Annotated in this window: 57 protein-coding genes (2 of these 57 cut by a window edge); 42 read left to right on the top strand and 15 right to left on the bottom strand. The window is 44.6% G+C overall.

Annotated features, from left to right (window positions below; translation table 11 throughout):
- From serS to D2V05_RS03920, 18 genes are all read left to right on the top strand, one after another.
- Positions 1-112, top strand: partial view of a serine--tRNA ligase gene (serS, locus tag D2V05_RS04005; protein WP_119646250.1) — the 3' end only. 1,160 nt of this gene lie to the left of the window's left edge; 112 of the gene's 1,272 nt are visible here — the last part of the coding sequence; its start codon lies beyond the left edge, outside the window; the stop codon is at positions 110-112.
- 76 nt (positions 113-188) lie between these two features.
- On the top strand, positions 189-1,976 hold the full coding sequence (locus D2V05_RS04000) for a tetratricopeptide repeat protein (protein ID WP_119646249.1): 1,788 nt from the start codon (positions 189-191) through the stop codon (positions 1,974-1,976).
- A 176-nt stretch (positions 1,977-2,152) separates the two neighbouring features.
- On the top strand, positions 2,153-2,470 hold the full coding sequence (locus tag D2V05_RS03995; protein WP_119638845.1) for a DUF4286 family protein: 318 nt from the start codon (positions 2,153-2,155) through the stop codon (positions 2,468-2,470).
- Between the two features lie 3 nt (positions 2,471-2,473).
- Entirely contained in the window at positions 2,474-2,782 is a 309-nt protein-coding gene (locus tag D2V05_RS03990) for a gamma-glutamylcyclotransferase family protein (RefSeq protein WP_119646248.1), read from the top strand.
- A gap of 18 nt (positions 2,783-2,800) precedes the next feature.
- The gene (rsmA, locus tag D2V05_RS03985; protein ID WP_119646247.1) at positions 2,801-3,673 is read left to right on the top strand and encodes a 16S rRNA (adenine(1518)-N(6)/adenine(1519)-N(6))-dimethyltransferase RsmA; all 873 of its coding nucleotides are present in this window, start codon (positions 2,801-2,803) and stop codon (positions 3,671-3,673) included.
- Entirely contained in the window at positions 3,660-5,015 is a 1,356-nt protein-coding gene (mgtE, locus tag D2V05_RS03980) for a magnesium transporter (RefSeq protein ID WP_119646246.1), read from the top strand. Before rsmA ends, mgtE begins: the two co-directional genes overlap by 14 nt.
- A gap of 14 nt (positions 5,016-5,029) precedes the next feature.
- Positions 5,030-5,389 (top strand): nuclear transport factor 2 family protein, encoded by a 360-nt coding sequence (locus D2V05_RS03975; RefSeq protein ID WP_119646245.1) that lies wholly within the window; start codon positions 5,030-5,032, stop codon positions 5,387-5,389.
- Positions 5,390-5,398: 9 nt separating this feature from the next.
- Complete coding sequence (locus D2V05_RS03970; RefSeq protein ID WP_119646274.1) at positions 5,399-5,764, top strand: cupin domain-containing protein; 366 nt, start codon at positions 5,399-5,401, stop codon at positions 5,762-5,764.
- Between the two features lie 18 nt (positions 5,765-5,782).
- Positions 5,783-6,715: a 2-hydroxyacid dehydrogenase gene (locus tag D2V05_RS03965; protein ID WP_119646244.1), complete on the top strand. Its 933-nt coding sequence runs from the start codon at positions 5,783-5,785 to the stop codon at positions 6,713-6,715.
- Between the two features lie 9 nt (positions 6,716-6,724).
- Positions 6,725-7,141, top strand: coding sequence for a response regulator transcription factor (locus D2V05_RS19945; protein WP_119646243.1), 417 nt, complete (start codon positions 6,725-6,727; stop codon positions 7,139-7,141).
- A gap of 87 nt (positions 7,142-7,228) precedes the next feature.
- Positions 7,229-7,744, top strand: coding sequence for a DUF4199 domain-containing protein (locus D2V05_RS03955; RefSeq protein WP_119646242.1), 516 nt, complete (start codon positions 7,229-7,231; stop codon positions 7,742-7,744).
- Positions 7,741-8,199 carry a DUF1801 domain-containing protein gene (locus D2V05_RS03950; RefSeq protein WP_119646241.1) on the top strand — a complete coding sequence of 153 codons (459 nt, stop codon included), beginning with the start codon at positions 7,741-7,743 and terminating at the stop codon, positions 8,197-8,199. Before D2V05_RS03955 ends, D2V05_RS03950 begins: the two co-directional genes overlap by 4 nt.
- Complete coding sequence (locus D2V05_RS03945; RefSeq protein WP_119646240.1) at positions 8,196-8,582, top strand: VOC family protein; 387 nt, start codon at positions 8,196-8,198, stop codon at positions 8,580-8,582. The genes D2V05_RS03950 and D2V05_RS03945 overlap by 4 nt, the downstream gene beginning before the upstream one ends.
- A gap of 52 nt (positions 8,583-8,634) precedes the next feature.
- Positions 8,635-9,021 carry a YtxH domain-containing protein gene (locus D2V05_RS03940; protein ID WP_119646239.1) on the top strand — a complete coding sequence of 129 codons (387 nt, stop codon included), beginning with the start codon at positions 8,635-8,637 and terminating at the stop codon, positions 9,019-9,021.
- A gap of 84 nt (positions 9,022-9,105) precedes the next feature.
- A complete protein-coding gene (locus D2V05_RS03935) occupies positions 9,106-9,429 on the top strand; it encodes an ArsR/SmtB family transcription factor (protein ID WP_119638857.1) in 324 nt (107 codons plus the stop codon).
- 2 nt (positions 9,430-9,431) lie between these two features.
- Entirely contained in the window at positions 9,432-9,923 is a 492-nt protein-coding gene (locus D2V05_RS03930; protein WP_119646238.1) for a DUF6428 family protein, read from the top strand.
- 10 nt (positions 9,924-9,933) lie between these two features.
- On the top strand, positions 9,934-10,425 hold the full coding sequence (locus tag D2V05_RS03925; protein WP_119646237.1) for a GNAT family N-acetyltransferase: 492 nt from the start codon (positions 9,934-9,936) through the stop codon (positions 10,423-10,425).
- 18 nt (positions 10,426-10,443) lie between these two features.
- Positions 10,444-10,866 carry an arsenate reductase ArsC gene (locus D2V05_RS03920; RefSeq protein WP_119646236.1) on the top strand — a complete coding sequence of 141 codons (423 nt, stop codon included), beginning with the start codon at positions 10,444-10,446 and terminating at the stop codon, positions 10,864-10,866.
- Here D2V05_RS03920 and D2V05_RS03915 read toward each other — a convergent pair.
- The 3 genes from D2V05_RS03915 to D2V05_RS03905 all read right to left on the bottom strand — a co-directional run bounded on the left by D2V05_RS03915 (position 10,863) and on the right by D2V05_RS03905 (position 14,525).
- Positions 10,863-12,686: a GNAT family N-acyltransferase gene (locus D2V05_RS03915; protein WP_119646235.1), complete on the bottom strand. Its 1,824-nt coding sequence runs from the start codon at positions 12,684-12,686 to the stop codon at positions 10,863-10,865. The two genes, D2V05_RS03920 and D2V05_RS03915, sit on opposite strands and share 4 nt — an antisense overlap.
- A gap of 79 nt (positions 12,687-12,765) precedes the next feature.
- Positions 12,766-14,016, bottom strand: coding sequence for an aspartate kinase (locus D2V05_RS03910; protein ID WP_119646234.1), 1,251 nt, complete (start codon positions 14,014-14,016; stop codon positions 12,766-12,768).
- A gap of 26 nt (positions 14,017-14,042) precedes the next feature.
- Positions 14,043-14,525, bottom strand: coding sequence for a GNAT family N-acetyltransferase (locus tag D2V05_RS03905; RefSeq protein WP_119646233.1), 483 nt, complete (start codon positions 14,523-14,525; stop codon positions 14,043-14,045).
- A gap of 110 nt (positions 14,526-14,635) precedes the next feature.
- Between D2V05_RS03905 and fbp the strand changes: the two genes are divergently transcribed.
- Positions 14,636-15,649 carry a class 1 fructose-bisphosphatase gene (gene fbp / locus D2V05_RS03900; RefSeq protein WP_119646232.1) on the top strand — a complete coding sequence of 338 codons (1,014 nt, stop codon included), beginning with the start codon at positions 14,636-14,638 and terminating at the stop codon, positions 15,647-15,649.
- Here fbp and D2V05_RS03895 read toward each other — a convergent pair.
- Positions 15,646-16,074, bottom strand: coding sequence for a tellurite resistance TerB family protein (locus tag D2V05_RS03895; RefSeq protein WP_119638866.1), 429 nt, complete (start codon positions 16,072-16,074; stop codon positions 15,646-15,648). The two genes, fbp and D2V05_RS03895, sit on opposite strands and share 4 nt — an antisense overlap.
- Before the next feature lie 99 nt (positions 16,075-16,173).
- Between D2V05_RS03895 and D2V05_RS03890 the strand changes: the two genes are divergently transcribed.
- The 5 genes from D2V05_RS03890 to mfd all read left to right on the top strand — a co-directional run bounded on the left by D2V05_RS03890 (position 16,174) and on the right by mfd (position 28,177).
- On the top strand, positions 16,174-18,636 hold the full coding sequence (locus D2V05_RS03890; protein WP_119646273.1) for a ligase-associated DNA damage response DEXH box helicase: 2,463 nt from the start codon (positions 16,174-16,176) through the stop codon (positions 18,634-18,636).
- A 16-nt stretch (positions 18,637-18,652) separates the two neighbouring features.
- Positions 18,653-19,156 (top strand): T9SS type B sorting domain-containing protein, encoded by a 504-nt coding sequence (locus tag D2V05_RS03885; RefSeq protein WP_119646231.1) that lies wholly within the window; start codon positions 18,653-18,655, stop codon positions 19,154-19,156.
- A 167-nt stretch (positions 19,157-19,323) separates the two neighbouring features.
- Positions 19,324-23,673, top strand: coding sequence for a T9SS type A sorting domain-containing protein (locus D2V05_RS19790; protein WP_235855380.1), 4,350 nt, complete (start codon positions 19,324-19,326; stop codon positions 23,671-23,673).
- A 72-nt stretch (positions 23,674-23,745) separates the two neighbouring features.
- Positions 23,746-24,390 (top strand): ligase-associated DNA damage response endonuclease PdeM, encoded by a 645-nt coding sequence (gene pdeM, locus D2V05_RS03875; RefSeq protein WP_235855379.1) that lies wholly within the window; start codon positions 23,746-23,748, stop codon positions 24,388-24,390.
- A gap of 367 nt (positions 24,391-24,757) precedes the next feature.
- Positions 24,758-28,177, top strand: coding sequence for a transcription-repair coupling factor (gene mfd, locus D2V05_RS03870; protein WP_119646270.1), 3,420 nt, complete (start codon positions 24,758-24,760; stop codon positions 28,175-28,177).
- A 155-nt stretch (positions 28,178-28,332) separates the two neighbouring features.
- On the opposite strand, the gene D2V05_RS03865 is transcribed toward mfd, so the two are convergent.
- From D2V05_RS03865 to D2V05_RS03850, 4 genes are all read right to left on the bottom strand, one after another.
- Positions 28,333-29,487 carry a serine hydrolase domain-containing protein gene (locus D2V05_RS03865; RefSeq protein WP_119646230.1) on the bottom strand — a complete coding sequence of 385 codons (1,155 nt, stop codon included), beginning with the start codon at positions 29,485-29,487 and terminating at the stop codon, positions 28,333-28,335.
- Between the two features lie 231 nt (positions 29,488-29,718).
- The gene (locus D2V05_RS03860) at positions 29,719-31,701 is read right to left on the bottom strand and encodes a DUF3352 domain-containing protein (RefSeq protein WP_119646229.1); all 1,983 of its coding nucleotides are present in this window, start codon (positions 31,699-31,701) and stop codon (positions 29,719-29,721) included.
- A 73-nt stretch (positions 31,702-31,774) separates the two neighbouring features.
- The gene (locus D2V05_RS03855) at positions 31,775-32,434 is read right to left on the bottom strand and encodes an aspartate kinase (protein WP_119638869.1); all 660 of its coding nucleotides are present in this window, start codon (positions 32,432-32,434) and stop codon (positions 31,775-31,777) included.
- Positions 32,435-32,486: 52 nt separating this feature from the next.
- Complete coding sequence (locus D2V05_RS03850) at positions 32,487-32,846, bottom strand: YraN family protein (protein WP_119646228.1); 360 nt, start codon at positions 32,844-32,846, stop codon at positions 32,487-32,489.
- A gap of 171 nt (positions 32,847-33,017) precedes the next feature.
- Here D2V05_RS03850 and D2V05_RS03845 point away from each other — a divergent pair, with 171 nt between their 5' ends.
- The 8 genes from D2V05_RS03845 to D2V05_RS03815 all read left to right on the top strand — a co-directional run bounded on the left by D2V05_RS03845 (position 33,018) and on the right by D2V05_RS03815 (position 44,359).
- Complete coding sequence (locus tag D2V05_RS03845) at positions 33,018-34,532, top strand: DUF1800 domain-containing protein (RefSeq protein WP_119646227.1); 1,515 nt, start codon at positions 33,018-33,020, stop codon at positions 34,530-34,532.
- A 9-nt stretch (positions 34,533-34,541) separates the two neighbouring features.
- Positions 34,542-36,254, top strand: a complete 1,713-nt coding sequence (locus D2V05_RS03840; protein ID WP_119638872.1) for a DUF1501 domain-containing protein — start codon at positions 34,542-34,544, stop codon at positions 36,252-36,254.
- Between the two features lie 144 nt (positions 36,255-36,398).
- Positions 36,399-38,474 (top strand): methionine--tRNA ligase, encoded by a 2,076-nt coding sequence (gene metG / locus D2V05_RS03835; RefSeq protein WP_119646226.1) that lies wholly within the window; start codon positions 36,399-36,401, stop codon positions 38,472-38,474.
- 86 nt (positions 38,475-38,560) lie between these two features.
- Positions 38,561-40,684, top strand: a complete 2,124-nt coding sequence (locus D2V05_RS03830) for a Tex family protein (protein ID WP_119646225.1) — start codon at positions 38,561-38,563, stop codon at positions 40,682-40,684.
- Positions 40,685-40,692: 8 nt separating this feature from the next.
- The gene (locus D2V05_RS03825; protein ID WP_119646224.1) at positions 40,693-41,595 is read left to right on the top strand and encodes a histone deacetylase family protein; all 903 of its coding nucleotides are present in this window, start codon (positions 40,693-40,695) and stop codon (positions 41,593-41,595) included.
- A 30-nt stretch (positions 41,596-41,625) separates the two neighbouring features.
- Positions 41,626-42,453 (top strand): phosphatase PAP2 family protein, encoded by an 828-nt coding sequence (locus tag D2V05_RS03820; RefSeq protein ID WP_119646223.1) that lies wholly within the window; start codon positions 41,626-41,628, stop codon positions 42,451-42,453.
- A gap of 79 nt (positions 42,454-42,532) precedes the next feature.
- Entirely contained in the window at positions 42,533-42,697 is a 165-nt protein-coding gene (locus D2V05_RS19765) for a hypothetical protein (protein ID WP_220473534.1), read from the top strand.
- A 102-nt stretch (positions 42,698-42,799) separates the two neighbouring features.
- The gene (locus D2V05_RS03815) at positions 42,800-44,359 is read left to right on the top strand and encodes a M20/M25/M40 family metallo-hydrolase (protein ID WP_119646222.1); all 1,560 of its coding nucleotides are present in this window, start codon (positions 42,800-42,802) and stop codon (positions 44,357-44,359) included.
- 60 nt (positions 44,360-44,419) lie between these two features.
- Here the strand turns inward: D2V05_RS03815 and D2V05_RS03810 are convergent, their stop codons facing one another.
- Together D2V05_RS03810 and D2V05_RS03805 are read right to left on the bottom strand one after the other, a co-directional pair.
- Positions 44,420-44,854 (bottom strand): hypothetical protein, encoded by a 435-nt coding sequence (locus D2V05_RS03810; protein ID WP_119646269.1) that lies wholly within the window; start codon positions 44,852-44,854, stop codon positions 44,420-44,422.
- 134 nt (positions 44,855-44,988) lie between these two features.
- Positions 44,989-45,321, bottom strand: coding sequence for a single-stranded DNA-binding protein (locus D2V05_RS03805; RefSeq protein ID WP_119646221.1), 333 nt, complete (start codon positions 45,319-45,321; stop codon positions 44,989-44,991).
- A gap of 585 nt (positions 45,322-45,906) precedes the next feature.
- On the opposite strand from D2V05_RS03805, the gene D2V05_RS19560 reads away from it, so the two are divergent.
- The 4 genes from D2V05_RS19560 (at position 45,907) to D2V05_RS03780 (ending at position 48,105) form a co-directional block, all read left to right on the top strand.
- Positions 45,907-46,131: a hypothetical protein gene (locus D2V05_RS19560; RefSeq protein ID WP_147378222.1), complete on the top strand. Its 225-nt coding sequence runs from the start codon at positions 45,907-45,909 to the stop codon at positions 46,129-46,131.
- A gap of 269 nt (positions 46,132-46,400) precedes the next feature.
- The gene (locus tag D2V05_RS03790; protein ID WP_119646218.1) at positions 46,401-46,895 is read left to right on the top strand and encodes a Dps family protein; all 495 of its coding nucleotides are present in this window, start codon (positions 46,401-46,403) and stop codon (positions 46,893-46,895) included.
- 50 nt (positions 46,896-46,945) lie between these two features.
- Positions 46,946-47,395: a hypothetical protein gene (locus D2V05_RS03785; RefSeq protein ID WP_147378221.1), complete on the top strand. Its 450-nt coding sequence runs from the start codon at positions 46,946-46,948 to the stop codon at positions 47,393-47,395.
- Between the two features lie 107 nt (positions 47,396-47,502).
- Entirely contained in the window at positions 47,503-48,105 is a 603-nt protein-coding gene (locus D2V05_RS03780; RefSeq protein WP_119646216.1) for a GNAT family N-acetyltransferase, read from the top strand.
- Between the two features lie 10 nt (positions 48,106-48,115).
- On the opposite strand, the gene D2V05_RS03775 is transcribed toward D2V05_RS03780, so the two are convergent.
- The 4 genes from D2V05_RS03775 to D2V05_RS03760 all read right to left on the bottom strand — a co-directional run bounded on the left by D2V05_RS03775 (position 48,116) and on the right by D2V05_RS03760 (position 51,278).
- On the bottom strand, positions 48,116-49,252 hold the full coding sequence (locus D2V05_RS03775; protein ID WP_119646215.1) for a glycerate kinase: 1,137 nt from the start codon (positions 49,250-49,252) through the stop codon (positions 48,116-48,118).
- Positions 49,253-49,312: 60 nt separating this feature from the next.
- Positions 49,313-49,681 (bottom strand): hypothetical protein, encoded by a 369-nt coding sequence (locus D2V05_RS03770; protein WP_119646214.1) that lies wholly within the window; start codon positions 49,679-49,681, stop codon positions 49,313-49,315.
- 2 nt (positions 49,682-49,683) lie between these two features.
- A complete protein-coding gene (locus D2V05_RS03765; RefSeq protein ID WP_119646213.1) occupies positions 49,684-50,199 on the bottom strand; it encodes a hypothetical protein in 516 nt (171 codons plus the stop codon).
- A 92-nt stretch (positions 50,200-50,291) separates the two neighbouring features.
- Positions 50,292-51,278 carry an AbiTii domain-containing protein gene (locus D2V05_RS03760; protein ID WP_119646212.1) on the bottom strand — a complete coding sequence of 329 codons (987 nt, stop codon included), beginning with the start codon at positions 51,276-51,278 and terminating at the stop codon, positions 50,292-50,294.
- Between the two features lie 230 nt (positions 51,279-51,508).
- On the opposite strand from D2V05_RS03760, the gene D2V05_RS03755 reads away from it, so the two are divergent.
- The 5 genes from D2V05_RS03755 to D2V05_RS03735 all read left to right on the top strand — a co-directional run bounded on the left by D2V05_RS03755 (position 51,509) and on the right by D2V05_RS03735 (position 56,901).
- Positions 51,509-52,210 (top strand): SIMPL domain-containing protein, encoded by a 702-nt coding sequence (locus tag D2V05_RS03755; RefSeq protein WP_119646211.1) that lies wholly within the window; start codon positions 51,509-51,511, stop codon positions 52,208-52,210.
- An 18-nt stretch (positions 52,211-52,228) separates the two neighbouring features.
- Positions 52,229-52,720, top strand: coding sequence for a DUF6265 family protein (locus D2V05_RS03750; protein WP_119646210.1), 492 nt, complete (start codon positions 52,229-52,231; stop codon positions 52,718-52,720).
- 96 nt (positions 52,721-52,816) lie between these two features.
- Positions 52,817-55,966 (top strand): VPS10 domain-containing protein, encoded by a 3,150-nt coding sequence (locus tag D2V05_RS03745; RefSeq protein ID WP_119646209.1) that lies wholly within the window; start codon positions 52,817-52,819, stop codon positions 55,964-55,966.
- Positions 55,966-56,538 (top strand): pentapeptide repeat-containing protein, encoded by a 573-nt coding sequence (locus D2V05_RS03740; protein ID WP_119646208.1) that lies wholly within the window; start codon positions 55,966-55,968, stop codon positions 56,536-56,538. The genes D2V05_RS03745 and D2V05_RS03740 overlap by 1 nt, the downstream gene beginning before the upstream one ends.
- Before the next feature lie 9 nt (positions 56,539-56,547).
- Positions 56,548-56,901, top strand: coding sequence for a hypothetical protein (locus tag D2V05_RS03735; RefSeq protein WP_119646207.1), 354 nt, complete (start codon positions 56,548-56,550; stop codon positions 56,899-56,901).
- Position 56,902: 1 nt separating this feature from the next.
- Here D2V05_RS03735 and D2V05_RS03730 read toward each other — a convergent pair whose 3' ends face one another.
- A complete protein-coding gene (locus D2V05_RS03730; protein ID WP_119638896.1) occupies positions 56,903-57,373 on the bottom strand; it encodes a CBS domain-containing protein in 471 nt (156 codons plus the stop codon).
- A gap of 122 nt (positions 57,374-57,495) precedes the next feature.
- Here D2V05_RS03730 and D2V05_RS03725 point away from each other — a divergent pair, with 122 nt between their 5' ends.
- Positions 57,496-57,671, top strand: partial view of a M28 family peptidase gene (locus D2V05_RS03725; protein WP_119646206.1) — the 5' end (the start) only. 2,095 nt of this gene lie beyond the right edge of the window; 176 of the gene's 2,271 nt are visible here — the first part of the coding sequence; its start codon is at positions 57,496-57,498; its stop codon lies off the right edge, out of view.

Below are 57,671 nucleotides of genomic sequence, written 5' to 3'. Positions count from 1 at the left end.
TTTGGCATTGCCTAGGGTATTGGCCGGAATCTTGGAAAACTACCAGACCGAAAACGGCATCAAAATTCCGGATGCTCTGGTTTCTTATTGCGGATTCGAGCTCATCGACTAGGGTTTTCAGGCATTATTTGGATTCACTTAACAGAATCCCGGGTATTTCTGCGTTATATTTGAAATAAAACACGCTATTGCGCTATTTTTTATTTCTGATATCGTTCCTCCTGTTCCAATTTTCGGCCTTGGCCCAAGAAGATTTTTTGGCCAAACAGTACTTCAATGACGGGGATTACGAAAAAGCCGTGGTCTTTTATGAAAAACTGGTCGAGACCAATCCCAGGCGTACCGATTATGCCGAAGGACTGGTAGCCTGCTACCAGCAATTGGAACGTTATACCGATGCAGAGAATTTTCTGTTGGACAAGCTAAAGGACAATTATGCCTTCCCCACCTTCTTTATTGAATTGGGCTATAACTACACCCTCCAAGACCAAGCGGACAGGGCAACCGAATATTATGACAAGGCCATTCAAAAAATAGATGAAAACCCCAATTATGGCTATAGCGTGGGGTATCGTTTCCAAAAGTATGCCCTACTCGATTACGCCATACAGGCTTACACCAGGGCCATGGAACTCAAGCCCGATCTCAATTACGACTTTCAATTGGCTCGCATTTATGGGGAACAAGGCGATATCGAGAAAATGTACCAATCCTATCTCAATCTTATCTGGGAAGGAAAGACCTCACGCTCCAATGTGCTCAGGAACATCGATGATTTTATTTCGGAAGACCCCGCCAACGAAAACAATGTCCTACTCCGAAAAGTATTACTTAAAAATGCCCAAAAAAGTCCCGATGTGCTCTGGAACGAGCTTTTAAGTTGGTTGTTTGTCCAGCAAAAACAGTATAGCAGTGCCTTCAGTCAAGAAAAGGCCATCTTCAAGCGTGCGGAAGGCAGCAATATGGATCGTTTGGAAAATTTAGGGGACATTGCCCTGGAGGATAACGACCTTGAAAACGCTTCGTCCATTTTTCAGTTCATAGTGGAAAATACCGAGGAACCCAGGATCAAACTGAATGCCCAACTCCGTTTGATCGATATAGAACTGAAGAATCCGACCGCCAAAACCCTCGATTCCGTAGAAAAGCAATTTGAACAACTGGTGGCCGAGTACGGGAACAAAAGTCTCACCCTACAATTACAGATCGCCTATGCCAATTTTTTGACCTTTAGGCGCGAACGTCCTGAACCGGCCATTGCCATGCTCAAGGAGAGCCTGGAACTGCCCATGGGTCGTGTGGCCGTTGCCTATGTAAAACTGGCTCTAGGTGATATTTTGGTCTACGACCAACGCTTCAACGAGGCCTTGATCCTATTCACCCAAGTACAAAAAAGCCTCAAAAATGATGTATTGGGGCAGGATGCACGTTTTAAAGTGGCGCAGACCAGTTTTTATAAAGGGGATTTTGATTGGGCCCTTACCCAATTGAAAGTACTGAGGGGTTCCACGTCCCAACTCATTGCCAACGATGCCATGCAGTTGAGCCTTTTGATCTCGGACAATTCCTTGGAGGATTCTACCCAGACCGCCTTGAAGAAATATGCAAGGGCCGACCTGTTGGCCTATCAAAACAAAAACAAAGAAGCCATTGAGGTACTGGAGGACATTCTCCAAAACCACAAGGGCGAAAAAATTGAGGACGAAGCCCTTTTAAAACAAGCGGAGCTTTTGGAAAAGCAAAAGGATTACGAGGCGGCCGAGTTCAACTACAAAAAAATCGTGGAGTTCTATTCGGATGGGATTTTGGCCGATGATGCCCACTTTGCACTCGGAGAGTTGTACCGGAACATTTTGAACGAACCCGAAAAGGCAAAAAGCCACTACGAAAAGATCATCTACAACTATCAGGACAGTTATTATTTCCCGCAGGCCCGAATCAATTTTAGGAAGCTTCGCGGCGATGCCATAAATTGATCGCGCTGTCATTCCCACTGGTGCCTGAGCGTAGTCGATGTAAAAGCAGGAATCCCATCATAAAGATTTCTCAATCGTACCAATCACTTTTGGCACTCATTTCGAAATGACGCCAGAAACTATTGAATTCCCAAAAAATAGACTAATTTTCACCTCTTCGAAATCAAAAGAAACACATGCTCATTTACAACGTAACCATCAATATCGATGCGGATGTCCATGACGATTGGCTTGTTTGGATGCGGGACAAACACATCCCGGACATGCTGGACACGGGCAAGTTTTCCCATGCCAAAATGGTGAAAGTATTGGTAGAGGAAGATGGCGGGGGAGTCACCTACTCCATCCAATATACCACCCAGGATCGAAAAACCTTGGAAGCCTACTACCGTGAAGATGCCGACCGTTTGCGTGGCGATGCCCAAAAATTGTTCCCCAATAAATTTGTGGCCTTCAGGACCGAACTGGAGGTAATCAGCCAACAAATACCCTAGCCTTTGGAATATCTTTTCACCTACGGCACCCTTCAGGATATTCAGGTACAGGAATATATCTTTGGCCGTAGCTTGACCGGCGTTCCCGGTGCGCTACTGGGTTTCAAAAAAATGGAAAACGCGGTTTACGGTCGTTATCCGCTGGTCCTTCAAACCAAAAACTTGGAAGATAAAGTCAGTGGAACCGTGTATGAGGTTTCCGAAACTGACCTTAAAAAAGCGGACATCTACGAAACCAGTGCATACAAACGGGAAAAGTTCCTCTTGGAATCCGGCACCATGGCATGGGTATATATCGAAAATTCCAAGTAACTTGCAAAAAAACCTCCGGTGTCCAAGAAAAACAAGAAAAAATCTGCCTATGGCGGACATAAAAACCAACCAATAGGACAAGAGGAAGGTGCCGTAAGGGCCAAAAAGCATTTGGGCCAGCACTTTCTAAAGGATGAGAACATTGCAAAAAAAATTGCCGACACGCTTTCTTTGGAAGGGTACACTAACGTTTTGGAAATCGGACCTGGGATGGGCGTCCTCACCAAATACCTGTTGCAACGGGATTTGGACCTAGTGGCCATGGACCTCGATGAGGAATCCATTGTGTACCTGAACCACAGTTTTCCTTTGGAACATCAAGAGATATTGAAAAAGAACAATCGGTTGAACGTGGTGGAGGCCGATTTTCTAAAATTTGACCTGACCGAACTGTACGGGGAAGAAGAATTTGCCATCACGGGAAACTTTCCCTACAACATTTCCAGCCAAATTGTTTTCAAAATGTTGGAAATGCGCAACCAAATCCCAGAATTTTCGGGCATGTTCCAAAAAGAAGTGGCCCAACGCATTTGCGAAAAACCTGGGAGCAAAACCTACGGTATCCTTTCCGTTTTGGTACAGGCCTTTTACGATGCCGAATACCTGTTCACCGTTCCTCCAAGTGTTTTTGACCCACCACCCAAAGTGGATTCGGGAGTTTTACGGTTGAAAAGAAGGGGAAACCAAAAATTACCATGTGACGAACGCCTTTTCTTCAAAGTGGTAAAAACCGCTTTCAACCAAAGAAGAAAGACCATCAGGAACAGTCTTAAAACCTTTAATCTTTCCGATAATCTCAAAGAAGATGCTATCTTTGACCAACGCCCAGAACAGCTCGGTGTAGCAGATTTTGTAACGTTGACCCAGAAGATAGCCAATGACCCCGTTTAAACTCACAGACGAGCTTTTAGAAGACATCAAGGCACTGATAGCGGAGCAAAAGAACTCCGAACTGCAGACCATGATGTCCGAGTTCCACTATGCCGATATCGCCGAGATTGCGGACGAACTCGATGTAGAGGAGGCCACCTACCTGATCAAACTTCTGGATAGTGAAAAAACTTCCGATATCCTTGCAGAAATGCACGAGGACATTCGGGAAGCCGTATTGGGCAACCTTACCGCAAAGGAGATTGCAAGCGAGCTGGAAGAATTGGACACGGATGATGCTGCGGATATCATCAACGAACTTCCAAAGGAAATCATTCAGGAGGTTATTTCCGAAATCGAGGACAGGGAACATGCCAAGCATATTGTGGACCTCTTGCGTTATGATGAGGACACCGCTGGTGGTCTTATGGCAAAGGAGCTTGTGAAAGTCAACGAGAACTGGAACGTGCTCACCTGTGTGAAGGAAATGCGTGCCCAGGCCGAAAATGTGACCAGGGTCCACTCCATCTATGTGGTGGATGATGAAGGTCGGCTGAAAGGCAGATTATCCCTAAAGGATCTTTTGACCACATCTACCAAGACCAATATCAAGGATGTGTATATCCCAAAAGTGGATTCGGTCAATGTCAACGAAAATGCCGAAGAGGTGGCCAAGATCATGTCAAAATACGACTTGGAGGCCATTCCCGTGGTCGATGAAATCGGGAGATTGGTTGGCCGTATCACCATTGATGATATTGTGGACGTAATCCGGGAAGAAGCCGATAAGGATTACCAAATGGCAGCTGGTATCTCTCGTGAGGTAGAGGCAGACGACAGCGTTTGGGAGATTACTCGGGCTCGTCTACCATGGTTGTTGATAGGAACCTTTGGGGGGCTTGGAGCAGCCAGTATCATTACAGGTTTTTCACCTTTGATGAACGATTATAGAATTTTGCTGAGTTTTGTCCCCTTGGTACAGGCCACTGCTGGGAATGTGGGGGTACAATCTTCCGCCATTATGGTACAAGGATTGGCCAATGATACCGTAAAGGGCGAAGTCGCATCACGATTGGTTAAAGAGTTTCTTATTGGACTAACCAACGGAGGGGCCATTGCCTCTATTGTTTTGCTGGTAAGCCACTTTATATTCAACACCCCCTATTTGGTGTCCTTCACTATAGGCGTTGCCATTATTCTGGTGATTATCGTGGCGGCGATCATAGGAACGTTCATCCCCGTATTTTTGGACAAGCGGGGCATTGACCCAGCCATTGCCACTGGACCTTTCATCACTACCAGCAACGATATTTTTGGCATTCTGATCTACTTTACCATCGCCAAATTGATATTGGGCGTTTAAAAGCAAATTATAAAATGTCTCCAAAAGAATTAGTGACCACATGGGTTGAGGTATTTAACCAAGCAGACGCCAAGGCCATTGCCGATTTCTATTATGACGATGCCATCAACCATCAGGTGGCCAATGACCCTGTAGTGGGGAAAGAGGCCATTTATGAAATGTTCAAGAACGAATTTGCCGCTGCCGATATGGTGTGCATTGTGGAGAACATTTTTGAGGACGAGGAATGGGCCATTTTGGAATGGAAAGATCCTTTGGGCCTGAGAGGCTGTGGCTTTTTTCACATCATTGATGGAAAAATCAAATTTCAACGGGGGTATTGGGATAAATTGTCCTTTTTGAAAATGCACAACCTGCCCATACCTAACGAATAAACCATGCCTATGAAATCCATCAACCTGAAACAAAAACATGCCGAGTTTACCAAACAATGGCATCCGCACCAAATTGCGATCGTGGACGATATGCAGGTACTCCTGGCCAAATTACAAGGTGAATTTGTCTGGCATGCCCACGAGCATGAAGATGAACTGTTCCAAGTCATCAAAGGCACCCTGTACATGCAGTTTCAGGACCGTACCGAAACGGTGAAGGAAGGAGAGATCATTGTCGTGCCCAAAGGCGTGGAACACAACCCCATGACCAAGGACGACGAGGAGGTACACGTGCTCCTTTTTGAAAAGCTCAGCACTACACATACGGGCAATGTGCAGCATGAGAAGACCCAGACCCATTATCCAAAAATCTAGGAATTGTATATTTGACCCATGAAAGTTCTCCACCTCGATACCAACCACCCCTTGTTGATAGAGCAATTTGCGGAATTGGGATTTGAAAACCACGAAGACTATACTTCCACCAAGGAAGAAGTGGAAAAGAAAATACACGAATACGATGGCATCGTCATCCGAAGTAGGTTCACCATAGACCAACAGTTTTTGGACAAGGCCACCAACCTGAAATTTATCGGAAGGGTCGGTGCCGGACTCGAAAATATTGATACTAGGTATGCCAAGCAGAAGGACATTTATTTGGTTTCTGCCCCAGAAGGCAACCGAAATGCCGTTGGCGAACATACGTTGGGTATGCTCTTATCTGTCATGAACAAGATGTGCAAGGCCAACCGTGAGGTAAAAAAGGGTAAATGGGACCGTGAGGGCAATCGTGGTGTCGAACTCGATGGCCGTACCGTGGGCATCATCGGTTATGGCAATATGGGCAAAGCTTTTGCCAAAAAGCTTCGGGGGTTTGATGTGGAAGTCATCTGTTATGATATTGTAGGAGGTGTTGGCGATGAAAATGCACGGCAGGTGGGCATTATGGAGTTCCAACAAAAATCGGATGTGGTGAGTTTGCACGTTCCCCAAACCGAATTGACCCAAGGTATGGTGAACACGGAATTCATTAATGGGTTCCACAAGCCTTTTTGGTTGTTGAACACGGCCCGAGGCAAATGCGTGGTCACCCAAGATTTGGTAGAGGCGCTTAAATCCGAGAAAATACTGGGTGCAGGACTTGATGTGTTGGAGTACGAGAAAAAGTCCTTCGAGAACATGTTCGTTCAAAAACCCAAGGCCTTCAAGTATCTGCGAAAGGCCAAAAATGTATTGTTGACCCCCCATGTGGCGGGTTGGACCGTGGAAAGTCATGCAAAACTGGCACAGACCATCGTGGACAAGGTGAAGGCAAGATTTTGCTAATTTTAAAGGGTGAAAAAGACCATTCTTGTTTTTTCTGCCCTCATCATCGCCTTATTGATTCTTTTCAGGCTAAGCCGTTATTCCTATTTGTCCAATGATATTTCCGTTGAACTTACCATTGGTTCCATTGCAGTGATTTTCTTCTTTGTCGGTATTTACATCAACAAAAGAACACTTCATAAGGAAAAGTTGAAACCAACCCAAGTCGATTATAAAAAAATTGAACAACTCGGTATCAGCAAAAGGGAATATGAAGTGTTGATCCTTATTTCAAAAGGAATGTCGAACAAAGAAATTGCCGATGCCCTTTTTGTATCGGAAAGCACCATCAAGACCCACGTGTCCAATCTTCTGGTGAAATTGGATGCACAGCGCCGCACCCAGGCCATTAAAAAGGCGAAAGAACTTCAAATTTTGGCGATATAACCCATCGCTCACGCAAATTTGGTACTTTAGTATGAGCCTGTAGCAAGCTTATCCTTCTACTTTTGGATCAACCATTTAAGCAAGACCATGAAAAAAACAATCTTAAGATATGGTACCTATGGAGCCCTTACCATTTGTGTGCTGTCCATTGCCAGTTGGTATGGACTGAGTACCCTTTCGCTCTCTGTACAGGAAATTTTAGGTTATGTGACCATTACCGTTTCCCTGTGCTTTGTGTATTTCGGGATTCGGCATTATAGGGACAAGGAAAATGGTGGGGCAGTCAGTTTTAAGCAAGCATTGACCATGGGGCTCTTGATCAGTTTGATTACTGCCATCATCTTTGGCTTGTTGGATGTCTTTTATACGGAAGTACTCAATCCAGGCTTTATGGACTATTACTATGCCGAGATTGCAGAAAATATGAAAGGTACCCTTCCACCGGATGAGTTACGAATCCGTCTGGCCGAATTGGAAGAACAGAAAGCCCAATTTTCAAACCCGATATTGTCCTTTACTTTTATGGCAACAACGGTTTTTGCTATCGGATTGATCATTACGCTATTATCTGCATTGATACTCCAACGAAAATCAGAATCATGACCATAGATGCCAAAACCCCAGAAGAATACATCAGCAAAGTACCCGAAGACCGCAAAGAGGTCATCTCAAAATTGCGCGAAACTGTAAAAACCAATCTACCCGAAGGCTTTGAGGAATGTATCACCTATGGGATGATCGGTTACGTTGTGCCCCATTCCCTTTATCCGAATGGGTATCACTGTGACCCAAAACAACCTCTTCCCTTTGCCTGCATTGCCTCGCAAAAGAACTTTGTGGCCCTCTATCATTCGGGAATCTATGCGGACAAAGAACTCCACGATTGGTTTGTAAGCGAATATCCAAACTATGTAAAAACCAAATTGGATATGGGCAAAAGCTGTATCCGGTTCAAGAACATCCAAACCATTCCTTATCAACTCATCGGGGAGCTATGCAGAAAAATGTCTCCCCAGGATTGGATCAATATATATGAACAAAACATTAAAAAATCATGAAAAACAGAGTAACAGGATTAGGTGGAATTTTCTTCAAGACCAAAGACCCGGACCAAATCAAAACATGGTACAAAAACCATTTGGGCCTCAATACGGATAATTACGGATGTTCTTTTTGGTGGAAGGACAAGGATGGTAACGATGCCATGACCCAGTGGAGCCCCTTTAGCAGTGACACCAAATATTTTGAACCTAGTGAAAAGCCCTTTATGATCAATTTCAGGGTCGAAAACCTAGTGGAACTTATGGAGGAATTGAAGAAAGAGGGGGTAACCATAGTGGGTGAGATTGCGGAATACGATTATGGCAAATTCGGTTACATTATGGATCCAGATGGCAACAAACTGGAACTATGGGAGCCTGTTGATAAAGCCTTTCTTTAGATATTGATTTATTTGCTACATTTAAAACTCATTAACCAACACATATAAAACCATGTCTGAAGAAAACAAAGACTTTGGCGACAAAGCCGAAGAGGCTGCAAAAGAGTTTAAGGAAGATGTAAAACAAGCCTTTGACCCAAAAAATCCTGAAAGTGGAAAAACTGTAGCTATAGTTGCCCACCTTACCTTAATCGGTTGGATCATTGCCATTATTATGAATAGCAGTAATAAATCTGAACTTGGCTCCTTTTACATAAGACAAGTCTTGGGCATCATGCTATTAGGTTTTGTACTGGGAATTATACCCGTAATCAATCTGGTAGCTTGGATTTTCCCCTTCATTCTATGGATCGTTAGTCTTGTGGGCGCGATCAATGGAAACCAAAAACCAGTGTTCCTTTTAGGGGAGCATTTCCAAAACTGGTTCAAAAGTCTTTAAAAACAACAAAAGCCAGTTAATTTCCTTTCTGGCTTTTTTATTTCAACATATCATCGTAATATTGCAATATTAAAATACATTAAAATGGGATTGACCAAGACCTATATGTTCACCACCAAGCAGAATGACCTTGCCAAAATCGCAAAAGTTTTGGCACACCCTGCCCGCGTGGCCATTCTGGAATATATCAGTAAGCAAGATGCCTGCATCTGTACCGATCTGGTGGATATCATTGGTCTGTCCCAGCCCACCATTTCCCAGCATCTGAACGAGATTAAAAAAATTGGGCTGCTCAAGGGAACCTTTGAGGGCAAAAACCTATGTTATTGTATCGACCAGGAACGATGGGAAGAACTTCAACAAACCTTCCACCTGTTCTTTTCCAATATTAACCGTAATTGTTGTTAACCATGAAAACATCTGAATTTTTATCCCTTTTAAAACAACATCAGAACAAAAGCCTGCTTTTCGAGTATGCTCCTGATCAACTCGTTGGGGCCAATTACCACATCACAGAAGTGAAAAACATTACCATAGACTCTGTGGATTGTGGGGCCGGGACCGATTTTTGGAAGGAGACCATTGTACAACTGTGGGAAAGTCCAAAAGAAAAAGAGAAAACCGAATTCATGTCCACCTACAAGGCATTGGGCATCCTGAACAAAGTGGATAAGATCAAACCTATGGACAAGGACACGGAAATCAAATTTGAATACAGCAATGACCATTTTCACACTGCCCAGCTTTTTGTAAACGATTTTGATTTGGATGAAACCTCGTTGATCATGAAGCTCTCCGTAGAAAAAACCGACTGTAAGGCCAAGGAAACCTGTGGGGTTGTCCCAACGGTGGCCGAGATAGAAAAAGAAGCCTGTTGCACACCTGGATCCGGTTGTTGTTAATCCTATCATCATGACCATTCGAAACATGCGGCCTTCCGATTGGGAACAAGTGTCCCAAATCTATGCCGAAGGAATAGCCACTGGATTTGCCACATTTGAAACCCAGATTCCCAGTTATGAACATTGGGATAAATCACATACCGACCACTGCCGATTGGTTGCCGAGGAGAACGAGACCATTTTGGGATGGGCCGCCCTCTCCCCTGTCTCAAGTAGATGTGTTTATGGAGGAGTTGGAGAGGTGAGTGTCTACATCGCGGCCCAAAGTCGCGGCAAAGGAGTTGGCAAAATGCTTATGCAACGCTTGATAACCGAAAGTGAACAGGCAGGATACTGGACTTTGCAATCCGGTATTTTTCCTGAAAATAAAGCAAGCGTACAGCTACATGAGCAAGTGGGTTTTCGCTATATTGGCAAACGTGAACGGGTAGGCAAGCTTCACGATGAATGGAAGGACAACCTTTTATTTGAAAAGCGGAGCAATGTCATCGGAACAAATTGAACATCAATCAAAAAAACTATGAAAAACGTATTGGTACTCTGTACCGGAAACTCTTGTAGAAGCCAAATGGCCCATGGCTATCTGAACCATTTTCAGAATAAATTGGCCAACATTTACAGCGCGGGAATCGAGACCCATGGTCTGAACCCCATGGCCGTTGAAATCATGAAAGAGGACAACGTGGACATCTCTCACCACACCTCCAATCATGTGGACGAATATCAGGGAATTGAATGGGATTTCATTATCACCGTGTGCGATCATGCCAGGGAACATTGCCCTTTCATCCCATCCAAAAATGCCATTCGGGTGCATCAAAATTTTCCAGACCCATCAAAAGTAAAGGGAACAGATAAAGAAATTGTGGAGGCATTTCGTGAAACAAGGGACCAAATCAAGGAATTCTGCCATGATTTCGTGAAAGAGGAACTGATGGACTAAGTCAAATCCTCTGGATTGGTAATCCCTTCGGCCATTTTTCGCTCCAATTCGGCCTGGAACTCTTCCATGACCGGTTTTACCGTGCTTTCCGGTAAATCGGCTATGCGGATGTACATGAGCCCGTCCACAGAATTGTTGAACAAGGGGTCCACATTGAACGCGACCACCTTGGCGTTCTGTTTGATGTATTTTTTAATCAATACGGGCAATCGCAAACTCCCGGGTTCCACCTCGCTAATGAGCTTGTCAAATTTGTTCAGGTCAGCTTGGGTCTCATCAAAAATGAACTCCTTGTCGGCATCGTTCAGTTTTACCTTGAATTCTTTTTTAGGACGAATGTATTGGGCCACGTAAGGATCCCAATAGTTTGATTTCATAAACTCGATCATCAAGGACTTGGAGAAATTGGAGAACTGGTTGCTGATGCTCACGCCCCCGATCAAATATTTATGCTCCGGATGCCTTAAGGTGGTATGCACGATGCCCTTCCAAAGCAAGAACAAAGGCATCGGTTTTTGTTGGTATTCCTTTACGATATAGGCCCTACCCATTTCGATGGATTTTTCCATCATACCGTAAAGTTCAGGCTCAAAACGGAAAAGGTCTTGGAGATAAAACCCATCGATACCGTACTTTTTGAAGATTTCGGAGCCCAATCCCATTCGGTACGCCCCAACAATGGTCTTCTCATCATCGTCCCATAGAAAAAGATGGTGGTAATAGGAATCGAATTTATCCAAATCTATGGCATTGTTCGTCCCCTCTCCCACTTCACGAAACGTGATCTCGCGCTGTCTTCCAATCTCGTTGAGGCAAAAAGGCATGTCTTTCTGTTTGGCCAAGAAGACCTCATAGTTCTTGCTCTGCAACACACGACAGTCTTTTTCACGCAATCGCTTTATTTCACCTTCCAACACCTTCGTACTGATGGGTGTGGCAATTTTCTTGGGAGGTTTGGGTATCTTCAAAGAGGTGGGCACCTTATCGATCAAGCGTTCCTTTTCAAAAACATTGGCCAAGAGATAGGTTTTCTTGCGCAACAGTTCGGTGAAGGATTCCAAGGTCTCCTCCTCTTGTTGGGCAGCAACCGATATGGGTTGCCCAATCCTCACCTTGATGGGACGCATGCTTTGAGAGGTCAATTCCGAAGGCAATTTGGCCGTTCGGAACACATCGTTCATTTTGGATAAGGTATAGAAAAGTCGACTGTTGCGGGCGTGAAAATAAATGGGTACAACCGGCACTTCGGCTTTGCGGATCAATTTGATGGCTGCCTCTTCCCACGGCCTGTCCACTACCAATTTCCCATCTCGATAGGTAGAAACTTCCCCGGCAGGGAATATGCCCAATGGATGACCGTCCTGCAAGTGTTTTAGGGCATTCTTGAAACCTGTTATGCTGCTCTTGGCATCCTTATGGCTTTCAAAAGGGTTCACCGGCATAATAAAAGGCTTCAGGGGTTCGATCCTATGCAACAAAAAATTGGCTATGATCTTATAATCCGGACGCTCGTTCAACAAAAGTTTCAGCAACAAAACACCATCAATCCCACCCAAGGGATGATTGCTGATGGTGATGTACGGACCCGTTTTGGGTAGCCTTTTGATATCCTCTTCCGGAATTTCAAAATCGATTTCATAATGGTCCAGGATGGCGTCCAAAAATTCGGGGCCTGGGAGGTCTTTGTTCTTGTTGTAGAACCTGTTAATCGTAGTGATCCTAGTGGCCACCATCAAAAGCCAGCCCACAAAAGTGCCCAAAAAGCCATACTTGTCCAGATGAATCACTTTTGCAACCTCCTTTGCAGTAACCAAGCCCATGTAGTTTCTTCTTTAGCTAGGCGTAAAGATAGAAAATTACAATTACTGGCCCCGTTGCATCAAGAATAAGGATAAAGCGTTATTGCACAACCAATTGCACGGTTTCCTTGCCGCGTTGCTCCACCAGAACCGACTTTCCGTTTTGAAGGGATTTCACCGCTTGCTCATCAAAATGGCGTATGGTGTACAGGGAAACATCTTCATGGCAGACCACTTTGAATTTCTTTTTCAATTCTTCCAACAAGGGCTCTAATCCCTTGAACTTGTTGTCCAAGCAAACGGAAAAACTAATGGCCGAATTTTGGATAAGATCCACCTTCAATCTATGATCGTGGAACAGTTTAAAGATTTCACTGATGTTGTCTTCCACAATGAATGAAAAATCCAAGGAGGAAAGTTTTAACAACACTTGGTTCTTTTTAACGATGAAACAAGGTATTTTGGGCACAATCCCGATTCCTTTGCCCACGGTGGTCCCCATGTCCATAGGGTTCACAAATGATTTTACGTGCAGGGGTATCTCTTTACGCTGTAAAGGCTGCAAGGTTTTGGGGTGGATTACTGATGCTCCGTAAAAGGCCAGCTCAATGGCTTCACGATAGGATATCTGTTCCAACAACTCTGCCTTTTCAAAATTTCGGGGATCGGCGTTCAGGACACCAGGCACATCCTTCCAAATGGTTACGGACTCGGCATTGAGACAATAGGCCAAAATGGCCGCGGTATAATCCGACCCTTCCCTGCCCAATGTAGTGGTAAAATTATTATCATCACTTCCCAAAAAACCTTGGGTGATGTTCAGTTTGGACATATCTACCCTGGCCACGACCTCCTGCTGGGTGCGTTCCCAATTGATTTGGGCGTCGCGGTAGGTATTATCGGTCTTGATCATGGTGCGTACATCCAACCAGGTATTGGAAACCCCAACTTCATTCAGATAGGCGCTCACAATGGTTGTGGACAGCAATTCTCCATAACAAACCACCTGATCGTATACAAAAGCATATTTTGGGGATTTGTTCCAGGCCAAAAAACCCTTCACTTCATCAAACAGCAATTTTATCTTGTCGTAAATGGGATGGTTCGGATTTTCGAACAGCCCGGACAGAATCCCTTCGTGGTAGTCCACCACCTCTTGAATGGAGGCATTGAGTTCATTTTTATCGTAAAAATAGGATTCCACGACCTTTTCCATCGCATTGGTGGTCTTGCCCATGGCCGATATCACAACCAAGGTGTCCATATACCCCACCTCCTTCAGCACACTCACCACATTCCTTACGGCATCGGCATCTTTCACAGATGCTCCCCCAAACTTAAAAACTCTCATTTTTTTATGCTTGTCTGTTGAAAAGCTCAATTCAGGCTTTCCATATAATTTTTAATTCCGTTTTCGTCCAATTGTACCACATCCCAATCGCGTAGTACATTGGCCCCTTTTTTCTCATAAAATTCAATCGCAGGCTCATTCCAATCCAACACTTCCCAGCAGATTCGCTTTACCCCAAGTGAGTGCCCATAGCGCACCACCTCATCCAACAGGGCCGTTCCCAGACCACTTCCCCTCATATTTTCCGACACGATCAAATCCTCCAGATGGATGGCAGGTCCTTTCCAAGTAGAATAACGTGGATACACCAAAGCTATCCCAGAAATACCTTCATCCGTTTCGGCCACAAAGCAATGGAACATCCTTTGGTCCCCGAAGCCATGCTTCACCAAATCGTCCTTGGTAACCTCAACGGCGTCGGGTTCTTTTTCAAAATCGGCTAATTGTTGGATCAAAGCCAAAACATGCTCCATATCTTCGGGTCGAGCATCCCTTATTGTAAACTCCATAATTGTTACAAATAAAACTCAAAGTTATAAAATTCTAAAACTTATCTTTATCGAAAACGTTATAGTTTCACAAAATGCACGATATTTGTCCTTAAATAAAACAGCCTTCCATGTTTGACAAGCAGCACCGCACCCTAGGTGAATTCATCATTGCCAACCAAAACTCATTTCAATATACCTCCGGAGAACTTTCCAGACTGCTGAACGGCATCCGTTTGGCGGCCAAAGTGGTCAACCATGAAGTGAACAAAGCAGGCTTGGTGGACATCATCGGTTCTGCCGGGGAGACCAATGTACAGGGTGAAAACCAACAAAAATTGGATGTGTTGGCCAATGAAAAGTTCATCCAAACTTTAAAAAATAGGGAAATTGTCTGTGGTATTGCTTCAGAGGAAGAAGATGACTTTATCAGCATCAACAGTTTTGACAAACAACACCAGAACAAATACATTGTGTTGATCGATCCTTTGGATGGATCCTCCAATATTGATGTGAACGTTTCCGTTGGGACTATTTTTTCCATATACCGGAGGGTCACTCCCGTGGGAACACCTGTCACCCTTGAAGATTTTCTACAACCGGGAAGAAACCAAATCGCAGCAGGCTACATCATTTATGGCACTTCGACCATGTTGGTCTATACCACAGGGGATGGCGTGAACGGTTTTACCTTGAACCCGGCCTTGGGTACTTTTTATTTATCCCATCCCAACATGCAGTTTCCGGAAACAGGCAAGATCTATTCCTTGAACGAAGGCAATTACATCCATTTTCCCCAAGGCGTGAAGGATTACATCAAATACTGCCAAATGGAAGAGGACGACCGCCCCTACACTTCAAGATATATCGGCTCTTTGGTATCAGACTTTCACCGTAACATGATCAAAGGGGGTATTTATATCTACCCAAAGAGCGATAAGGCACATAATGGAAAACTGCGCTTGCTCTATGAATGCAATCCCATGGCTTTTTTAGCGGAACAGGCCAACGGCAAGGCCAGTAACGGGTTCAACCCTATCATGGACATTCAACCTACGGAGTTACATGAACGGGTACCGTTTTTCTGTGGAAGTAAAAAAATGGTGGAAAAGGCAGAGGAGTTTATGGCCAGGGCCAAATCTTAGCTCTCTCTTTTTACCAATTCGAAATAATCCTCAAAAGGAATTTTTCCCGTAAAGATTTTAATGGATTTATCGATGATTTCGGTGGCCTTTTTAGGCGAAAATCCCAAACCGATAGCATACCTTTCAACCATTTTGCGTTCTCCTTCATCAATATCGTGGTCGGAAAATATGATCTGAAAAAACTCGAACAGCCTTTTATATCTTTTCTCGCCACTGTGCGGTGTCTCAATAGGATATTTGTTATCCTTCTTCATGACCTCCTTGATTTCCTCTTCGGTAATATTGAGTTTGAAGGCAAATTTTTCCAAGATTGCTTTTTCCTTGGGGTTGATCTCTCCATCAATGGCGGCCAAACTTGCCAAAGTGGCAAAATGGGCCAAGTTTTTCCTGTGGTCTCCGTGCTCGTAAAGATCTAAAATTGGCATATTTCAAATTTTGTGGCACAAATATAAATCTTATCGCAAAAAGGTGGGTACAAACCCTTGAAAGAAATTCGTATTTTTCAATCCAAAGTACTACGGGAACTGCACCAAAACGAACTCTTCCATATAGCCGAAAATTGGTTCCATGAACAAAAATGGGAACCTTTTCCCTTCCAAAAACAGACCTGGGCTGCTTTTCTGGAAGGCAAACACGGCCTTTTGAACGCTCCGACCGGAAGTGGCAAGACCTATGCCCTTTGGTTTCCCATTGTGTTGGATTACATCCAAAACCATCCCGATTATAGAACCAAGCACAAAAAGGGACTGAAAGCGGTTTGGATCACACCATTGCGGGCACTTTCCCAAGAAATTAAACAATCCGCCGAACGCATCACCCAAGATCTGGGCACCCAAATGACCGTGGGCATACGAACCGGGGATACCTCAACGAAAGAACGGGCCAAACAACGGAATACTATGCCCGATCTTTTGATCACCACCCCCGAAAGTCTGCATCTGCTGCTCTCTTCCAAAGGGTACGCCAAACTTTTTAAGGATTGCACCGCCATTGTGGTGGACGAGTGGCACGAACTTTTGGGGACTAAACGGGGCGTTCAGATGGAATTGGGCCTATCCCGATTGAAATCCGTTTGCAAGAACCTCCGAATATGGGGCATATCGGCTACTATTGGCAATCTGGAACAGGCGAGGGAAGTGCTTCTGGGACCCACCTCCAAAGAACTGGAAAACTCGGTTTTGATCAAGGCCGAGATCATCAAGAAAATCACGGTCAAAAGTATCATTCCAGAGGAAATGGAAACCTTTCCGTGGCGGGGCCATTTGGGATTGCATCTTTTGGAAAACGTTATCCCAATCATCAATAATAGCAAAACCACCCTACTTTTTACCAACACCCGAAGCCAGTGTGAAATCTGGTTTCAAAAAATATTGGAGCAACACCCGGAATATGCAGGGGAACTGGCCATGCATCATGGCAGCATCAACAAAGAGACTCGACTTTGGGTGGAGCAGGCCATCCGTAATGAAAGTCTAAGAGCCGTGGTGTGTACTTCCAGCTTGGACCTTGGTGTGGACTTTGCCCCCGTGGAAACCGTAGTACAGATCGGAGGACCAAAAGGGGTGGCCCGATTTCTGCAGCGTGCTGGGCGAAGCGGTCACAGACCCGGCAAGGAAAGTGTAATCCATTTTTTGCCCACCCACGCTATGGAACTTATAGAAGCTTCGGCCATGCAAAAAGCGGTACTCCACCATGCCGTGGAAGATCGGATTCCTTACCTGAACAGTTTTGATGTGCTCATTCAATATCTTACCAGTTTGGCGGTTTCGGATGGGTTTTATCCAGATGAAATGTATCAGGAAGTAAAACAGACCTTTTGCTATCAGGCCCTTTCGGAAGAACAATGGCAGTGGCTCCTCAATTTTTTGGTGATGGGCAGTCAAAGCTTGAAGAGTTATGACGAATACAAAAAAGTAGAGGTAGAAGACGATGGCAGGTTCGTAGTGAACAGCAGAGCAGTTGCCATGAGACATCGGTTTCAAATTGGGACCATCGTGGGCGACGCCACAATTTCGGTACGCTATCAAAAAGGCGGGTACATTGGCAGCATTGAAGAATATTTCATTTCCAAATTGAGTCCGGGAGATGTGTTCACATTTGCAGGTAGAAATTTGGAGTTCATCCGGATCAAGGGGATGTCTGCCCACGTGGTCAATTCCACCAAACGGACCAATAAAGTACCCAGTTGGATGGGAGGCCGATTGAGCTTCTCCGCTAAAATGTCGGAACTGCTCCGCCAAGAACTGTACACGGCAGAATTGCCGCAAGAGGAACAATCCCCAGAAATCCAATCCCTTGCCCCGATGTTTGCCAAGCAACGGGAAGAGAGTCTGGTCCCCCAACCCCACCAATTTTTGATCGAAACTTTTAAAACTTCAGATGGATATCATCATATCTTTTATCCGTTCGAGGGCCGCGCCATCCATGAAGGCATGAGCAGTCTTTTGGCATACCGCATCAGTCTATTGACTCCTATCACCTGTTCCCTAGCCTTCAATGATTATGGGTTTGAATTGCTTTCGGATAAAAAAATTGACATCCAGTCCATTTTGGACAACGATCTCTTCACTTCGGAATATATGCTTTCCGACCTTCAAAAAAGTTTGAACTCCAACGAAATGGCAAGACGTAAGTTCCGAGATATTGCCGTCATCAGTGGGATGGTCTTTACCGGATATCCGGAGAAAGGGGTAAAAATGAAACACCTGCAAAGCAGTTCGGAATTGTTGTTCGATGTATTTAAGGATTTTGAGGATGATAATCTTTTGTACCAACAAGCTTATACCGAAACTTTTGAGCACCAATTGGAGGAAGGTCGTTTGCGTTTGGCTTTGGAGCGCATAGCTCAACAGGAAATCGTCTGGAAACAGTGCGCTAGACCTACTCCGTTCTCCTTCCCTATCATTACAGATCGGCTGCGGGAGAAATTGTCCAACGAAAAATTGGCCGATCGCATTAAACGCATGACAGCGAAGTTGTCACGATAAATAGTATTTTTAACCTATGAAGGTTTCCAAAATAGAGAACTATACTTTTAGATTTTTCTTTCTATTCTACGTCTTTTTTGTTGTTGGATGTAGTTCCGATGATTCCAAAAATCTATTTGACTGCTGTAATAGTGAAATAGATGGTAATGTCAACAATTTACCAGACCCACCAGATGGTGAGGAAAGGCAAAATATCGAAGTATTTAATGTAATCACTCCTAATGGTGATGGCATAAACGATTTTTGGATTGTACAAAACCTTTACTTATACCCAAACAATACAGTTGAAATATTCAATTCCAACAATAAGCTTGTTTTTTCAACAGATGGGTATCATTCAAATGGCGAAATATTTCCAACAGAAGACATTTCAGAAGGCACCTACAGATACAAGATCGTGATAGAAAACGAAGATGTTTTCCTTCTTCAAGGATACTTGTGTGTCATAACAAATCCAAACAACTTTCGGCCTGGTCCTGGATGCAATCCTCTGAGCTTACAAGACCCTTTCCTTCAATAATTTGATTTACAGAAAATTTAATGTTTTCATGGTAACGCACTCCTAATCCAGATAATAGTGTCGTTCGTCGAAAAAACCACCCCTTAACGTATTCTTAATTCAGGGGTGATTCGATTTTATTAAAATTTTAAGATTTTAGTTTCCTGAACACTTTACAACCTCACACTATGAAGAAAATTTACTTTCTCCTATTTCTTTTTTCTTTTATTCTTGGCGCTTCCGCCCAAGATTTGAAAATTACCGGAATTGTGGATGGACCCCTTACCGGGGGTATTCCCAAGGCCGTGGAACTCTATGTAGAAAATGACATTGCAGATCTAAGTCAATATGGATTGGGGTCTGCCAATAACGGTGGTGGTACCGATGGCGAGGAATTTACCTTTCCTGCCGATGCCGTGACTGCTGGGACCTTTATTTACATAGCCACCGAAGATGTGGAATTCGCTAATTTTTTCGGATTTGCTCCTAATTACATGGATTCGGCCGTCAATATTAACGGTGACGATGCCATTGAGCTGTTTTTTAACGGTTCCGTGATCGATGTGTTCGGCGACATCAACGTGGATGGAACAGGACAGGCATGGGATTATGTGGATGGTTGGGTCTACCGTAAAAATGGGACCGGCCCGGATGGTAGCACTTTTGTGTTGGACAATTGGATCTACAGCGGCATCGATGCCCTGGACAATGAAACCCAAAACGCCACGGCTGCCAATCCATTCCCGATCGGCACCTTTGGTGGAGTGGTAACAACCACGGTGGACAATGTTTCCAATTTTACTGCTACCTCAACGGGTACTTCCAGCATTTCCCTTTCTTGGAACTTGAATGCCGATAGCAATCCTGTTATAATTGCAACTGTTGAAAGTGGCACTGTTTCTGAAACCCCAACGGATGGAACAACCTATTCCGAAGGGGATACATTGCCCAATGGGGCCACCGTAATTTATGTAGGAAGTGCCTCAACATTTGACCACCAAGGCTTGTTGGAGAATACAAACTATGGTTACCGAATCTGGTCCTATGATGCCAGTTTGATGTATTCCACAGGAGTTGCTGCCGATGCCCGTACCGATTCCAGCACGCCCATTGTAGCTGGTCTGATCATCACGGGAGTCTATGATGGTCCATTGACCGGTGGGGTTCCAAAAGGAGTGGAACTTTATGCTTTGGAAGATATTGCCGACCTCAGCGTTTACGGTTTGGGTTCGGCCAACAATGGTGGCGGAACCGATGGCGAGGAATTTACGTTTCCTGCTGATGCCGTTACTGCCGGTACACACATTTATGTGGCCACCGAAACTACAGGGTTTGAAAGTTACTTCGGGTTTGCACCCAACTATACTTCCGGGGCCATGGCCATTAACGGTGATGATGCTATTGAATTGTTTCTCAATGGTTCTGTAATCGATGTGTTTGGGGACATCAATATGGATGGAACCGGAGAGGCATGGGATTATGTGGATGGTTGGGCCTATCGCAAGGACGACACCGGACCTGATGGAAGTACTTTCGTTATTGACAATTGGATTTTTAGTGGTATTGATGCCATGGATGGCGCCCTTACCAATGATACGGCCGCCACTCCGTTTCCTTTAGGCGCCTATGGTCCTGACCTCATTATTACAGGGGTTGTGGATGGACCACTATCCGGAGGTGTACCAAAGGCCATCGAACTCTATGTTAAAAATGATATTGCGGATTTAAGTGCCTACGGAATCGGTTCTGCCAATAACGGCGGAGGTACCGATGGAGAGGAATTTACTTTTCCTGCCGTAAGTGTTACAGGAGGTACCTTTATCTACGTTTCCAGTGAAAGTACTGGTTTTGAAAGTTATTTTGGATTTGCCCCCGACTACACTTCATCATCCGCTGCCATCAATGGTGATGATGCCATTGAGCTCTTTTTTGAAGGCGGTGTAATTGATGTTTTTGGGGACATCAATGTGGATGGAACAGGCCAGGCATGGGATTATGTGGATGGCTGGGTCTATCGAAAAAATGGCACAGGACCAGACGGAAGCACTTTTGTTTTGGACAATTGGACCTACAGTGGTATCGATGCCTTGGACAATACCACCACAAATGACACGGCCGGATTACCGTTCCCCATCGGCACCTATGGCGGGGGCGGCAGCAACGAAAATCCAGAACCCATTACCATCGCCGAGGCACGTGCTTTAAGTGATGGCACATTGGTGACCATAAGTGGTGTGCTGACCGTTACAGACCAGTTTGCAGGCTCTGCCTACATTCAGGACCAAACAGGGGCCATTGCCGTTTTTGATGAGCAGGTTCATGGTGATGGGGTATTCATGATAGGAGATTCCATCACCATTACGGGTGTGCGAAGCTCTTATAATGAACAGATCCAGATCAGTCCGGTTACCGAAGTCACTTCCAACGGAACACCCAACGAACCGATTGTTCCTTTGGACATCACCCTGGCCGAAATGGGTCAACACCCAGCAGAATTGGTCAGGATAGTGGATGTGACCTTCCCGAAACCCAGAGACCTTTTGTTTGGGAACTCAAACTACGTGGTAAGCGATGCCAGTGGTTCCGGTGAACTGCGTATAGATGGCGATGTGGAAAGCTTGGTGGGTCTTGCCCAACCTGAAACCTGCGGTGAGGTCATAGGGGTAGTCGGCAGGTATTATGAACTCTATCAATTATTGCCCAGGATCAGGACCGACCTTGCTTGTGCAGGCGACTATGAACCACCAGCGCTTCCTGTTGAAGTGGACAAGGCCAATACGTTGGAAGTGGCCGCTTGGAATATTGAATGGTTTGGCGACGAAGGCAACTCCCCAGCAGCGGGAGACCCAAATTCCGATGCCATCCAAAAGGACAGTGTAAAAGCTGTGATAGCCGAATTACAACTTGATGTATTGGCTGTGGAAGAAATTGCCGATGATGCCCTTTTTGCGGAAATGGTCAGCGAACTGCCTGGCTACGATTATGTGCTTTCACCTGCGGTCTCCTATCCCAATGATCCAGGGGTCCATCAAAAAGTAGGTTTCATTTACAACACCGAGACCGTCACCGTCACCGATACCAAGGTTTTGTTGGAATCCATTCATCCCTACTACAACGGTGGTGATACTTCGGCCTTGACAGATTACCCCAGCGAACCGGACCGTTTTTATGCCAGTGGACGATTGCCTTTCTTGATGACGGCCGATATTACCATCAACGGGGAAACCGAAACCTATGACTTTGTGGCCCTACATGCCCGTGCCAACGGAAGCAGCGATGCCCAGTTGCGCTACGATATGAGAAAGTATGATGTGGAAGTGTTGAAAGATAGTTTGGATGTGTACTATGCCGACCGCAACCTCATCCTATTGGGCGATTACAACGACGATGTGGATGTGACCGTTGCCGATATCACTTCAACCACGGTAAGTTCCTATGAAAATTACGTGAACGATGCGGCAAATTACAGTGTGTTCACCGCAACACTCAGTGAAAATGGTTTCCGTTCCTACGTGTTCGAACAGGATATGATCGACCATATTTCAGGTACCGACGAAGTATTACCACGATACATTGAACATTCGGCCCAATCGCACTATGAATTCTATGATTACGATTATGCAAGTACCACATCGGACCACTTGCCCGTTTCGGTACGATTGATGCTCAAACCTTTCGCTTTTGAATCCATGACCTCTACCGATGTAAGCTGCTTTGGCGAAGCGGATGGAACGGCAACCGTTACCGTTAGTGGAGGTGTTGCCCCATATACCTATGTTTGGAGCGATGGACAGACCACCCAAACGGCGTCTAATCTTATGGCCGGTTCGTATACCGTGGTGGTAAATGATGCCCTTTTGCAACAATTTGAGGCAGAAGTGACCATTACGGAACCTGACATGATTACCATGATCACTTCTGGAGATGCAACAGTGTATTTGGGGTATGAACCTCAAAGTTGTACCACTTTGGAAGTGCTTTCCGTTGAAGGTGGAACTGGTGCTTATGAAATGGTTTGGAGCACGGGCGAAACTGGAAACACCATTACGGTTTGTCCAGAAGAGACCACAGCATATGAAGTGACCGTAACCGATGAAAATGGTTGTTCCATGATAGAAACCATCACGGTGGAAGTCATTGATGTAAGCTGTGGTTCAAACCCATGGAATCCGAAAGTGACCATGTGCCATAACGGTCGAGAAATCTGTGTTTCGCAACATGCAGTCAAGTTTCATTTGGCCCATGGTGATACCTTGGGCAGTTGTGATACTCCATCAAACGGATGTCATATCAGAGCTCATGCTTATCCAAACCCATTTGTAGGCTCCGTCAATGTTTCTTTTGGCTGCGCATTGACTGAAAACGCAAAAGTGATTGTCTATAACATGGTGGGAAGGCCCGTTGTTCAGTTGAATGTACCGGAAGGAAGTGAGTCCATCAATATCAACATGGAAACCTATCAAAGAGGAATTTATTTTATCAAAGTGTATACTCAGGGTAGATTCCCCAAGACCATCCCGGTCGTTAAAAAGAGATAACTTTTTATCATCATATTCCAAGCCCCGGCAAAAATGTCGGGGCTTTTTTGTTGTGGCAAATCCGATTAAGCTATGGTATCTTTGAAGTTCATGAATATTTCCATCCAGCAACAAAACTTTACCCTCCATCCTTTGGGTGGCCTTTTTTGGGAAGAAAGATCCCTGTTGCTCATCAGTGATGTGCATTTGGGGAAGGTATCCCATTTCCGGAAGTTCGGGGCTGCCGTTCCCCGAAAGGCCATTCATAAGAATTTTGTCTTGTTGGACAAAATCGTGTCCGATTTCCAACCCTTCCAAATCTGTTTTTTGGGCGACCTCTTCCATTCGTCCTTGAACAAGGAATGGGAGCTTTTTGAAAACTGGGTGGCCAAAACCCCGTCTGAGATTATTTTGGTATCGGGGAACCACGATATCATCGCCCCAGAAAAGTTTGAAAAACTCGAGGTCAAAATATTCCCAGAGCTCATCTTGGAAAACTTTTTACTGACCCACCATCCCGAAGAACGCGAAGGATTGTTCACCTTTTGTGGCCACATTCATCCTGCCGTGAGATTACAAGGCTTTGGTCGTCAGCATTTAAGGCTTCCCTGCTTTTTCAAGTCCAAGAGCCAAATGGTCTTGCCCGCTTTTGGGGAATTTACCGGCACCCATGCCCTAAAACCTTCCAAACAAGATGAGGTATATGCCATTGTGGAAGATACTGTAGTGAAGGTTTAGATTCTTCGGAGAATACAACATGGTCATTCTGAAAACATGAAGTGTTTGAAGAATCTCTTTTTACATGACCAAGAACAAATCTAAGTCCAGGCGCAAAAAAGTTTTTACAATAATTGGATTCTTCGCTCCGCTCAGAATGACTCTATGTTCCAAATTGTCATTTCGACAGAGCAAAGCGACGAGAAATCCAAACATCGTATTGTCATGCTGAACTTGATTCAGCATCTCATCATTCCTTTTCATTGGGATTCCGTGTCAAGCACGGAATGACATTGTAATATAATTGATATTGAGAGAGCAACGAGAAATCTCAAAAAATGCTTTCCCTAAAAACATTTCAGGTTATCTTTGCCGCAAAGTTTTTGGATTGACCAAAGCCCCGATTTCCCAACTCTTTGCACAGTCTCCCGCCCTAGGGAAACTGAGGGATTCTATTGCCCTATCTCTGGACACCACCCAAGATGACAATCGAAAAATCAATGTAAAAGGACTGGTGGGTTCTTCCCTAACCTTTGCAGTTTCTGAGGTTTTTAAGACTGCCGACACCCCTTTTCTTTTGATTTTGAATGACAAGGAAGAAGCCGCTTACATTTTGAATGACCTTGAATTGCTGATTGGGGAGAACGATGTGCTGTTCTATCCGGGGAGCTACCGAAGGCCTTACCAAATTGAGGAAACCGACAATGCTAATGTGTTGCTACGGGCAGAAGTACTGAACCGCATCAACTCCCGGAAAAAACCTGCGGTAATCGTCACCTACCCAGATGCCCTTTTTGAAAAGGTGGTCACCCGAAAGGAACTGGACAAGAACACCCTGAAAATAAAACTGGAAGATACCCTCTCTCTCGACTTTTTGAACGAAGTGCTCTTTGAATATCAGTTCAAACGGGTAGATTTTGTGACCGAGCCCGGGGAATTTTCCGTTCGCGGTGGCATTGTGGATGTATTCTCCTTTTCACATGATGAGCCCTATCGTATCGAATTTTTTGGCGACGAGGTGGACAGCATCCGAACGTTCGATGTGGAGACCCAGCTCTCGACGGACAAGGTGAAGAAAATTACCATCATCCCCAATGTAGAAAACAAGTTTTTGCAGGAATCACGTGAGAGTTTCCTTAAATATATCTCTCCTAAAACTGTGATTTTTGCCAAGAACCCTGCCTTGATCTATGACCGCGCCGATACACTTTTTGCAAAAGCCGAAGAGAGTTTTGCAAAACTTGGCAAGGAAATCAAGCATGCAGAGCCAAAAGAGCTTTTTGTGGATTCAGCTTTGCTGAAAAGCCAACTACAGGATTTTGTATGTGTGGAGATTGGGGCTTCGGCTCCGCTCAGCCCTCAAAATTTAGACAATATGGTCACTGAGCGAAGTCGAAGTGATATCATACAATTCAACACCAAACCTCAACCTGCTTTTAATAAAAAGTTCGACCTGTTGATCGAGAACCTGAACGAGAATCGGGAACTAGGGTACACCAACTATATTTTCTGCTCCACCGAGCAGCAGGCCAAACGCTTCCACGATATTTTTGAGGAAGTGGATCATACCGTCCACTACCAGACGGTGGTTTTTCCGTTGTACCAAGGTTTCATCGATGACGACCTGAAACTGGCCTGCTATACGGACCATCAGATTTTTGAGCGGTACCACAAGTTCCACCTTAAAAATGGCTATGCCAAGAAACAGGCCATTACCCTCAAGGAACTCAACAAACTGGAAATTGGGGATTACGTGACCCATATTGACCACGGTATCGGGAAGTTCGGGGGACTCCAAAAAATAGATGTGGAGGGCAAAAAACAGGAAGCCATCAAATTGATTTATGGCGACCGCGATATTTTGTACGTCAGCATCCACTCACTCCATAAAATCTCCAAATACAATGGGAAGGACGGGGCACCACCCAAAATCTACAAACTCGGTTCCGCGGCTTGGAAAAGCCTAAAGCAAAAGACCAAGAGCCGCGTCAAGCAGATTGCCTTCGACCTTATTCAAGTGTATGCGAAACGGCGTTTGGAAAAAGGTTTCCAATACGCTCCCGACAGTTATTTACAATTTGAGTTAGAGGCATCCTTCCTGTACGAGGACACCCCCGATCAGGAAAAATCGACCCAAGATGTGAAAATGGACATGGAGAGCGAACGTCCCATGGATCGACTTATTTGCGGGGATGTTGGTTTTGGAAAGACCGAAGTGGCCATTCGGGCGGCATTTAAAGCTGTGGACAATGGCAAACAGGTGGCCATTTTGGTACCCACTACCATTTTGGCCTTTCAACATAGCCGAACGTTCAAGGAGCGCTTGAAGGATATGCCCGTTACGGTGGACTACCTCAACCGCTTTAGAACGGCGAAAGAGAAAAAGGATGTTTTGGAGCGATTGGCCGCTGGTAAAATCGATATCATCATCGGTACACATCAACTGGTGAACAAAAATGTCCAGTTCAAGGATTTGGGATTGTTGATCGTGGACGAGGAGCAGAAATTCGGGGTTTCCGTGAAAGAAAAACTACGTTCCATAAAACAAAATGTGGACGTGCTTACCCTAACGGCTACACCCATCCCCAGAACGCTTCAATTCAGTTTGATGGCGGCCCGCGACCTTTCGGTGATCAATACCCCACCCCCCAACCGCTACCCCATTGATAGCCAGGTCATCCGATTTAACGAAGAAATCATTCGGGATGCCGTTTCCTACGAAATCCAACGGGGCGGACAAGTATTTTTTATCCATAACCGCATTGAGAACATCAAGGAAGTGGCCGGAATGATCCAACGGTTGGTTCCCGATGCCAAAATCGGTATCGGCCACGGGCAGATGGAGGGCAAAAAATTGGAACAACTCATGCTCGCCTTTATGAACGGGGAGTTTGATGTGCTGGTCTCCACCACCATTGTAGAAAGTGGGCTGGACGTGACCAATGCGAACACCATTTTCATCAACAATGCCAATAACTTTGGGTTGAGCGACCTTCACCAAATGCGTGGACGGGTAGGCCGAAGCAATAAAAAAGCGTTCTGTTTTTTCATTACCCCGCCGTACGAAGTGATGACCCCAGATGCCCGAAAACGTATTGAAGCCCTAGAACAGTTCACGGATCTGGGAAGCGGGTTCAACATTGCCATGAAAGATCTTGAAATCCGAGGTGCCGGAGATTTGTTGGGTGGTGAGCAAAGTGGGTTCATCAACGAAATCGGGTTTGAGACCTATCAAAAAATATTGACCGAGGCCATTGACGAACTCAAGGAAAATGAGTTCAAGGAGCTATATGAAGAGGTAGAGGGTCATAAGGAGAAGGTCTATGTGAAAGACATTCAACTGGATACCGATTTTGAACTGCTCTTCCCCGATGACTACATCAATAATATTACGGAACGGTTGAACCTCTACACTCAGCTCAATGAGGTAAAAGATGAAGAAGGGCTACAGAAATTCGAGGCCGATCTTGTAGACCGTTTTGGGGAACTTCCCGATCAGGCACAAGATCTGCTCAATTCCGTCCGGATCAAATGGATTGCCACCCACATTGGCTTGGAAAAAGTGGTGATGAAACAAGGCAAGTTCTTGGGGTACTTTATTGCCGATCAGCAATCCAATTTTTACCAAACCCCCGTGTTTACCCAAGTATTGCAATATGTACAGAGCCACTCCCAACAGGCTAGACTTAAGGAAAAACAGACCCGGAACGGATTGCGACTTTTACTGACATTTGACCGGATTACCAGCGTGGAAAGGGCATTGAAGGTGTTGGAGCCATTGAAAGTTGTACCTTCTCAAATAGAGTGAGATTCTTCACTGCGTTCAGAATGACCAAAAGTGTCAATTTCGAGATAGCAAAGCGACAAGAAATCTTATAACCCTTAAAAACGTCATGCTGAACTCATTTCAGTATCACAATACAGTCGAATGAGATTCCGTGTCAAGGACGGAATGACAATCCATCAAAAAGCCTCGTACACCTGTTTTACAAACTCCCCGATTTTTGAGGGTTCCAACCAGCGGGTCACGATAAGCAGGCCTGTTTTTTGGTCCACCACAATAAAATTGCCCCCAAAGCCTGCAGCGTAAAATACATGCTCGGGCACGCCTTCCCAATGACGAGGTCCATTTTGGTTGAGCCACCACATATAGCCATAGTTCACATTGGGCACCGAAGGTGCCGTGGCCTTTTTGATCCAGCCCTCACTGATCAATTGTTGGTCATTCCATTGGCCATTGTTCAGGAACAACATCCCAAAACGGGCCATATCCTCCGTGGAGATAAAGAGTCCGGCACCAGAATGCCCCCCGCCCGTAACGGATTTCATTTGGATGCCATCCACTTCCGTCCAAGCATGGTCATACCCAAACCAACGCCAAGTGGTCGTGGCCCCGATGGGATCCATTACTTTTTCCTTCAGAATCATGGGAACCGGTTTACGCCACACATGCGTTAGGGAATAGGCCAAAACATTCACACGAACATCATTGTATTCCATAACGGTCCCAGGTTCATTCAGTTTTCGGAATTTCCAGTCGTCCAGACCACCTTCCCGTGGCGGGCGGTCGGCCCAATCCTTGCCACCCCATAATTCTCCGGACCAATCGGAGTTTTGTTGCAACAGATGCTCCCAGGTAATCTTGGAGTTGTGTTCCCCATCAAAGGTGCCATCCCAAATATAGTCGCCCACTTTGTCCTTGGTGTCCATAATCAGCCCTTCGTCCTCGGCCAACCCTGCTACGGTAGACAAAAAGCTTTTGGTCACGCTAAAGGTCATATCCACCCGCTTGGTATTTCCCCAAGAGGCCAAAACATACCCGTTTTTCATGATCATCCCAGCTGGACCCCCGCGTTTTTTGGTAGGCCCCAAGATTTTATGAAAGGGTTCTTGTTTAAAGCCATTCAAAATCGCAATCCGTAAATCGCGGGAACCAGAATATTCGTTGGCATTGGCATAATCAACTGCTTTGGACAATTGGCTTACATCATACTTGAACTGGCCTTTTTCGGCAGCTTTCCACGTTTCGTTTCTTTCGGGAAAATACATTTTTTGGGCCGTCAAGGGGTTGTTGACCATCAATACTACAAGGAGGGAAATTTGAAAAAGTGGTTTCATGTTGAGGATTGGTTAATTAGGCTTTGAAGGTAATGATTGTTGATGGATTTTTTTCATCCTACCATGACAACCATTAAAAGAGATTCTTCACTGCGTTCAGAATGACCAGTAGGCCCTATTGTCATTTCGAAATGAGGAGAGAAACGACGATTGAGAAATCTAAACTCCTTGAAAGCAGATTTCTCACACTCGTTATGCTCGGTTCGAAATGACAAATGGGGATATTATTCCCTAAAACCGTTTTTTGTGTACTTGTTTGCCTTCTTCGTTATAGTATCTCCAAGTGCCCACTTGCTCATCATTACGGAACCGCCCTGTGATTTTTTCGGTGCCATCAGGATAATACTCGGTATAACGCCCATGTTTAAGACCATCCTTCAGGTCCACTTCAAATTTGGTGGTCCCGTTCGCATACAATTTGCTGAAGGAATTGGCATTCAGGTCGGTGGGATAAATGGGTTTTAGGTCGAAAACAGCATCGGTGATTTCCTCTACAGTAGTATTTTGGTTTGTTGGGATTGGTGTCGGTTGCTTTTCTTCGAACTGGGTATTCTTCTTCACCTCTTCCACATCTTGATAGTTAATCACCAAGCGACTTTCGAACAGGTCATCCTCTGGGGTCAACTGTAACCCAAATTGTGGGAAACAAATCAGAAAATCCTTGTTCTTCTTCATTTTTTGCTTGGTTTCCGAATCCGCAAGGGCATACATATTGTCATACAAGACTGGCACATTACTGTACACGAATACGGTGGATTCCGATTCAAACTTGCTGTCGAAATCCCGGAATGCCGCCGAACTGGCAAGGGTCTCTTCCTCTACCACATCATCAATAATACTTTTGAGGGTATTGGGATTATCGCTGAAGATCACATATTCATCGATCTGTGTAAAATAAGGTTTATCAAACTCATTGAACCTACCGCCCAATAGCATTTTAAAAAAACCTTTTATGGAAAGAAAATTGATCTCGTAGTCCTTGTATTTTATGGCCTTGAACTTTACTGGAGTCTTCTTCCGGATCTGCTCTACCACAAAATCGAGGTTGGTTTTGGCCTTTTCGGCATCATTTGCTTTTAATACCAAGGCCATATCATTTTTTCCTTTGGAAATGTGGGACTGAATTTGCAACAAAGCGATTTCGTCCCCGATCCAACTCACAAAGTTTTCCTTAACGTCTATTTTGAGGAATTTCTCTACCTTCTCGATTCCTTCCTGATAACTTTCAAACTGTTTGGGATCGTTCTGTTGGACCATTTCAAAATTCTTATAGAACTCCGCAAAGCTGTCGAACCCATAACTGATGTACAAGGCGGTACGTTTGGGCGCTATGGCGGGAATGGTCCGTTCGGCAGTTCCCGATTTTTGAAGGGCTTCCAGATAGTACTCGTTCGTGGCACTGATGTTGGTATAGCCATTGGCCGTGAGGGTACTGTTCCGGTCGAGATTAAAGTAAAATCCAGAGAATAGAAAATTCTCGCTTACCCTACGCACCCAATCCGATGGCGTGTCGGTAAATCGTTTTACGTAGTCATCAAAATAATTGTACTGGAGGTACAATCTGAAAAGATCCTCATGCCCCACTTTTTGGTTGATCTCGATAAAATTGAGGTTTCTTCCCAGGACGGGTTCTTGGTATTGGTCTATGGAAGCCTCTACCAACGTATGGGTATACGAAGCCACCAACTGGTTTTTGATAAAGGCCAGATACATGGTCTCCTTGCTTTCCCGATCATGCACTTCCAAGATTTCGTGGTCGTGATAATTCCGTTTGCTCATTATATAATCGTCATTGAGCAAGGTGTTGAAATAGGTTTTGAGGAGCTGTAACTTGGCAATACGCTTGAGGTCCAGCACATAAAAAATGCCGTAGTCCTTGGGTGAAATCATGTGGATGGAAATGAACAGGGAACGTCCGTCAAAAAACTCGAACAGCTTATGGTTGTTATTGAAAACGGTGTCCACCCGTTGTATGTTCTCGGTAAGCTCTGCGAAGTAATCGTTCTTGGTCAGGTGTTGCCAAGCTTTGCTCTCGCTTACTTTTTGCCAACTTTCCACAGGCTGCTCCGATTCTATGATAAAAACGGCATCCTTGGGAATCAGATAAATGGATTGCAGGTTGGAGTTGGGGGAGAGTATAAAAATATAGGCCAAATAGCACAGGTAGAGTGCAAACAGGGCCAAAAAACCGTAAAGAATCCTTTTTTTGGTCATCCTTCCTAAAGTGTCTCTTTCTAAAACGAAGGAGTTCCCATTTTAGTTTAAACCAATGGTTGGGAAATACAATTTAGAGCAACTTCAGGTCCTTGATGGTCTTGAAGGCCACATCTACCTGCTCATCGTTCACCAAAATGGTAAACTCGTTGGTGGTAGAGATCACCTCATAGAGTATGATACCTTCCCAAGCCAATCTTTGAAAGATAAAGTAATAGATCCCGGGAACGGAAACGTTCTCGGCAGGCAGTTTTACGGTAATGGAGGAAAGACCTTCGGCCTTTTGGGTGCAGCGTTCGTGCTTAAAGTATTTTTCCACCACACTGTCCATAATGTTGCTGATCACAATATTGATCTCATTGACCCCCCGGGACGAAGTATAGAACACATCTTGGTTTTCATTGACCTCTTCCAATAATTTGGCCTGTTGTTGCAAAATGGAATCGGAGGCCAGAAAGGTATAGTCGGACAAATTGGAACGAACGGTAATCTCGCCGATATTCTTGAGCACTTTTACAATTTTGTGGGTGGCCCGGAACTCCAAATCGTCGGAGAGCCGTTTGAGGGCCATTACAATGGCACCGTCCTTTACGTCTTTACCCAGTTCATCCGCAATTTCAGGTTTGATCTGTCTGGAAAGTGAGGTGAGGTTGATAATGCCTTGGGCCAATGCCGTTTGCAAGAATGGTTTTTTTTTGATGTAGTGTTCAACTACTGCTGATATTGTTTTCATCGAAGGTCAGTTTTGAACAAAAATAACATATTGTTACAAAACAAACAAACGGTTAAAAATAATAGAAAGCATTTTCAAGATGTTGAATTTCAATTTTTTTATCGGTTTGTATCACGGTGATGACATCAAAACGTACCTCTAAATCCAGGTCATGTTCAACTATAAATTGATGGGCTGCAAGGGTCAATAGTTTTATTTTTTTGGGGTTGATGGTGCTCGCGATATCTTCCAAAAAGCCCGTGTTTCTTGACTTCACCTCCACTATGGCCAATATACCTTCTTTCTTTGCTATAATATCGATCTCTGCGTTCAGGTAACGGTAATTTTGGGCAAGGATTTCATAACCGCTATCCCTCAGATAATCAACGGATTTCTGCTCCCCAAATCTTCCAAATTCGTTATGCTTTGCCATACAAAATGTACAATATCAAAAAAAAATATGCATTTCGTCGAAAAATTTGGTAGTTCACGGACATTGAAACGTTAAGATTGTAATTTGTTGGCCCAATTGAACCACATCCAACATTAGCATAAACATATAGTTGCCCCAAAACTATGTACCTAATTAACGCCAGACATTGCTATGGAGTACTTTATCAATTGTAATTCCTCAACTTTGGCACCGTACAATACTCCCTTGGATGAGTTACGTGCGGCCCATTTGTACCGAAGACTCGGTTTTAGTGCCTCTGTTGATACCATTAATGCTGCTGTTGGTCAATCTGCCAGCGCCCTTGTGGACAGCTTGGTCAACCAAGCGATTTCCACACCGGTGATTCCCGCCCCTGCTTGGGCAGACTGGACAGAGGCCAACTATCCGGCCGATGATGATCTTGCCGGGCAGATGCGAAGAGCCCAAATAGAAGAATTTAAGACTGCTTATGGAAATGCGCTTTTGGACAACGGCCTACTAGATCGCTTGAGTTTCTTCTGGAGCAACCATTTTGTGACCCAGTTGGAGACCTATAACTGTCCCCAGTTTCTGTATTACTATATCAATTGTCTACAGCGGAACGCCTTGGGCAATTTTAAGACCTTTACCAGTGAAATTGGGCTTACCAGTGCCATGCTCTATTATTTGGATGGAGTAAGGAACCGCGGTAACAACCCCAATGAAAACTATGCCCGTGAACTTTACGAGCTCTTTACCTTGGGTGAAGGCAACAACTATACCGAACAAGATATCATCGAGACCGCAAAAGCACTTTCCGGATATACGGAAAGGGGTGACGAAGGTTGCACCCAAGTGACTTTCGACCTTACCGAATTCAATACGGACAATAAAACCATTTTTGGCCAGACTGGAAATTGGGGTTATGATGATGTCATCGATGTATTGTTCAACCAAAGACCAAACGAAATAGGTTGGTTCATCTGCAAGAAACTATACGAGTTTTTTGTTCATCCTGATTCTACAGGTGACGACGGCAACGGGATAGCCCCCCAGATCATTGATGGATTGGCCCAAACCTTTATTTCCAACAATTTTGATATTGCCCCGGTAATCCGTCAGCTTTTCAAAAGCCAGCATTTCTTTGATGAGACCGCCATTGGGGTCATCATCAAGAGTCCTGCGGATATATATTTTAACTTTATAAAGGAGACTAACTTCGCTTATGATGACATGGATGTCATCAATTTAGTGGATTCTTGTTCACTAATAGGTCAGACCTTTTTTCAACCTCCAGAGGTGGAAGGTTGGCAACGGGACCGAACTTGGATCAACACAAATTTTATCATTGGTCGTTGGTTGACCATGGAAGTTTACATCGATCGTTTCTTCCAAAATGATCCTGAACAGTTCAGGACATTAGCCATGGATGCTGTGGGCCCGGCCGACAGCAATACAAGTAACCCCGAAATAGTGGTAAGGGCATTGGTGGATAAGTTTACCCCAAAGGGCCTTTTGACGGATGCCGATTTTGAAAGGGCCATGGATGCCTTCAAAATCGATGATGTACCCGAGGAATATTATTCTCCGGATTATACTCCCGGCGGTACAGGGGAATGGATGCTGCAATTAAGTGCAGAGCCTCCCACACAGGTGTATATCCTGTTGCGCCATTTGTCCAGAGAACCCGAATTTCAACTTAAATAACCCATCACCATGTGCGATACCCATCACACCCACGATACATCCCCATACAAAGGCCTTGAGCATGAAGGCCATGACCAAGAACACACCAAATGGAGCCGAAGGTCCTTTTTACAGGCCCTCGGAATTGCAGGTTCAGGTTCCATGTTCTTGGGGAGCCATTTGATTTCAGCCTCTGCCCCGTCCCCTTTTACAGCAGCCGTGGCGGCAGCGGAGACCGACAACATTTTAATCTTGATCAGATTATCGGGAGGTAATGACGGTTTGAGTACCGTTATCCCGATCCAACAATATGATTCTTATGCCAATGCAAGGCCCAACATCTATATTCCTGAAAGTAAGGTCCTAAAACTTACCAACGATTTTGGGGTGCCCACTTACATGAGCGCCCTGGAATCCCTTTGGGGAGATGGACAGTTCAAGGCAGTGCATGGCGTAGGGTATGAAAACCAAAGTCTTTCCCACTTTACGGGATCGGATATTTTTGCCAATACCGATTTGACCACCACTGGTTTTTCAGGAGAAAACACCGGATGGATGGGTAGGCACTTTGAGGAACTCTATCCAGATTACCTCATTAACCCACCAGCGGCCCCTGCGGCCATCCAAATCGGGAATTTGGCCAACCTTATTTTCCAAGGTGAGGAAACCAACTATGCCTTTGTGACCAACAATGTGGACCAGTTGGAACAAATTGCCCAGACAGGTGCTTTTTATGATATTGAAAATGCACCGTTCGACGATTGTATGTATGGTGACCAACTTCGCTTTTTAAGAGGGGTTGCCAATACCACTTACGAATATGCCGGAATCATCCACGATGCCTATATGAGGGGCCAGAACCAGGTGGAATACCAAGATAATGGCTTTGCCCGTCAGTTGGCTTTATTGGCCCGATTGATCAAGGGTAATTTGGGCACTAAGGTGTACATGATTTCCATGGGAGGATTTGATACCCATGGTAACCAACCCATCGTACATGAAAGGTTGATGTCCAATCTATCTATTGCCATCAATAACTTTTATGAGGATATTGCCTTTACCCAACAAGACGACAAGGTATTGAGCATGACCTTCTCCGAGTTTGGTCGAAGGATTTTTGAAAACGGGTCCAACGGTACCGATCACGGTAAGGCCGCTCCTACCCTTTTCTTCGGATCAGGGTTGAATGGAAGTGCCTTTGTGGGTGACCATCCATCCCTTGATGAACCTAACAATAGGGGGAACTTGGAATATACCATGGATTTCAGGGACCTATACGGCACCGTTTTGGCCGAGTGGTTGTGTGTACCCAGGACATCTGTGGAACAACACTTGTTGGGATACCAATACAAGGCCATCGATTTAGGATTTAGTTGTAGTGGCGAACCCTTTGATGATATCGCCATGGACAACGATCCACCTATTTTGCCAGATACCCCACCGAGTCCAGATCCAGAAAACCCAGATCCAGATATTTTGGAAGGTATCGTCCATACGCCTTACTATCCCCAATCCCGCGCACCGTATATCCATTTGGAAATGCCGGTTGCGGCCCATGTGGATATAGAACTGTTCAACATTTTGGGACAGCGGGTAGGCACCATTTTCAATGAGATGGTTTTGGAAGGAGCCACCGACATCAACATCCGTGAACGCATGCGCGACACCCTTTCCACCGGAAAATACATTTATAGGATTTCGGTGAGTGGTAAAAAAATGAGTAAATCAGTGATGATTTCCTAAAGAAGCGGGACACTTTGTCATCTATTTTCGGATACCTTCGAGAATGCACCCCACACCCCAATACGGGTCGCATTCTCGAAGGTTTCCTTTTTTATGACCGATCCCGCTAAATTCAGTATTTTTGGGGCCTAATTTAAAGATTTCATGGCCCAGCATACCAATCCTTCAAGATATACCATTACCGCGGCACTTCCTTACACCAATGGCCCTATTCATATTGGGCATTTGGCCGGGGTTTACGTCCCTGCAGACATCTATTCTCGCTATTTAAGGCTCAAGGGTAACGATGTCGCCTTTGTGTGTGGAAGCGATGAACACGGGGTGGCCATCTCCATGAAGGCCAAAAAGGAAGGGGTCACCCCAAAGGAAATCATAGACAAGTACCACGGCATCATCAAAAAATCTTTTGCGGATTTTGGCATCTCCTTTAATAATTATTCTCGGACTTCGGCAGCAATACATCATAAAACAGCTTCCGATTTTTTTGTAAAACTGTACGAACAGGGTGATTTTATTGAAGAGGAAACCGAACAGTTGTATGATGATGAGGCCAAGCAATTTCTAGCCGATCGTTTCGTCATCGGTACTTGCCCCAAATGTGGTAATGAGGAAGCATATGGTGATCAGTGTGAACGCTGCGGGTCTTCCCTTAATGCTACCGATCTCATCAACCCAAAATCGACCATTACAGGAACAATACCCTCCCTAAAAAAGACCAAACACTGGTTTTTGCCCTTGGATCGATACGAAGGATTTTTAAAAGAGTGGATTCTGGAAGGTCATAAGTCCGATTGGAAACCCAACGTTTATGGCCAATGTAAATCGTGGATCGATGACGGATTGAAACCCCGTGCTGTGACCCGTGACCTTGATTGGGGTATACCCGTACCTGTGGAAGGTGGCGAGGGCAAAGTACTCTATGTGTGGTTCGATGCTCCCATTGGATACATTTCGTCTACCAAGGAATGGGCCGAACGCGAAGGCAAGGACTGGGAACCCTATTGGAAAAGTAAGGATACCAAGCTGGTGCATTTTATCGGCAAGGACAACATCGTGTTCCATTGTATCATTTTCCCAAGTATGCTGAAGGCTCATGGCGATTTTATATTGCCAGAAAATGTTCCGGCCAACGAATTCCTGAACCTGGAAGGCAACAAGCTGTCTACGTCTAAGAACTGGGCAGTGTGGTTGCACGAATATTTGGAAGAATTCCCCGATATGCAGGATGTACTTCGTTATGCCTTGACGGCCAACGCTCCGGAAACCAAGGACAATGACTTTACATGGAAGGATTATCAGGCACGCAACAACAACGAACTAGTGGCCATTTTCGGCAATTTCGTGAACCGTGTTGCCGTGCTTACCCATAAATATTATAACGGGGTTGTTCCAACGCCGAACGCTTTTTCTGAAGTTGATATAGAGACTTTGGAGGCCCTAAAAAGTTTTCCTGAAATCCTGTCCAACTCCTTGGAGCGTTACCGTTTCCGTGAAGGAAGTCAGGAGCTGATGAATCTCGCTCGATTGGGCAATAAATATTTGGCCGACGAAGAGCCTTGGAAACTTATCAAAACTGATGAAGAACGGGTGAAGACCATCATGTATGTGGCGCTTCAGATTGCAACGGGCCTTGCCGTGTTGAGCGAACCGTTTTTACCGTTTACCTCGGCTAAATTGAAGGGGATTTTACGTCATGCTGAACTTGATTCAGCATCTCAGTGGGATGACATCACCTCAGAAGACACTTTACTCCCTGCCGGACACGCCATCAACCCAAGCGAATTGCTCTTCCGAAAGATCGAGGATACCGAGATACAACAACAATTGGACAAACTGGAAGCCACTAAAAAATCGAACGCACAAATGGAAAAAGAAGTCGCACCACAAAAAGACACCATCACCTACGACGATTTTGCCAAGATGGATATGCGGGTAGGCACCATTGTAGAGGCGGAAAAAATGCCTAAGGCCAAAAAGCTGCTGGTATTGAAAATAGATACGGGCCTGGATACCCGAACAATCGTTTCCGGTATTGCCGAAAGTTTTACACCAGAGGAAATCATTGGTAAAAAAGTGACTGTTTTGGTGAACTTGGCCCCTCGAAAACTGCGCGGTGTGGAAAGTGAGGGCATGATCTTGATGACGGAAAACCAAGAAGGAAAACTCATTTTTATGAATCCCGATGAGGATGGGGTCGGGAATGGAGAAACCATCAATTGACATAAAAAAACAATAACGTTTTATAACCTCTTTCAAAAACCCCAAGAACAAGAAAGAGGTCTAACCTACTTTACATTTAAAAGAAAATGCAACTCGTACCTTATATCGTACAGCACACCCAATTGTCGGAAAAAAGTGTGGAGCATACCGTGGCACTTTTGAACGAGGATTGTACCATTCCCTTTATTTCTAGATACCGTAAAGAACGTACCGGGAATTTGGATGAAGTCCAGATCGGGACCATTGTACAGTACAAGACCCAATTTGAAGCTCTTGAAAAAAGAAAGGCAGTCATCATCAAGGCTGTGGAAGAACAGGAGGCCCTTACCCCGGACCTCAAGGCCAAATTTTTGAACTGCATAGACCTTACCAGCTTGGAAGACTTGTACTTGCCTTTCAAAAAAAGTAAAAAAACGAAAGCGGAAACGGCCCGTAAAAATGGTCTGGAACCCTTGGCGAAAATCATCATGGCGCAAAATGCCGATGAAATCGAATTTATCGCCTCCAGATATTTGAGCAAGGAAGTCCAAAATGAAGATGAAGCCTTGGAAGGTGCTCGACATATCATTGCCGAATGGATCAACGAACGGGGCGATATCCGCAATCAATTACGTGGCCAGTTGGAACGCTATGCCTTGATCACCACCAAGGTAATCAAGACCAAAAAAGAGGACGAGAAAGCCCAAAAATTCCAGGATTATTTTGATTGGAGCGAACCTTTGGATCGCTGCCCATCGCACCGTTTTTTGGCCATCATGAGGGCAGAAAAGGAAGGGTTCATCCGGGTTAAAATCGAAATCGATGACGAGAGGGCCTTGCAGAACATAGAACGGCGCTTAATCAAATCGAACAATGCCTGTGCGGAACAAATCGAAATGGCCATCGCCGATGCCTACAAAAGGCTCTTGTTCCCTTCCCTTTCCAATGAACTTTTAAACGTTGCCAAAGAAAAAGCGGATTTGGCCGCTATTCAGGTGTTCTCCAAAAACCTAAAGCAATTACTGTTAGGTGCCCCCTTGGGTGAAAAACGCATTTTGGCCATCGACCCTGGGTTCCGGACGGGGTGTAAAGTAGTGTGTTTAGATGAACACGGCGACTTAAAACACAACGAAACCATTTATCCCCATGCACCGCAAAATGACCGGACTGGGGCCATCAAAAAAATAAGTTCCTTGGTAGATGCCTATAAAATCGAGGCCATTGCCATAGGCAACGGGACCGCATCACGAGAAACCGAGCAATTGATCAAACGCATTCCCTTTAAAAAACCCCTTGAAGTATTCGTGGTGAGCGAGGCAGGGGCTTCCATCTATTCGGCTTCCAAGATTGCCCGGGATGAGTTTCCCAATTATGATGTTACGGTACGGGGAGCGGTTTCTATTGGTCGCAGGCTGGCCGATCCCTTGGCAGAGCTGGTTAAGATCGATGCCAAATCCATTGGGGTGGGGCAATACCAGCATGATGTGGACCAAACCCAATTGAAATCTTCTTTGGACACCGTGGTGGAAAGTTGTGTGAACGCCGTGGGGGTCAACATCAATACGGCAAGTGTTCCTTTGCTCAGTTATGTTTCTGGTATTGGTCCCAAACTCGCCGAAAATATTGTTGCCCATCGCAATGAAAATGGGGCTTTCAAAAACAGGGATGAAATCAAAAAAGTGGCCCGTTTAGGCGGTAAGGCCTTTGAACAAAGTGCAGGCTTTTTGCGTATCAAAAGTGGTGATAATCCTTTGGATGACTCCTCAGTGCACCCAGAGAGTTATAGCTTGGTGGCCAAAATGGCCAAGGATCAAAAAATTCCACTTCAGGAAATCGTTGGGAACAAAGCTGCCCTGCAGCGCATCGACCTAAAATCCTATTGTACGGAAACCATTGGCATGCCCACTTTGGAAGATATTGTAAAAGAGTTGGAAAAACCAGGTTTGGACGTAAGGGAGAAAGCCAAGGTGTTCACGTTTGACCAGAACATCAGGGAAATTACAGATCTGAGACAAGGACAATTATTACCGGGTATCGTGAACAACATCACCAACTTTGGATGCTTTGTGGATGTCGGGATCAAGGAAAGCGGCCTGATTCATATTTCCAACCTATCCGATACCTTTGTAAAGGATGTCAACGAACATGTAAGCCTTCATCAACAAGTGATCGTAAAGGTGTTGGATGTGGATGTCCCCAGAAAACGGATCCAGTTGGCGCTGCACAAATAACTTTTTACATGCTCAAGATTGCCTATCACCCCATCTACAAACATCATTTACCGGACGGGCATCGGTTTCCTATGGCCAAATACGAGCTGTTGCCCCAACAATTGCTGCATGAAGGCACTTGTGGCGAGGAAAACTTTTTTGAACCTTCAATTCCTGAAGATCATCACATTTTGGCCGTGCACGATTCAGGATATTATCACGATTTGCTGAACTTGGAGATCCCTTCCAAAGAAGCTAGAAAAATAGGTTTTCCCCTGAGTAAAGAACTGGTTCTCCGAGAACGCATCATTGCCGATGGCACCATAAAAGGATGCGAATTCGCCTTGGAACATGGCATCGCCATGAACATTGCCGGGGGAACGCACCATGCCTATTCCAATCGCGGGGAAGCTTTTTGTATGCTGAACGACCAAGCCATCGGGGCCCGATACTTGCAGCGTAACAAGCAGATCAACAACATATTGATGGTAGACTTGGATGTACACCAAGGGAACGGGACCGCCGAAATTTTTCAGACCGACCGTTCTGTTTTTACTTTTTCCATGCACGGAAAGGGCAATTATCCCTTCAAAAAGGAAGTTTCAAATCTGGACATTGCTTTGGAGAAGGGCACTACAGATGAGGAGTACCTTTCCGTCCTAAAAAATACCCTCCCTTCGTTATTGGAAAAGGTACGCCCCGAATTCATCTTTTACCTTTGTGGTGTAGATGTTTTGGAAACAGATAAACTAGGCACCCTTTCTCTTTCTTTAGATGGGTGTAAGGAACGGGACCGCTTTGTGCTGCAAACCTGCCGAGATGCCAATATTCCAGTACAGTGTAGTATGGGTGGCGGATATTCCCCTGAAATCAAGATTATTGTAGAGGCCCATGCGAACACCTTTCGATTGGCACAGGATATTTATGCGTAATTTTGCAGATTATCCAAATTTTCAACCTTCATGAAAATATTGAAATATTTGTTTGTCTTGATGATGGCCTATCCCATGTTTGGCCAAGAAAAGGAATCCAACCTGTGGAACGATTTCACGTATGACATCGGGAATGTTTTTGGTGGTGTGGGGTATGCTTATTCCAGACCCTTTCATTGGCAAGGAAATGATTGGGCCAACTTGGGATATTTGACGGGAGGCACCCTTTTGTTGGCAACCGTGGATGATGAGGTGAACCATTGGAAAAATGGGTTTAGGGAAGATATCCCCGATTTGGTCATCGATTATGGAAACGAATACGGAAGCCCAGAGAACAATTACATGCTGACTGGCGGGGTGTATCTGGCAGGATTGTTCACCAAAAACGAGAAATTGAGGAGAACCGGGGTCTTGTTGATTTCCTCTGCAACCGCTGGCGGATTTTTGCAGCAAGTGAGCAAACGTATCATTGGGCGGGCCAGACCTAAAAGTGGAGAAAGCTCGGATACGTTTGATCCCTTCCACCTGAACCGCGTCTACAATTATGATTCGTTTCCTTCGGGTCATGCCATGTTGGCCTTCAGTAATGCCTATGCCATTGCAAAACAATTCCACAATCCATGGGTAAAGGCAGGGATCTATACCGTTGGATTGATTCCGGGCTTTGTTCGAGTCATGGATGATTTCCATTGGTTCTCCGATGTTGCCTTCAGTACAGTACTCAGTATTTTCATTGTGGAATCCATTGACCGGTATCTGGATTCGAAATACGATGAAAAGTATAACAACAATACCAAACAGGTCAGTTGGAACCTTTCCTTCGGCCCCAATACCATGGGGGTATCGCTTCGGTTTTAAATCATTCTGAACTTCATTGTGTTAATTATTTATTTAGATTGAATTAAAATAATTAGTTTTGCCTTCTCTGTTCCAAGTGATGGGTAAAAAGAAGAAGGAAAAAAAGAAACTCAAAAAAGCATTGTTGAAGAATTTGTCCACCCAAGGCAAATTGAAATCCAAATGCTGTGAAAAATTCAAAAAAGGGGAAAACAAACGTTGTTCCAAATGTCCTTGTTTTGACCTTTTGAAGAAAGTGGCCTAGACCCTTCCCCACCTCCACTACTCCTATTCCATCCCTTTTCCTGGTTGTCCCATTTCCCAAGCTCCCGATTATGTTCTATTTTAGGGACAAATTAAAACCATCATGTTACGAAAAACCTCTCTACTCATCGCACTGCTGCTGGCCAACAGCGTATTTCTTCTGGCCCAGGAACAAGACCCTGTCATTCAAGCTATCTTAAAGGAAGCCAATGAAAACTCCCAACTCGAAACCCTAGGTCACGAGTTGATGGACGGTATCGGACCCCGATTGGTCGGAACCCCACAAATGAAAAAGGCCCATGATTGGGCCGTTGCCAAATATGCTGGCTGGGGTATTTCCGCCAAAAACGAACAATGGGGCGAATGGAAAGGCTGGGAACGCGGCATTTCGCATATCGATATGGTATACCCAAGGGTACAAAGCCTGCAAGGAACCCAATTGGCATGGAGCCCCGCCACACCCAAAAAAGGGACCACTGCCGAATTGGTAGTTTTACCTATGGTAAAGGATTCCATGGAATTTGTAAAATGGTTGTCCACGGTTAAGGGCAAGATGGTCATGGTCTCCAAATTGGAACCTACGGGAAGGCCAGACTACAACTGGGAAGAATTCGCCACCGAAAAGTCGTTCGAAAAAATGAAAAAAGAGCGCGACGAAATGGACAAGGCATGGAACGCCAATATGAAGAACATGGGGTATAACTCCAGAACCTTGCCCGAAGCGTTGGAAGCTGCCGGAGCTGTTGGCATCGTTGCATCCTATTGGTCCAAAGGTTTTGGAGTAAACAAGATTTTCAGTGCCCGCACCAAAAAAATCCCGACCGTGGATTTGGAATTGGAGGATTATGGGATGCTATACCGTTTGGTGGAATCCGGACAAAAACCACAGATCCATGTGGTAGCCGAATCCAAGGATTTAGGGGTATCGCCAACCTTTAATACCATTGCAGAAATCAAAGGTTCTGAAAAACCAGATGAATACGTGATCCTGTCCGCCCATTTCGACTCTTGGGACGGAGGCACCGGAGCCACCGATAACGGTACCGGTACTTTGGTGATGATGGAAGCCATGCGTATTTTGAAAAAAGCCTATCCCAACCCAAAACGAACCATTATGGTGGGACATTGGGGCAGTGAGGAACAGGGACTCAACGGTTCTAGGGCCTTTGTGGAGGACCATCCTGATATTGTTGCAGGCGTACAGGCCGTTTTCAATCAGGATAATGGCACTGGAAGGGTTGTTCGCATTTCCGGTGGTGGATTCCTAAATTCCTATGACTATTTGGGCAAATGGCTGCATGCCGTTCCGAAGGAAATCACGGATGAAATCGAAACTACCTTCCCTGGGACCCCGGCGAGGGGAGGCTCGGATTACGCCTCATTCCAAGCAGCAGGTGCCCCTGCATTCAGCTTGAGTTCCTTGAATTGGTCGTATTGGAACTATACCTGGCACACCAACAGGGATACGTATGACAAGATCATTTTTGATGATGTGCGTAACAATGCCATCCTTACGGCAATCTTGGCTTACATGGCCAGCGAATACCCAGAAAAAACAGATCGTGAAAAAGCTGTTCTGCCCATTAGCGACAGAACAGGTGAACAACTGGAATGGCCCACCCCACGTTCACCCGAACGTAAGGGAGGTTTGGAGGAAAACTAAACGGTATAAAATAAAAACGCCCCGAAAAATTCGGGGCGTTTTTGTATTGACTAACTAAATCTAAAAAATGCTAATTCCAACACGTGGTGAGGATACCCGAACACCGGTACCCACATACGTTCTTCTGGGGTACTGATAATCGTAATAGGTATAGTAGAAATGCGCATGACCGTAATATTCCCTGCTATGATGGCAATGATCATCACAATGTTGGGCATGTTCGGCATAGGCATCCTGTTTTCCTTTCATATAGGCTCTATAGGCTTCCTTGTCCCGCTTTCTTAAATCCTTTTCATATCGTTTTTGGTCTTTCCAGAAATCCTTTTCATCCTCTTCATTCTTGGTGGCCAACGACTGTTCGTAAACAGCATCTTCTTTGGCGCGTTGTTCGTAATAGGAAAGTTTGTCCTGTTCCTTTTCTTGACTTTCCTGGGCCGAGACCGATGCCGAGATGAACAAGGCCAACATCGCAGTAATCGTTCCTATATATTTCATAGCTTCAAATTTTTGGGTTCTTAGAATAATTACGAAAGAACCGTTCATTTGGTTTTATAACAACTTAAAATGGATTTACCCTAATTGCATAAAAAAAGGGGCGCAATGGCCCCCTCTGTATCGAAAATGCAATACTACTTTCCTAGCATCAATAGTTCATTGCACTTGATCTCTGTGATATAGCGCTTTTCGCCCTCCTTGGTCTCATAGGCACGGGACATCAATTTGCCCTCGATCATGACCTCTTTTCCCTTGGCCAGATAATTTTCTGCGATTTCCGCAATCTTGCCCCAGGCCACAATGTTGTGCCATTGGGTATCCGTTACCTTTTCGCCTTCGGCGTTTTTATAGGTTTCATTGGTGGCCAAAGAGAATTTGGCCAGTTTGCTGCCATTGTCAAGCGTTACCATTTCAGGGTCATTGCCCAAGTTTCCAATCAACTGTACTTTGTTTTTAAGTGAATTCATGATGTAAGATTTTAGCGTTAAACAATTCATGCCATCAAATTGTCATCATTCGACAGGGCAAACATAGAAACGGTCCAAAACCTCATTCGGTTTGAAATTGTTTGCTTTCGTTTGTAAACGGATGGAAATGTTTAAAAAAGGGAACTATATATTTAAAAAAATATCGTGTGGACAAACCATTGATTTAGTTGCCAGTATTGGTGGGTTTTTGGCTGTCTTTGTAGAATGATTTCCCTATTCTAAAAATCATGTAAGTTATAAACCAACCAATGTATTGCCAAAACCAATCTATGCCTAACTTATTTCTGACACGAATTTCAGGATCTAGCAATTGATAAGGCGTCCTTTTTATTAGAGGTATGAGGTCCGGGATAAGATAAATACCAATTGCAGCACCCAAAAGAATGAACAATGCAGCAATTATTCTATATAAAATTTTGCGGTTTCTGGACACTCATTAAAAATATCAAAATCCAACATATCAAAAAAACTTAATTGGAGTGTGTCCCATTGTATATAGGTGCCCAACATGTGACCTCCCCTCCCTTTCCTGTGTCTAAACAGAAATACCAAACCCCCAACGCTATGCCCATTCGCTGTATCAACAAATACTCCGTAATCAAAAGGTTCAGTCTTGGCAAAAGAATGTACGACCAATTGGAGATCATTTATATCCAGGAACACGATGCCTTGCACGAGGAGCCGCAAAAAGTCTTCGACAGCCAAAAGGAATATGTAACGGACATCTCCGCAGATATTTATAAGTGCCTGAGAAAAGGGTTTATCGTTCCCTCTGGAGATAATCAGTAAATTTCTCATCCATGGTGCACCACATTATGTTAAATCATGTTAAATACTTGATTTTCCGATATATAAGTGTATATTAATAGTATGGATGTAGCACTAAAACAGAGTACAGTCTTCTAGGTCGATACCCCGACCGACATCCTCGTCATGGGAACATCTTTTCCCATTATTTAAACAAAAACTAGCGCATCGCAACATTTTAGGTCGGATACCTTCCACCCTATTGTTTGCGTGCCAGTATCAACTGAAGTCAAATCAAAAATTCAAAAAACATGGAAACCGTAAAAGCAAAAAACAAGACATTCAAAAAATTGGGATTCACCTATTTGGAAACCGCCGAGATCGTGGTCACCCTGAACACATTGCTGGCCAATTACCAGGTATTCTACAACAAGTTGCGAAACTTTCACTGGAACGTAGAGGGTCCCGAGTTCTTTGAACTTCACGAAGAGTTCGAGAACGAATACAATACCACCAAAAAGAACATAGACGTGGTAGCGGAACGTATCAGGGCATTTGGTGTGAAACCCAACTTCACCCTACAAAAAACCATGGAGATGGCCCAGATCAAGGAACCATCCAAGGAACTGACCGCCATTGAAATGGTGCGCGAAGTGCTTCGGGATTTTGAAACCCTACACAACAACATGCTGGATGGCATTAACGCTTCCTTGGATACCGGGGATGTGGTCACAGAAAACATGTTGACCGAGTTCATGACCCACTTGGAGAAAAGGAACTGGATGTTCACTTCCTACCTCAAATAATCCAACAGAGACCCTTAAAACGATTCATTAACTATAAAAAAAATAAAACCATGAAAACATTTACAACACTAGCAACACTATTATTACTGACCGGATTTGTCGGATTTGGACAAACCAAAACGTCCGGCACCATGAACGCCACTACGTTTAAAACCTTTGCCATAGACCACAACGGTACCGAAATGCCCTACCATGTAAAAGTGGTGGAACAACGCAAGTACCCAAGGGATATGGAGAACAAAGACCTAAAAACGGAAGCCGCCAAAGTGACCAAACTTATTGCGGTAGACTCCGATAACGACAATGTTTACGAGCATTATCTGGTATTGAAGTACAACAAATCCGTTACGGACAGCTTTGAGGTGGTCCCCACCGAAAAAGGCTTTGCCGTGAAGGTAAATGACAAGTCCATGGAGTACTTTGTGGGCAAAGGCATCTATTTTATCAACGAAAAAGACCAGGATTTCTTCACTGTGGAGGAATTTAAGGAAATAGGATAATTTTCAGGTTTTATTTTTTGATTGACAAAGGGCCGGGAGTTTTTCCCGGCTTTTTTGTTTGCCATTATCGAAGGATTTCCCCCTATCTTTGGGGCAAAACACTAGCTATGCAACCTTGGTTGAAACCCGTTACCCTTGAAGGAAATTTGGTAAAACTTGTGCCCATGAAAAAGGAACACAAGGTGGATCTGGCCTTTGCCGCATCTGATGGCAACCTTTGGGAACTTTGGTACACCTCCGTCCCCACTCCTGCTACCACGGATGCCTACATCAACACTGCCTTGTTGGAACTAGAGTCAGGCAAATCGCTCCCCTTTACCATTGTGGACAAAAAGACCAATGCCGTGGTGGGCACCACCCGCTACATGAATGTGGACGCCGCACATAAACGGCTGGAAATCGGCTCTACCTGGTATGCCAAAAAAGTACAGCGCACCGGGGTGAACACGGAGTGCAAATACCTGTTGCTGAAATACGCCTTTGAGAATTTGGGCTGCGTTGCCGTAGAATTCCGTACGCATTTTCACAACCACCCGTCCCGAAACGCCATTCAGCGCTTGGGCGCCAAACAAGATGGTATTTTAAGGAACCACCGCATTGACGCACTAGGAAATTTAAGGGACACGGTTGTATTTTCCATCTTGGAGAACGAATGGAAAACGGTGAAAACATCCTTGGAATTCAAGATGCAACGAGGGCCGTTGCACTAGCCAAAAATGCCTAAGCTTTGCTTGTTTTGAGCAGATGGGCAAAATTATAGCTGGTCAGTTCCAAGTTTTGAAAGCTCTTGGCCTTGGCCTCATCCAAATTGCCGATCTGGTTTAAAATGGAAACGGCATAATCCAATCCCATGTGTTGCATTTCCGCAATCGTCACATCTACCGAACCGCAAAAGGCGGCCACGGGTACCTGATATTTTTGCGCGGCCTTGATCACCCCATTGATGGTTTTGCCCGAAAAGGTTTGTCCATCCAACTGGCCTTCCCCGGTAATGACCCAATCGGCGCCTTGTACCACTTCCTCAAAATTGGCCAACTGCATCACCAAATCCACCCCAGAGGTCAGGCTGGCGTTCAGGAACACCACGGCCCCTCCCCCAACACCCCCAGCGGCACCTGCTCCAGGAATTTGCTGTACATCCATATCAAAAGTGGTGTGAAGGACTTTGGCGAACTGTTCCAATCCTTGATCTAAAAAGGCCACCTCATCGGGTGAGGCCCCTTTTTGCGGACCGTAAATTTTAGCAGCACCCTGTTCCCCATAAAACGGATTGTTCACATCGCAGGCCACTTGAATTTTAGCTTTGGACAACTGCGGATGCACCTTTTCCGTATCGATTTGAGCCACCAGTCCCAAGTTTTTGCCCACTGGTTCCAACGCGTTGCCTTCGGCATCTAAAAACCGATACCCCAACGCTTGGGCCATGCCCATACCGCCATCGTTGGTGGCACTCCCACCGATACCCAAAACGATGGTTGTTGCCCCTTTTTCCAAGGCGTCCAAAATGAAATCGCCAGTGCCCAACGTGGTGGTGTGCATACAGTTCATTTCCGACTTTTGGAGCAATTTGTAACCCGAGGCTTCGGACATTTCAATAAAAGCGGTGTGTTTGTCTTGGGAAAGCAAATAATGGGCTTCTTTTTCTCGGAACAAGGGATCATGCACCCGCACGGGAACGGAGGAAGCATTCAGGTAATGGCTCACCACCTCAATGGTGCCATCCCCACCATCCGCCAAGGGTCTTTTTACGATCTCCGCCTGGGGAAAGACTTTTAGGATCCCACTGGCCACCGCTTCGCAGAATTCCTGCCCGGTTAAGGAGCCTTTGTATTTATCGGGTGCGAGGAGGAATTTCATGGGTCTTGGGAGTTGGTTAAACCTAACTATTACATATAGCCATTTTTCTACGCAGTTTTATTATTCCTTTATTGCTCTGAATTTTGGAATAATCAAAAAGATACTACCTATTATAAAAAGAAGTGACTTTAAATAGAAAGTCCATTTTAGTTGTCCAACTAAACTCTCCTTTTCCCTTTTTAACCCCTTCCAATATTTCCAATTTCTATTAATTGTTTCAAAGTCAACAGAACTTCTTACTTGACTATTATTGAATTCACTATTAGAATATGCATCAGCGATAATCATATATAAATCGTCAACTTTTTCGTGAAGCTGATATTTATCCACTTCATTAGATAAATCAGTCAAGTTTACTTCAAGGAATTGCCAACCAAAGGAAACAAGAATTAAAATTAATCCCCAACCCTCAAGTTTTTTGTCGGTCATATCTACATAAATTTGTTAAGCAAAATTGCAATAATTGTTGTTAGAATAATACCGGAAACAAAAATCACGTAATCTCTAGTAGCACTTCTTTTATTTCCTTTATTTAAAATTTCTTCGAAGTGCTTTAAAGATTCAACTGGAATTTTTTCCATTGTCGATATTTTTTCTTTTAAATCATTTTCTCTAGTTTCTAACTCTGTCAAAGTAGTTTCTAACTTTTCAATGGTTTGCTGTTTTTCTTTGCTGATTTTTGAAATTTCTTCTATTACCCCATCGATTTCTTCCGTTGCATTTTTCAGAGTACTTAATGAATGAGATAATCTTTCTTTGAAAGGTTTGTTTTTGTCTTTATTAAAAATGAAAATTTGCTGAAGAAATTTTGACCAGTTACTTTCTGGATTTTCTAAATAATATTTTTCAGCTTTTGGATAAATTATTTTATTCAATAAAGGTTGAAAAACCCCGAAGAGTAATCCGAAAATTGCAGAAACTAAAGCTCCTATTATTTCAACTCCCATATTTTTTCAAATTATGCCCAACGGTTTGGCTATGAGCAGAAGCGTCCCTAAGGGCTCTATTGCTTATAGGTATTATTGTGTACAGTTTTTATTTAAAATTTTGACATAAGGTCACCAAGTTTTTCAAGAACGATAGGAGTGTATGCATTAGCTGCAATACCAGTCAGTATTCCTTTAATAGTTGATAAAGCACCATTTATAATATTCGTTTTCGGACTTTCTCTAGCAATCTGGGTTTCAACTCTAGCGACTTCATTTATAATATCTTCTTTTTCTTCAATGTCCAATCCTAAATTGGCCATCTGCTTTTTTAACAAATCTATGAACTCTTGAATTTCTGCATTCATTTCTGCGTTAATGGATTGAGTCACGTTATCTCCAGCCCCGACGTTTACTTGTGATTTATCTCCATAGTTTACCGCTTGAGCAGTTTTATTTCCAATTGAGATATTGACATTGTCACTCTTTATAGTTCCAATCGTTTTGTTGAAGATACTTTCAACTTCATCTTTCTTTTTCATTATCGATAAATTGTCATTATCGCCAAATTCTTTATTTAATTCTAAAAGGAAATTTAAAAGAGTTGATTTGATTGTAGATAATATTCCTTCAATCGAATTATTGCTAATCTTTTGCCAAGCTGAGTCCACATGCCATGGATTCATGATTTTAGAAAACTCTTGTGCTATTGCGTGTGGTAGATTCACTTGGTAACTTCCCTTGTCTGCCACCATTTTCTCAAGTTCAGAAACACTTGAGTCCATCTTTATTGACATTAAAACGTCCCAATATTTTTGATCCAAATATTCAACTGGTAAGCTAACACTTTTCTTTGTCCAAATTCCTTGAAAGCCTGCATCTTGAATAAGATTTCCCTTAACAACAGTAGGAATCTTTCTGTAGTCTGGTCTTTCTTTTCCAACATAGCCGTTTATTTCAAGATTCACCCATTCTTTGAGCTGTGTATTTTCAATTTTAAAGGCTAAGACTTGCACCTTTAGTAAAGTGTCGCTGAGTTTCGTAGAAGGCTCTACCAAATCTTCGATTATCTTATCAATCCAATCAGGAATATTTTTCATTGGTTTTATTTATTGTACACAACTTGTTTATATAAATATAAAATACTTTTCTATCACTAAATATGGACTACCATCCACGCATCCAATCACGCTCTTTCGCATCCCCTATTCTGTATTCAAGATAGTCAAACAATTCCAACCCTTTTACGGAATAGCATATTCGCGTTTGTAAAGTGGTACAGGTTTTGTATCTCACAGGGAAGTATTTACCTTTAAACAAAAATGAAACTATGAAAAAGTTTTTCTTACCTATTGCAGCATTGCTATGCACCACCGCCTTTTTTGCCCAAACCAAGAGCTTTTTAGATGTGCCCTATCTGGAAACTTCCGCCCAAGTGGACACCTTGGTAACGCCGGACAAAATCTACCTCAGCATCACCATTCAGGAAAAGGACACCAAAGGCCGTGTATCCGTAGAGGAGCAGGAGAACAAAATGGCGCAACGCTTTAAGGCCATGGGCATTGATATAGACAAACAATTGGTGATCAAGGATTTTAGCAGCGATTTTAAAAAATATTTCTTGCGCGACAAGGAAGTGCTGAAAAGCAAACAATACGCGTTGGAAGTCTATTCTGGCAAGCAGGCCGGGGAAGTCATGGTGGCCTTGGAGCAATTGGAGATCGCCAACGCCTATGTAGAAAAAACCGAATATTCCAAAATGGACGAGCTGGAACTGGAACTGAAATCCAAGGCCGTGAAAAAAGCCCAGCAAAAAGCCGTGGCCCTATCCAAGCCATTGGGCCAAAAAGTGGGCATGGCCATCCATATTGTGGACAACTCACAACCTTATTACCCCAGATATTACCAAGCTGCTCGCATGGAAATGGATTATTCCGTTGCTAAGCAGGGTATGGAGCAACCCTTGGACATCGATTTTGAAAAAATAAAAGTGGAATCCATGGTGAACGTCAAGTTTGCCCTTTCCAACTAACCACAAAAACCACCACCCATGAGACGCTTATTGTTCCTTTTATTGATGGGCACCGGAATCGTTTCCGCCCAAAAGACCATGCAACTGTCCGAAGGACAGGAATCGCCCAGTGCTTCCTTAAAAGAGGTGGCCTGGATCGAGGGATCTTGGAGCGGGGAAGCCTTTGGCGGAACGGCTGAAGAAATCTGGAGCGCGCCTTTGGGCGACTCCATGATGTTCGTGTTCCGTTTGGTGAACGACAATAAGGTCTCTTTTTATGAAGTGGGACACATTCAACAGCTGGAGAATTCCCTTATTCTCCAGCTGAAACATTTTGATGGCAACCTGAAGGGATGGGAGGATAAAATCGAGACCATCGACTTCAAATTGGTGAAACTGGAAAAGAACAAGGTCTATTTTGAAGGCCTTACCATGGAGTTGGTGGATAAAAACCACATGAACGTCTACGTGCTCATCGAAGAAAATGGCGAAGCCGAGGAAATCCTTTTTGCCTATTCCAAAAAACCGTGATGTTTCCCTAGGGTTTACAGGCAGTTTTACGCTGCTCATTGTACCTCCAATGGCTTTGAATTAGTATCTTTAACAGGATAACTAATTCCAACACTCGTGAAACCAAGACTATTACTCCTATGTGCCCTGTTGCTGGCCATTTACCCTTCGCATGCCCAAAAACGAAACAAAAAATCCGACACTCCCGCGGTTGTCGTCAACGATTCCCTTTTCCCGGGACTCAAATGGCGTAATATTGGGCCGTACCGTGGAGGTCGAAGTGTCACCTCTACCGGGGTGGTGGGCCAACCCCACACCTATTACATGGGTTCTACCGGGGGTGGCATCTATAAAACTACGGATGACGGCATCACTTGGGAGAACATTTCCGATGGATTCTTAAAAACAGGCACCGTAGGTGATATTGCCGTTTCCGAAACCAATCCCAACTTGGTCTTGGTAGGCATGGGAGAACACCCTGCCCGTGGGGTGATGACTTCCATGGGAGATGGTGTCTATAAATCCACCGATGCAGGCAAAACCTGGAAACATATCGGTTTGGACAAGACCCGCCATATTGGCGATGTGATCATCGACCCGACCAATCCCGATATCCTTTTTGTGGCGGCCCAAGGTGCACAATATGGCCCATCCGAAGATCGGGGGGTGTATCGTTCCCTGAATGGGGGCGAAACTTGGGAAAAAGTCCTTTATGTGGATGAAAACACGGGGGCTTCCTCCCTTTCCATGGATATGAACAACCCCATGATCCTGTACGCGGCCATGTGGCAACACCGCAGGTATCCTTGGACTATGGAATCCGGCGGGGCATCTTCCGGATTGTACAAATCCACCGACGGCGGTACCACTTGGACCAAGATGGACAAGGGTATTCCAAAGGAATTTGGTAAATCGGGCATCTCGGTTTCCAGGGCCAATTCCGACATTGTTTATGTGGTTTTGGAGGCCGAAGGCGAAAAAGGTGGGGTCTACAAAAGCGTGGATGCCGGTAAGACCTGGCAGCAGACCAGCAAGGACCGCATCAATATTGCCCGTTCTTGGTACTACATGGAAATCTTTGCCGATACCCAAGATGAAAACGTGGTGTATGTGTTGAACGCTCCCGTGACCAAATCCATTGACGGTGGAAAAACCTTTGCGCCTTTATCCACTCCACATGGGGACAACCATGACCTCTGGATACATCCGCACAACAACAAAATCATGATCAACTCCAATGACGGAGGTGCCAACATCAGCAACAATGGAGGTAAAAGCTGGAGCTCCCAGGAGAATCAGGCCACTTCCCAATTCTATCGCGTGATCACGGATAATTTGGTGCCTTACCACGTGTATGGTGGCCAGCAGGACAATACTTCGGTGGCCATTGCCAGTAGAACCCATGATGATGGCATTGATTGGAAGGATTGGTATGCCGTGTCAGGTTGCGAAAGCGCCTATTTGGCTTTTGACCCCAACAATCCCGATTTTATTTATGGTGGCTGTTACCAAGGTATCATCGAGAAATGGGTACGGGCTTCACAGGAAGCAAAACCCATCAAGGAATATCCTGAGTTGGGACTCAGCAAAGTTCCAAAAGATTTTAAGTTCCGTTACAATTGGAACGCACCCATCATCAGTTCGCCACACGACCCGAACACGATTTACCATGCCGGGAATGTGGTCTTTAAAACACAGGATGGCGGGAACACCTGGGAAGTGGTGAGTCCCGATCTTACCCGAAACGACCCAGAAAAACAAGGTCCAGGAGGTGGGCCGTACACCAACGAAGCCGCAGGGGGCGAAAACTATAACACCCTTATGTACTTGGTGGAATCCCCACACGAAAAAGGGGTTCTTTATGCCGGTTCGGATGATGGTTTGGTACACATCACCAAAAACGGTGGCCAAAGTTGGGAAAACATTACTCCTCCCAATTTAAAGGAAAGCATCATCAACAGCATTGAAGTGTCTCCCCATGACCCTGCAACGGCCTATATGGTGGCCATGCGATACAAGTTCATGGATTTGGACACCTATATTTTCAAAACCTCGGATTACGGTAAAACCTGGGCCAAAATCACACAAGGGATTGATGGCGAGCATAACTTTGCCCGCGTGGTCCGGGAAGACCCAAAACAAAAAGGATTGTTGTATGCCGGTACCGAAACAGGCTTGTTTGTCTCCTTGGATGATGGACAACACTGGCAGCCCCTGCAACTCAACCTACCCCTAGTTCCAATCAACGACTTGGCCATTCATGACAACGATTTGATCGCTGCCACGGCGGGACGTTCCTTTTGGATCTTGGACGACCTTGGGGCCATTCAAACCAGTGTGAATCCAGCCACAAAGTTGAGCATTGTGACTCCAAAACCGTCCTACCGCATTTTTAACGGCAGTACCGACAAACCGGTTCAAGGGTTGGGGCAAAACCCAAAATCGGGGGTAACCTTTGATTATTATCTGCCCAAAAAATTGGATTCCACAGAGCTGAAACTAGAAGTGCTTTCCGGAGGAAAAGTGATCCGGACCATCACCAATCAAGCTCCAAAAGATTTCAAAAGTTGGCCCGGCGGACCGTCAAAACCAGCGGTTCTGCCTTCTTTGAAAGGTTACAATCGATTCACTTGGGATTTTAGCCGTGAGTCCGTGATTCCCGTAGATCAAGTTTTTGCCTATGGAGGGTATCAAGGGGCCCGTGTGGCACCCGGCACCTACACGTTACGACTTTCAATGGGTGATGCATCCATGGAGACCAATGCCGTGGTTTTGGCCGACCCCAATGTGGAAGGCACCCCAGCGGATTACGCGGAACAACAATCGGTCCTTGTTAAAATTGATGAGACCATCAACAGTATGCACAAGGGGGTTAACCAGATTCGAAAGGCCAAAAATCAGCTCAAAACTTACAAAGACTTGTTGAAGGATAATGAGAAAGCCAAAGGCTTGTTAGAAAATGGGGATAAGCTTTTGGAGCGCATTACCACTTGGGAAGAAAAGTTGATTCAGCCCAACCAAAAGACGTTCCAGGATGTGATCAACTTCCGGAACCAGTTGAATGCCGAGTTCATGCATTTAAAAGGGTTTGTGGACGTGGCCGAACCGAAGGTGACCAACGGCGCCAAGGAACGGTTACGAGATCTTTTGGCCCAGTGGAAAACGTATGAGGATGAAAAAAACGCCATTGTAAACGATGGCATGAAAGCCTACAACGACATGTTCAAATCGCTGGAAATTCCGGCTATCATATTATCCGAAGAATAATGGCACAACCCTTTTGGTTCGATCAGGAGTTCACAAAGCAGGATTATACCCAAAACAAATTGCCCAAGGGTGATTATGAGAATTGCCGCTTTGTGGACTGCCTGTTCTCCAAGGGATTTTTGGACAATCAAAATTTTGTGGAATGCACTTTTGAAGGTTGCGACTTTACCAACACCAACATTGCCCATACCATTTTTAACGAGGTCACATTTGTGGATTGCAAAATGGTGGGAGTGCAGTTCGAGACCTGTAATCCGATGGTTTTGGCCTTTCAATTTACGGGATGTAATCTTTCGGTGGCTTCCTTTTACGGCATGGAAATTCCAAAAACCACCTTTTTTAACTGCAAGCTGCACCAAGTGGATTTTTCCGAAGCCAATCTCAAAATGTCACAATTCCCCAATTCAGACCTGGAAAACGCCATTTTCAACCACACCCAATTAGAGCAGGTGGATTTTACCTCAGCATTAAATTTTTCCATTGATCCATCCATCAACACCTTGAAAAAAAGCAAGTTCAGTAAGGAAGGATTGATCGGTTTGTTGAAAAAGTATGATATTGTGGTCACCTAATCTTATGCCATGTCTGAAAGAAAATGTTTGGAGTGCGGTGCAAAGCTGGTTGGTCGGGTGGACCAAAAATTCTGCTCGGACCACTGCCGCAACTCCTACAACAACAAACTGAACCGCGATAGTAAAAACCTACTGCGGAACATCAACAACAAGCTTAGAAAAAATTACCGCATCCTCGATAGCTTTCCTTTAAAGGAAGGAAAGACCAAGACCACCAAAATGCGTTTGCTGGATAAAGGTTTTGATTTTGAATACATCACCAACCTGTACACCACAAAAAAAGGGAGCACCTATTATTTTGTGTATGACCTGGGTTATCTGCCGCTTGACAATGATTTTTATATGATCGTAAAAAGGGAATAGCCTATTTCCAACTATGGGCCGTCAGTTTTAAGGCCGCTACCACGATATCCTTCCGGCTGATCTGACCCACCAAAATGTCGTTTTTCATGACGGGCAACCTACGCCTGTTATGACGATCGAACACTCCTGCAGCATCAAAAATGGACATATCATGGGGAATGGTCTCCACATTCTTGGTCATAAAACGCTCCACGCTCTTGTCCAATATGGGCTGGTTGAAATATCTACTCTCCGAAATTTGCTTCATACAGTCCGCTTCGGAAACGATTCCCACCAAAAAACCATTATTGTCCACAACCGGCCCTCCGGAAATATGGTGCTTTGCAAAAGTCTCCATCACTTCCAAAATGGATTGGTCGGGGGAAAAAGTGATCAATTTTTTGGTCATATAGTCTTCCACCAAGATAGGGGCATTGTATTTCTTCTTGTTCTCCTCTTTGGATCGCACGCCTTGAAAACTTTTGATTGCCATATGGTTAGAATTTAAAGTTGAATATTAAATATAGCTTTTTTTAGCGAATAACCTAATTTTTCACATCAAAATATGAGAACCTTTCATAAATTCATACATTTATATACCAACATGACCAAACCATGAAATTCTCCCGGACGCTTGCCCTTTTGCTCCTCTGTATTGCCGTGTATTGGAGCTTTACATCTTTGATGCCCACTTACAGACCAGATTCGGATATTTCCGATACATCCTTTTCTACCGACAGGGCCCTGGTACATGTGAAAAACATATCCATGGAACCCCACGCGGTGGGTTT

This window comes from Flagellimonas pelagia, from assembly GCF_003584135.1.
GTDB lineage: Bacteria > Bacteroidota > Bacteroidia > Flavobacteriales > Flavobacteriaceae > Flagellimonas > Flagellimonas pelagia.
The sequence above is the reverse complement of the archived record's forward strand: the minus strand, read 5'-3'. Positions and strand labels throughout refer to the sequence as shown.

Coding starts and splice junctions, on each gene's coding strand:
- D2V05_RS03995 (WP_119638845.1), top strand. CDS start 2,153: ATGCTCATTTACAACGTAACCATCAATATCGATGCGGATGTCCATGAC.
- mgtE (WP_119646246.1), top strand. CDS start 3,660: ATGACCCCGTTTAAACTCACAGACGAGCTTTTAGAAGACATCAAGGCA.
- D2V05_RS03975 (WP_119646245.1), top strand. CDS start 5,030: ATGTCTCCAAAAGAATTAGTGACCACATGGGTTGAGGTATTTAACCAA.
- D2V05_RS03970 (WP_119646274.1), top strand. CDS start 5,399: ATGAAATCCATCAACCTGAAACAAAAACATGCCGAGTTTACCAAACAA.
- D2V05_RS03965 (WP_119646244.1), top strand. CDS start 5,783: ATGAAAGTTCTCCACCTCGATACCAACCACCCCTTGTTGATAGAGCAA.
- D2V05_RS03955 (WP_119646242.1), top strand. CDS start 7,229: ATGAAAAAAACAATCTTAAGATATGGTACCTATGGAGCCCTTACCATT.
- D2V05_RS03950 (WP_119646241.1), top strand. CDS start 7,741: ATGACCATAGATGCCAAAACCCCAGAAGAATACATCAGCAAAGTACCC.
- D2V05_RS03945 (WP_119646240.1), top strand. CDS start 8,196: ATGAAAAACAGAGTAACAGGATTAGGTGGAATTTTCTTCAAGACCAAA.
- D2V05_RS03940 (WP_119646239.1), top strand. CDS start 8,635: ATGTCTGAAGAAAACAAAGACTTTGGCGACAAAGCCGAAGAGGCTGCA.
- D2V05_RS03935 (WP_119638857.1), top strand. CDS start 9,106: ATGGGATTGACCAAGACCTATATGTTCACCACCAAGCAGAATGACCTT.
- D2V05_RS03930 (WP_119646238.1), top strand. CDS start 9,432: ATGAAAACATCTGAATTTTTATCCCTTTTAAAACAACATCAGAACAAA.
- D2V05_RS03925 (WP_119646237.1), top strand. CDS start 9,934: ATGACCATTCGAAACATGCGGCCTTCCGATTGGGAACAAGTGTCCCAA.
- D2V05_RS03920 (WP_119646236.1), top strand. CDS start 10,444: ATGAAAAACGTATTGGTACTCTGTACCGGAAACTCTTGTAGAAGCCAA.
- D2V05_RS03915 (WP_119646235.1), bottom strand. CDS start 12,686: ATGGGCTTGGTTACTGCAAAGGAGGTTGCAAAAGTGATTCATCTGGAC.
- D2V05_RS03910 (WP_119646234.1), bottom strand. CDS start 14,016: ATGAGAGTTTTTAAGTTTGGGGGAGCATCTGTGAAAGATGCCGATGCC.
- D2V05_RS03905 (WP_119646233.1), bottom strand. CDS start 14,525: ATGGAGTTTACAATAAGGGATGCTCGACCCGAAGATATGGAGCATGTT.
- fbp (WP_119646232.1), top strand. CDS start 14,636: ATGTTTGACAAGCAGCACCGCACCCTAGGTGAATTCATCATTGCCAAC.
- D2V05_RS03895 (WP_119638866.1), bottom strand. CDS start 16,074: ATGCCAATTTTAGATCTTTACGAGCACGGAGACCACAGGAAAAACTTG.
- D2V05_RS03885 (WP_119646231.1), top strand. CDS start 18,653: ATGAAGGTTTCCAAAATAGAGAACTATACTTTTAGATTTTTCTTTCTA.
- D2V05_RS19790 (WP_235855380.1), top strand. CDS start 19,324: ATGAAGAAAATTTACTTTCTCCTATTTCTTTTTTCTTTTATTCTTGGC.
- pdeM (WP_235855379.1), top strand. CDS start 23,746: ATGGTATCTTTGAAGTTCATGAATATTTCCATCCAGCAACAAAACTTT.
- D2V05_RS03865 (WP_119646230.1), bottom strand. CDS start 29,487: ATGAAACCACTTTTTCAAATTTCCCTCCTTGTAGTATTGATGGTCAAC.
- D2V05_RS03860 (WP_119646229.1), bottom strand. CDS start 31,701: ATGACCAAAAAAAGGATTCTTTACGGTTTTTTGGCCCTGTTTGCACTC.
- D2V05_RS03855 (WP_119638869.1), bottom strand. CDS start 32,434: ATGAAAACAATATCAGCAGTAGTTGAACACTACATCAAAAAAAAACCA.
- D2V05_RS03850 (WP_119646228.1), bottom strand. CDS start 32,846: ATGGCAAAGCATAACGAATTTGGAAGATTTGGGGAGCAGAAATCCGTT.
- D2V05_RS03845 (WP_119646227.1), top strand. CDS start 33,018: ATGGAGTACTTTATCAATTGTAATTCCTCAACTTTGGCACCGTACAAT.
- D2V05_RS03840 (WP_119638872.1), top strand. CDS start 34,542: ATGTGCGATACCCATCACACCCACGATACATCCCCATACAAAGGCCTT.
- metG (WP_119646226.1), top strand. CDS start 36,399: ATGGCCCAGCATACCAATCCTTCAAGATATACCATTACCGCGGCACTT.
- D2V05_RS03830 (WP_119646225.1), top strand. CDS start 38,561: ATGCAACTCGTACCTTATATCGTACAGCACACCCAATTGTCGGAAAAA.
- D2V05_RS03825 (WP_119646224.1), top strand. CDS start 40,693: ATGCTCAAGATTGCCTATCACCCCATCTACAAACATCATTTACCGGAC.
- D2V05_RS03820 (WP_119646223.1), top strand. CDS start 41,626: ATGAAAATATTGAAATATTTGTTTGTCTTGATGATGGCCTATCCCATG.
- D2V05_RS19765 (WP_220473534.1), top strand. CDS start 42,533: ATGGGTAAAAAGAAGAAGGAAAAAAAGAAACTCAAAAAAGCATTGTTG.
- D2V05_RS03815 (WP_119646222.1), top strand. CDS start 42,800: ATGTTACGAAAAACCTCTCTACTCATCGCACTGCTGCTGGCCAACAGC.
- D2V05_RS03810 (WP_119646269.1), bottom strand. CDS start 44,854: ATGAAATATATAGGAACGATTACTGCGATGTTGGCCTTGTTCATCTCG.
- D2V05_RS03805 (WP_119646221.1), bottom strand. CDS start 45,321: ATGAATTCACTTAAAAACAAAGTACAGTTGATTGGAAACTTGGGCAAT.
- D2V05_RS19560 (WP_147378222.1), top strand. CDS start 45,907: ATGCCCATTCGCTGTATCAACAAATACTCCGTAATCAAAAGGTTCAGT.
- D2V05_RS03790 (WP_119646218.1), top strand. CDS start 46,401: ATGGAAACCGTAAAAGCAAAAAACAAGACATTCAAAAAATTGGGATTC.
- D2V05_RS03785 (WP_147378221.1), top strand. CDS start 46,946: ATGAAAACATTTACAACACTAGCAACACTATTATTACTGACCGGATTT.
- D2V05_RS03780 (WP_119646216.1), top strand. CDS start 47,503: ATGCAACCTTGGTTGAAACCCGTTACCCTTGAAGGAAATTTGGTAAAA.
- D2V05_RS03775 (WP_119646215.1), bottom strand. CDS start 49,252: ATGAAATTCCTCCTCGCACCCGATAAATACAAAGGCTCCTTAACCGGG.
- D2V05_RS03770 (WP_119646214.1), bottom strand. CDS start 49,681: ATGACCGACAAAAAACTTGAGGGTTGGGGATTAATTTTAATTCTTGTT.
- D2V05_RS03765 (WP_119646213.1), bottom strand. CDS start 50,199: ATGGGAGTTGAAATAATAGGAGCTTTAGTTTCTGCAATTTTCGGATTA.
- D2V05_RS03760 (WP_119646212.1), bottom strand. CDS start 51,278: ATGAAAAATATTCCTGATTGGATTGATAAGATAATCGAAGATTTGGTA.
- D2V05_RS03755 (WP_119646211.1), top strand. CDS start 51,509: ATGAAAAAGTTTTTCTTACCTATTGCAGCATTGCTATGCACCACCGCC.
- D2V05_RS03750 (WP_119646210.1), top strand. CDS start 52,229: ATGAGACGCTTATTGTTCCTTTTATTGATGGGCACCGGAATCGTTTCC.
- D2V05_RS03740 (WP_119646208.1), top strand. CDS start 55,966: ATGGCACAACCCTTTTGGTTCGATCAGGAGTTCACAAAGCAGGATTAT.
- D2V05_RS03735 (WP_119646207.1), top strand. CDS start 56,548: ATGTCTGAAAGAAAATGTTTGGAGTGCGGTGCAAAGCTGGTTGGTCGG.
- D2V05_RS03730 (WP_119638896.1), bottom strand. CDS start 57,373: ATGGCAATCAAAAGTTTTCAAGGCGTGCGATCCAAAGAGGAGAACAAG.